Annotated in this window: 47 protein-coding genes and 1 pseudogene (2 of these 48 cut by a window edge); 38 read left to right on the top strand and 10 right to left on the bottom strand. The window is 54.3% G+C overall.

The window, feature by feature from the left end; all coding sequences use genetic code 11:
• The 10 genes and pseudogenes from AMM41_RS11640 to AMM41_RS11595 form a co-directional block, all read left to right on the top strand.
• On the top strand, window positions 1-316 hold the 3' portion of the coding sequence (locus AMM41_RS11640) for a polysaccharide biosynthesis/export family protein (RefSeq protein ID WP_194944755.1). The gene continues 806 nt to the left of window position 1, outside the view; 316 of the gene's 1,122 nt are visible here — the last part of the coding sequence; its start codon lies beyond the left edge, outside the window; it ends in the stop codon at window positions 314-316.
• 4 nt (window positions 317-320) lie between these two features.
• Complete coding sequence (locus AMM41_RS11635) at window positions 321-755, top strand: low molecular weight protein-tyrosine-phosphatase (RefSeq protein ID WP_089958003.1); 435 nt, start codon at window positions 321-323, stop codon at window positions 753-755.
• A 2-nt stretch (window positions 756-757) separates the two neighbouring features.
• On the top strand, window positions 758-3,040 hold the full coding sequence (locus tag AMM41_RS11630) for a polysaccharide biosynthesis tyrosine autokinase (protein ID WP_089957999.1): 2,283 nt from the start codon (window positions 758-760) through the stop codon (window positions 3,038-3,040).
• Window positions 3,041-3,310: 270 nt separating this feature from the next.
• Complete coding sequence (locus AMM41_RS11625; RefSeq protein WP_089957995.1) at window positions 3,311-4,420, top strand: MraY family glycosyltransferase; 1,110 nt, start codon at window positions 3,311-3,313, stop codon at window positions 4,418-4,420.
• 66 nt (window positions 4,421-4,486) lie between these two features.
• A complete protein-coding gene (locus AMM41_RS11620) occupies window positions 4,487-5,194 on the top strand; it encodes a hypothetical protein (protein ID WP_089957992.1) in 708 nt (235 codons plus the stop codon).
• Window positions 5,195-5,447: 253 nt separating this feature from the next.
• The gene (locus AMM41_RS11615; RefSeq protein WP_089957989.1) at window positions 5,448-7,679 is read left to right on the top strand and encodes a YjbH domain-containing protein; all 2,232 of its coding nucleotides are present in this window, start codon (window positions 5,448-5,450) and stop codon (window positions 7,677-7,679) included.
• Between the two features lie 375 nt (window positions 7,680-8,054).
• Window positions 8,055-9,017 (top strand): GDP-L-fucose synthase, encoded by a 963-nt coding sequence (locus tag AMM41_RS11610; RefSeq protein WP_089957986.1) that lies wholly within the window; start codon window positions 8,055-8,057, stop codon window positions 9,015-9,017.
• A 39-nt stretch (window positions 9,018-9,056) separates the two neighbouring features.
• Window positions 9,057-10,145 carry a GDP-mannose 4,6-dehydratase gene (gene gmd, locus AMM41_RS11605; RefSeq protein ID WP_089957983.1) on the top strand — a complete coding sequence of 363 codons (1,089 nt, stop codon included), beginning with the start codon at window positions 9,057-9,059 and terminating at the stop codon, window positions 10,143-10,145.
• On the top strand, window positions 10,142-11,362 hold the full coding sequence (locus AMM41_RS11600; protein WP_089957980.1) for a nucleotide sugar dehydrogenase: 1,221 nt from the start codon (window positions 10,142-10,144) through the stop codon (window positions 11,360-11,362). Before gmd ends, AMM41_RS11600 begins: the two co-directional genes overlap by 4 nt.
• Window positions 11,363-11,368: 6 nt before the next feature.
• A pseudogene (locus AMM41_RS11595) lies at window positions 11,369-12,217 on the top strand (UDP-glucuronic acid decarboxylase family protein); the annotation flags it as partial.
• Window positions 12,218-12,330: 113 nt separating this feature from the next.
• Here the strand turns inward: AMM41_RS11595 and AMM41_RS11590 are convergent.
• Window positions 12,331-12,522 carry a hypothetical protein gene (locus AMM41_RS11590; protein WP_089957974.1) on the bottom strand — a complete coding sequence of 64 codons (192 nt, stop codon included), beginning with the start codon at window positions 12,520-12,522 and terminating at the stop codon, window positions 12,331-12,333.
• Between the two features lie 31 nt (window positions 12,523-12,553).
• Here AMM41_RS11590 and AMM41_RS11585 point away from each other — a divergent pair, with 31 nt between their 5' ends.
• From AMM41_RS11585 to AMM41_RS11570, 4 genes are all read left to right on the top strand, one after another.
• Window positions 12,554-13,384 carry an ABC transporter permease gene (locus AMM41_RS11585; protein ID WP_089957970.1) on the top strand — a complete coding sequence of 277 codons (831 nt, stop codon included), beginning with the start codon at window positions 12,554-12,556 and terminating at the stop codon, window positions 13,382-13,384.
• Between the two features lie 78 nt (window positions 13,385-13,462).
• The gene (locus AMM41_RS11580) at window positions 13,463-14,743 is read left to right on the top strand and encodes an ABC transporter ATP-binding protein (protein WP_089957967.1); all 1,281 of its coding nucleotides are present in this window, start codon (window positions 13,463-13,465) and stop codon (window positions 14,741-14,743) included.
• Entirely contained in the window at window positions 14,736-15,473 is a 738-nt protein-coding gene (locus tag AMM41_RS11575; protein ID WP_194944754.1) for a class I SAM-dependent methyltransferase, read from the top strand. Before AMM41_RS11580 ends, AMM41_RS11575 begins: the two co-directional genes overlap by 8 nt.
• The gene (locus tag AMM41_RS11570; protein WP_089957961.1) at window positions 15,470-16,297 is read left to right on the top strand and encodes a glycosyltransferase family protein; all 828 of its coding nucleotides are present in this window, start codon (window positions 15,470-15,472) and stop codon (window positions 16,295-16,297) included. Before AMM41_RS11575 ends, AMM41_RS11570 begins: the two co-directional genes overlap by 4 nt.
• A gap of 533 nt (window positions 16,298-16,830) precedes the next feature.
• On the opposite strand, the gene AMM41_RS11565 is transcribed toward AMM41_RS11570, so the two are convergent.
• A complete protein-coding gene (locus AMM41_RS11565; RefSeq protein ID WP_089957958.1) occupies window positions 16,831-17,625 on the bottom strand; it encodes an IS30 family transposase in 795 nt (264 codons plus the stop codon).
• A 91-nt stretch (window positions 17,626-17,716) separates the two neighbouring features.
• Between AMM41_RS11565 and AMM41_RS11560 the strand changes: the two genes are divergently transcribed.
• The 18 genes from AMM41_RS11560 to AMM41_RS11475 all read left to right on the top strand — a co-directional run bounded on the left by AMM41_RS11560 (window position 17,717) and on the right by AMM41_RS11475 (window position 36,677).
• Complete coding sequence (locus tag AMM41_RS11560) at window positions 17,717-18,652, top strand: alpha-1,2-fucosyltransferase (protein ID WP_194944752.1); 936 nt, start codon at window positions 17,717-17,719, stop codon at window positions 18,650-18,652.
• Window positions 18,649-19,710 carry a glycosyltransferase family 2 protein gene (locus tag AMM41_RS11555; protein WP_089957952.1) on the top strand — a complete coding sequence of 354 codons (1,062 nt, stop codon included), beginning with the start codon at window positions 18,649-18,651 and terminating at the stop codon, window positions 19,708-19,710. The genes AMM41_RS11560 and AMM41_RS11555 overlap by 4 nt, the downstream gene beginning before the upstream one ends.
• A 34-nt stretch (window positions 19,711-19,744) precedes the next feature.
• Window positions 19,745-20,953: a glycosyltransferase gene (locus AMM41_RS11550; protein ID WP_089957950.1), complete on the top strand. Its 1,209-nt coding sequence runs from the start codon at window positions 19,745-19,747 to the stop codon at window positions 20,951-20,953.
• Window positions 20,943-22,274, top strand: coding sequence for an O-antigen ligase family protein (locus AMM41_RS11545; protein WP_089957947.1), 1,332 nt, complete (start codon window positions 20,943-20,945; stop codon window positions 22,272-22,274). The genes AMM41_RS11550 and AMM41_RS11545 overlap by 11 nt, the downstream gene beginning before the upstream one ends.
• Before the next feature lie 45 nt (window positions 22,275-22,319).
• Complete coding sequence (locus AMM41_RS11540; RefSeq protein WP_089957944.1) at window positions 22,320-23,399, top strand: glycosyltransferase family 4 protein; 1,080 nt, start codon at window positions 22,320-22,322, stop codon at window positions 23,397-23,399.
• Between the two features lie 5 nt (window positions 23,400-23,404).
• A complete protein-coding gene (locus AMM41_RS11535) occupies window positions 23,405-24,577 on the top strand; it encodes a glycosyltransferase (RefSeq protein WP_089957941.1) in 1,173 nt (390 codons plus the stop codon).
• Window positions 24,578-24,585: 8 nt separating this feature from the next.
• Window positions 24,586-25,143 (top strand): LbetaH domain-containing protein, encoded by a 558-nt coding sequence (locus AMM41_RS11530; protein WP_089957937.1) that lies wholly within the window; start codon window positions 24,586-24,588, stop codon window positions 25,141-25,143.
• Window positions 25,130-25,765 (top strand): class I SAM-dependent methyltransferase, encoded by a 636-nt coding sequence (locus tag AMM41_RS11525; RefSeq protein WP_089957933.1) that lies wholly within the window; start codon window positions 25,130-25,132, stop codon window positions 25,763-25,765. The genes AMM41_RS11530 and AMM41_RS11525 overlap by 14 nt, the downstream gene beginning before the upstream one ends.
• On the top strand, window positions 25,762-26,667 hold the full coding sequence (locus tag AMM41_RS11520) for a glycosyltransferase family 2 protein (protein ID WP_089957929.1): 906 nt from the start codon (window positions 25,762-25,764) through the stop codon (window positions 26,665-26,667). Before AMM41_RS11525 ends, AMM41_RS11520 begins: the two co-directional genes overlap by 4 nt.
• A gap of 114 nt (window positions 26,668-26,781) precedes the next feature.
• Window positions 26,782-27,258 (top strand): glycosyltransferase, encoded by a 477-nt coding sequence (locus tag AMM41_RS11515; protein WP_089957926.1) that lies wholly within the window; start codon window positions 26,782-26,784, stop codon window positions 27,256-27,258.
• Complete coding sequence (locus AMM41_RS11510) at window positions 27,255-29,186, top strand: acyltransferase family protein (RefSeq protein ID WP_194944750.1); 1,932 nt, start codon at window positions 27,255-27,257, stop codon at window positions 29,184-29,186. The genes AMM41_RS11515 and AMM41_RS11510 overlap by 4 nt, the downstream gene beginning before the upstream one ends.
• 45 nt (window positions 29,187-29,231) lie before the next feature.
• Complete coding sequence (locus AMM41_RS11505; protein ID WP_089957919.1) at window positions 29,232-29,981, top strand: glycosyltransferase family 2 protein; 750 nt, start codon at window positions 29,232-29,234, stop codon at window positions 29,979-29,981.
• 261 nt (window positions 29,982-30,242) lie between these two features.
• Window positions 30,243-32,105 (top strand): asparagine synthase (glutamine-hydrolyzing), encoded by a 1,863-nt coding sequence (gene asnB, locus AMM41_RS11500; RefSeq protein ID WP_089957914.1) that lies wholly within the window; start codon window positions 30,243-30,245, stop codon window positions 32,103-32,105.
• A gap of 408 nt (window positions 32,106-32,513) precedes the next feature.
• On the top strand, window positions 32,514-33,218 hold the full coding sequence (locus tag AMM41_RS11495) for a zeta toxin family protein (RefSeq protein ID WP_089957911.1): 705 nt from the start codon (window positions 32,514-32,516) through the stop codon (window positions 33,216-33,218).
• Window positions 33,219-33,226: 8 nt separating this feature from the next.
• Complete coding sequence (locus AMM41_RS11490; RefSeq protein ID WP_194944749.1) at window positions 33,227-33,430, top strand: hypothetical protein; 204 nt, start codon at window positions 33,227-33,229, stop codon at window positions 33,428-33,430.
• Window positions 33,431-33,711: 281 nt separating this feature from the next.
• A complete protein-coding gene (locus AMM41_RS11485) occupies window positions 33,712-34,524 on the top strand; it encodes an asparagine synthetase B family protein (RefSeq protein WP_089958038.1) in 813 nt (270 codons plus the stop codon).
• Between the two features lie 399 nt (window positions 34,525-34,923).
• Window positions 34,924-35,943 (top strand): hypothetical protein, encoded by a 1,020-nt coding sequence (locus AMM41_RS11480; RefSeq protein ID WP_228769242.1) that lies wholly within the window; start codon window positions 34,924-34,926, stop codon window positions 35,941-35,943.
• On the top strand, window positions 35,937-36,677 hold the full coding sequence (locus tag AMM41_RS11475; protein WP_228769241.1) for a hypothetical protein: 741 nt from the start codon (window positions 35,937-35,939) through the stop codon (window positions 36,675-36,677). Before AMM41_RS11480 ends, AMM41_RS11475 begins: the two co-directional genes overlap by 7 nt.
• Window positions 36,678-36,829: 152 nt before the next feature.
• Here AMM41_RS11475 and AMM41_RS11470 read toward each other — a convergent pair whose 3' ends face one another.
• On the bottom strand, window positions 36,830-37,858 hold the full coding sequence (locus tag AMM41_RS11470) for an IS4 family transposase (protein ID WP_255350443.1): 1,029 nt from the start codon (window positions 37,856-37,858) through the stop codon (window positions 36,830-36,832).
• Window positions 37,859-38,071: 213 nt separating this feature from the next.
• Window positions 38,072-39,019 (bottom strand): Rpn family recombination-promoting nuclease/putative transposase, encoded by a 948-nt coding sequence (locus tag AMM41_RS11465; protein WP_089957899.1) that lies wholly within the window; start codon window positions 39,017-39,019, stop codon window positions 38,072-38,074.
• A gap of 852 nt (window positions 39,020-39,871) precedes the next feature.
• Here AMM41_RS11465 and AMM41_RS11455 point away from each other — a divergent pair.
• From AMM41_RS11455 to AMM41_RS11445, 3 genes are all read left to right on the top strand, one after another.
• The gene (locus tag AMM41_RS11455) at window positions 39,872-43,099 is read left to right on the top strand and encodes a beta strand repeat-containing protein (RefSeq protein ID WP_194944746.1); all 3,228 of its coding nucleotides are present in this window, start codon (window positions 39,872-39,874) and stop codon (window positions 43,097-43,099) included.
• 592 nt (window positions 43,100-43,691) lie between these two features.
• Window positions 43,692-47,300: a beta strand repeat-containing protein gene (locus AMM41_RS11450; RefSeq protein ID WP_194944745.1), complete on the top strand. Its 3,609-nt coding sequence runs from the start codon at window positions 43,692-43,694 to the stop codon at window positions 47,298-47,300.
• A 182-nt stretch (window positions 47,301-47,482) separates the two neighbouring features.
• Window positions 47,483-47,947, top strand: a complete 465-nt coding sequence (locus tag AMM41_RS11445) for a DUF2846 domain-containing protein (RefSeq protein ID WP_089957884.1) — start codon at window positions 47,483-47,485, stop codon at window positions 47,945-47,947.
• A gap of 151 nt (window positions 47,948-48,098) precedes the next feature.
• On the opposite strand, the gene AMM41_RS11440 is transcribed toward AMM41_RS11445, so the two are convergent.
• From AMM41_RS11440 to AMM41_RS11420, 5 genes are all read right to left on the bottom strand, one after another.
• Window positions 48,099-48,452 carry a DMT family transporter gene (locus AMM41_RS11440; RefSeq protein ID WP_194944744.1) on the bottom strand — a complete coding sequence of 118 codons (354 nt, stop codon included), beginning with the start codon at window positions 48,450-48,452 and terminating at the stop codon, window positions 48,099-48,101.
• A 47-nt stretch (window positions 48,453-48,499) separates the two neighbouring features.
• Window positions 48,500-50,104 carry a hypothetical protein gene (locus AMM41_RS11435; protein ID WP_089957878.1) on the bottom strand — a complete coding sequence of 535 codons (1,605 nt, stop codon included), beginning with the start codon at window positions 50,102-50,104 and terminating at the stop codon, window positions 48,500-48,502.
• Complete coding sequence (locus AMM41_RS11430; protein WP_228769240.1) at window positions 50,101-51,105, bottom strand: glycosyltransferase family 2 protein; 1,005 nt, start codon at window positions 51,103-51,105, stop codon at window positions 50,101-50,103. The genes AMM41_RS11435 and AMM41_RS11430 overlap by 4 nt, the downstream gene beginning before the upstream one ends.
• A gap of 169 nt (window positions 51,106-51,274) precedes the next feature.
• Entirely contained in the window at window positions 51,275-51,859 is a 585-nt protein-coding gene (locus tag AMM41_RS11425) for a hypothetical protein (RefSeq protein WP_194944743.1), read from the bottom strand.
• 83 nt (window positions 51,860-51,942) lie between these two features.
• Window positions 51,943-52,734, bottom strand: a complete 792-nt coding sequence (locus AMM41_RS11420; RefSeq protein ID WP_089957872.1) for a hypothetical protein — start codon at window positions 52,732-52,734, stop codon at window positions 51,943-51,945.
• 408 nt (window positions 52,735-53,142) lie between these two features.
• Between AMM41_RS11420 and AMM41_RS11415 the strand changes: the two genes are divergently transcribed.
• From AMM41_RS11415 to AMM41_RS11405, 3 genes are read left to right on the top strand one after another with little or no spacing between them, the layout of a single operon-like run.
• Complete coding sequence (locus AMM41_RS11415; RefSeq protein WP_089957869.1) at window positions 53,143-54,111, top strand: glycosyltransferase family 2 protein; 969 nt, start codon at window positions 53,143-53,145, stop codon at window positions 54,109-54,111.
• Window positions 54,108-54,494: a GtrA family protein gene (locus AMM41_RS11410; protein ID WP_089957866.1), complete on the top strand. Its 387-nt coding sequence runs from the start codon at window positions 54,108-54,110 to the stop codon at window positions 54,492-54,494. The genes AMM41_RS11415 and AMM41_RS11410 overlap by 4 nt, the downstream gene beginning before the upstream one ends.
• A gap of 54 nt (window positions 54,495-54,548) precedes the next feature.
• Window positions 54,549-56,354 (top strand): DUF2142 domain-containing protein, encoded by a 1,806-nt coding sequence (locus AMM41_RS11405; protein ID WP_228769239.1) that lies wholly within the window; start codon window positions 54,549-54,551, stop codon window positions 56,352-56,354.
• A gap of 358 nt (window positions 56,355-56,712) precedes the next feature.
• Here the strand turns inward: AMM41_RS11405 and AMM41_RS11400 are convergent, their stop codons facing one another.
• Window positions 56,713-57,671 carry the 3' portion of a tetratricopeptide repeat protein gene (locus AMM41_RS11400; RefSeq protein ID WP_194944742.1) on the bottom strand. It continues 388 nt past the right edge of the window, so only the last 959 of its 1,347 coding nucleotides appear in the window; the start codon falls outside the window, past its right edge; its stop codon occupies window positions 56,713-56,715.

The raw sequence follows: 57,671 nt of genomic DNA, 5'->3' as shown, positions 1-57,671 counted from the left end.
CCCCAGCACCCAGTCACTGCGCAACGGTCGCCTTACCCTGAACGAGGCCCTCAGCGAAGCCGGTGGCATCAACCCCAACTCGGCCGACCCGCGTCAAATCTTTGTGGTGCGCACGGCCAACCCCGAGCAACCCGAGCTGTACCACCTCAACGCCAAATCACCCCTGGCCTATGCCCTGTCTGCCGGGTTTGAACTTCAAGCACGCGACGTGATTTATGTCGACCCCGTGCCCCTTGTCCGATGGAACCGTGTGATCAGCCTGGTCCTGCCCAGCGCACAAGCTGTCACCACCACCCGCATCGTGACAGGCAACTGAAGGCATGCGGCACATCCTGACCCTGTGCGTGGGCAACATTTGCCGCAGCCCCTTGGCCCAAGCCTTGTTGGCGCGTGAACTGCCCGAGCACCACGTCCGATCAGCGGGCCTGAGCGCCATGGTCGGCTACCCGGCCGACCCCGAAGTCATTCGCGTGGCCAAAGAGCAAGGGCTCGAATTGCAAGCCCACCGGGCGCAGCAAGTCACCAGCGTCATGTGCCAACAAGCCGAGCTGATATTGGTGATGGAACAAGAGCACAAAACCCAACTCGAACAGCTCTACCCGCAAGTGCGCGGCAAAGTGTTTCGCCTGGGCCTGTATGGGCAATTTGACATTGCCGACCCCTATCGCCAATCCAGCGAAGCATTTGACACGGCCTACCAAGGCATCGCACAAGGCGTTGCCCTCTGGCTGCCACGCATCAAAAAATTGAACTGACCATGAATCTTCCTAACCCGAGTGCGCAACTGACAGCGCAACCCGCATCGCCCATGGTCGATGAAGACGACGGCATCAACCTGCTCGACATGCTGGACGTGCTGATCGATCAGCGCTACCTCATTGCCATCGTCACCACCATCGTCTTGGCCATCGGCGCTGGTTATGCACTGACCACCACACCCATTTACGAAGCCAACTCGCTCATCCAAGTCGAAGACACCAAAGGCAACTCACTGGGTGCACTCATGGGCGAAAACAGCGCCCTGTTCGACGTCAAATCGCCAGCCAGCGCCGAAATCGAAATCTTGCGCTCGCGCCTGGTGGTCGGCCAAGCCGCCAGCAACCTGCAACTCGACTTGTCGGTCACGCCCAAATACGTGCCCTACATCGGCTCATGGCTGTCACGCAGTGCCACCGAGCCGTCTAACCCCAGCTTTGCAGGCTTCAAAGGTTATGTGCGCGGCAACGAAAGCCTGCGCGTGGCCCGTTTTGACCTTCCCACACCGCTTCTGGGCATCCGGTTCACTGTGCTGGTGACCGACACCGGCTACGAACTGGTCACGGAGGCGGGCACCAAACTGGGCGAAGGGGTGGTTGGCAAGCCACTGACCTTCAGCTACCAAGGCCATTCGGGTGAACTGCTGATCGCCAAATTGGTGGGCAAGCCTGGCGCAGAGTTTTTTGTGTCTCGCAGCTCTTTGCTGGGCGTGACCCAGCAGCTGCAAAACCAAATGAAAATCACCGAGCAAGGCCGCCAATCGGGCGTCTTGCGCGTCACCCTTGAAGGTGCCAACCCCGATCGCATTGCCCAAATCCTGAATGAAGTGGGCAACCTGTACGTGCGTCAAAACACCGAACGCAAAGCGGCAGAAGCCAAAAAGTCGCTTGAGTTTTTGAACACACAACTGCCTCAGCTCAAAAAACAACTCGAACAGTCCGAAGCCAGCTTCAACCAGTTCCGCACGCAGCAAGGCACCTTCGACCTCGACACCGAAGCCAATGCCTATCTCTCTCAAGTGGTGAGCCTCAAAGTCAAGTTGTTCGAGCAGCAAAGCAAACGCAAAGAACTCGAACTGCGCTACACCGCCAAGCACCCCAGTGTGGAAGCCGTGGACATCAGCATCCGTGACATCAAAACCGAACTGCGTGAAGCCGAAAAGAAAGTCAAAAAGCTCCCCACCATCGAGCAAGACCTGCTGCGCCTGACGCGTGACGTCAAGGTCGACAGTGCCCTCTACACCAACTTGCTCAACAGCGCCCAACAACTGGGTTTGGTCAAAGAAGGCAAGGTCGGCAATGTGCGCATCATCGACAAAGCCGTGGCCCCTGAAAGCGCCATCAAACCCAAGCGCTCGTCCATTGTGGGCATCTCGGCATTGTTGGGCCTCTTGGCCGGTTTGGGCCTGGCCTTTTTGCGCAACAGCCTGCGCCCCGGCATCAAAAACGCCGAAGAACTTGAACACCGCCTGGGCCTGAACGTCTTTGCCACCGTGCCCCTGTCTGCAGCGCAGCAACAGCTCGACATCGACACCATGGCCAAAAAGCCTGGCAGCCACTTGCTGGCCACCCTGCGCCCCAACGAAGCGGCCATCGAAAGCCTGCGCAGCCTGCGCACCGCCTTGCAATTTGCCATGCTCGAGGCCCCCAACAACATCGTGTTGATCACCGGCCCCACGCCCAACATTGGCAAGTCCTTCACCGCGGCCAACTTTGCAGCCGTGCTGTCCGCAGCGGGCCAACGCGTGCTGCTGATCGACGCCGACATGCGCAAAGGCCACATCAACCAGTTCTTTGGTTTGTCACGCGGTTTGGGCTTGTCCGAACTCATCACGGGTACACAAGTGTTGGACAAAGTGCTGCACCGCAACGTGGCCCCGGGTCTGGACTTCATCACCACCGGCACCATGCCCCCCAACCCGGCCGAGCTGCTGATGTCGCCCGCCACACAAGCGCTGTTCAGGAGCTTGTCAGAGCAATACGACCTGGTGTTGGTTGACAGCCCTCCCGTGTTGGCCGTGTCCGACACCGCCATCTTGGCCCCCATGGCCGGCACCACCTTCCTGGTGGTCCGCGCCGACGTCTCGTCACTGGGCGAAGTGCAAGAAGCCGTCAAACGCATTGCGCAATCGGGCGAATCGGTCAAAGGCATCATCTTCAACGGCCTGGACATCTCCAAACGCCGTTACGGCTATGGCTACGGTTATGGCTACGGCTACAAATACAAGCGCTACGGCTACCGTTACCAGTCGTACAACTACGGCCAAGACAAACCGAAAACCTGAATTCCCCCTGTAGGAGCGACGCCCCTGTCGCGATAAGCCTCGCAGACCACAAAGAATCGCCCCGAGGGCGGGGCTCCCACAAAGGCAACCCCCCTGTAGGAGCGACGCCCCCGTCGCGATAAGCCTCGCAGACCACCAACAATCGCTCCCACAAAGGCAATCACCCTGTAGGAGCGACGCCCTCGTCGCGAAAAGCCTCGCAGACCACCACCCATCGCCCCGAGGGCGGGGCTCCCACAAAATGCAGGCACCCTGCCAAACCCACCAACCATGACCACAAGCAACACCCTCTGCATCGTCAGCACGGCGTTCGTGGCTTCATTGCTGTCGGCGGTTTTTTTGGTCTTGACCCAAAAAATCCATGGCCGCTACAGCAATGATGAAACGCATGGCATCCAAAAAGCGCACCGCACCGCCACACCGCGCATCGGTGGCGTCGCCATCGTTGTCGGTTTGATTGCGGCATGGGCTTTGGCCGATCCACAAACACAAGCCATTCTTGGCCCGTTGCTCTTGGCCGGGTTCCCTGCATTTGTATTCGGGCTGGCCGAAGACTTGACCAAAAAAATCGGTGTCATGCCCCGCCTGCTGGCTACTTTTGCGTCGGGCATTTTGGGCTGGTGGCTCACGGGGGTGTCGCTCACCTCGGTGGACATCCCCTTCCTCAACCCCTTGCTCAGCATCACCTTTGTCTCGGTGCTGTTCACCGCTTTCGCCATTGGCGGTGTGGCCAACGGCATCAACATCATTGACGGCTACAACGGTCTGGCCAGTGGTTTTGTCACGCTGGCCCTCATGGGCATCGGCGCCATTGCCTTCGATTCGCAAGACATGGGCTTGACGGTGGCCTGCTTTGCATTGGCCGCGTCATTCTTGGGCTTTTGGTTGGTCAACTGGCCTTGGGGCAAATTGTTCTTGGGCGACGGTGGCAGTTATTTTGGCGGTTTTGCCTTGGCTTGGGCCTGCGTCATGCTCATCGAGCGCGATCCCGAAATCACCGCCTTTGCCCCCTTGCTGGTGTGCATTCATCCTGTGACCGAAGTGTTGTTCAGCATTTACCGCCGGAAACTGCGTCGCACCCACATTGGTCACCCAGACCGGCTGCACCTGCACAACCTCATCATGCGCCGCGTGGTGCGTAGTCGCCTGCATATCAGACCCAGTTTGAGCAACCCTGCTGCTGGCTTGTTGTTGGCACTCATGTCTTTGCCCGCCATTGTGGTGGCCTACGCCGTGCATGACAGCATCGTCTGGGGTGCCAGCATGAGCCTGGTGTTCATGTTGGGCTATGTGAGCCTGTATGCCCGTTTGGTGCGCTTTCACTGGTGCTCGCCCCTGGCCTTTTTGCTGCTCAAGCCCACACGCACCAACTATGCGTGATGTCTTGAGCATGAAGTTTTATTTCCGTTTCCTTTAACCACTTTTCACCAAAGAAGGAGTTTTCTCATGAAAGCAGTCAACAAAAAGCTGGGCCTCTTGGCCATCTGCGCGGGTGCACTCACTTTGGTGGCGTGCGGGGGGGACAGTGCCACTGTGCCGCTCACGCTTCGCGGTGTGGCAGCCACCGGTCTGGCCATCGACGGCGGCAGCGTTGTGGTTCAGTGCGTCTCTGGCACGGGCACGGCCACAACCTTGGCCAATGGTTCTTACAGCGTGACCGTTCAAAACGGCCAAGGCCCTTGCTTGATCACTGTGACCAAAGGTTCAGTGGTGCTTCGCTCCATTTCGCCTCAAACCACCTCAGGCACTGCAGTGGCCAACGTCACGCCTTTCAGTAATGCCATTGTTAACTCCATCGTCGCAGCCAAAGGCGCTGGATCTCCAGCAGCATTGGTCACAGGTGGCTCTTTTGTGCCCAGCAACAGTGATTTGACCTCTGCCGTCACCGCCGTGATTGTGCAAATCAACGAAGCCCTGGCCGCCTTGCCTACCCCCATTGCGCCGTTGAGCCTGACCACCGATTTGTTGGGTCAAGTCGATTACGTAGCGGCTACAGTCAGCTCACCCAGCAGTGGCGACTTGTTGGACAAAGCCATTGACGCCTTGGTCCAAGGTGACGGCGTGACGTTGCCGCCCGCACTGGTGGCAGACATCAACACAGCCACCGACACCGTGGTGGACCCCACCCCCACAGGCGGCACTGGCGGTTTCTAATCCCCCCATGTAGGAGCCCCGCCCCCGGGGCGATGGGTGGTGGACTGCGAGGCTTGATCGCGGCGAGGGCGCCGCTCCTACAAACACATAAATGGCAACCCATGTAGGAGCCCCGCCCCCGGGGCGATGGGTGGTGGTCTGCAAGGCTTGATCGCGGCGAGGGCGCCGCTCCTACAAAAGAAGTGCTCAATCAAACTTAATCGATCTGAATCCTTCAATAAAACGAACTGACCCAACAAAACAAAAAAACACCATGCACCGCAACCCCCTCACCACCAACCCCCACCGGCTCACGCTGTGCCTCACCCTGTGCCTGCACAGCCTGGCGGCCTACAGCCAAACGGCGGGCAGTGAGTTGGCGGGCAACAGCGCCGCTTGGCGCATGTTGTCGCCATCGGGTTACACGGGCAGCATCAACACGCCCAATGCGCATGTGCAAAGTTGGGGGGTGGCCAACTTGGCGTGGACCAACAGCAACCCCGAATACGCCCGCAGCATTGACAAAGGCCACTTTGGCAGCATCAACGCGGGCATCGGTTTGCTGCCAGGTTTGGAAGTGGTGGGGCGTTTGGCGTTTGAGGGCGACCTCAACTGCAATCTTTACAAAGCCGGGTGTGGCGGTGGAGCCCGCGACCTCTCGCTCAGCGCCAAATACCAACTGCCCCTGCAGCTGGGTGACCACACCCGTGTGGCCGTAGGCATGTCCGACTTTGGCGGCGCTGCCACCAACTTCAGGCAAGTCTATGGCGTGGCCACCACCCAGTGGCTCAACACAGAACTGTCTTTGGGCTACAGCCACGCACAGTCCACCCGCGCCTTGATGCATGGGATTTTTGGCAGTGCACGTTTTGCCCTCAGCCCCCGTTTGCACCTGCTGGCCGAACATGACACTCAAGAACGCAGGGCAGGGGTGCAATACCAACACCCCGTGGGCGACCGCAGCAGCTTGCAAGCCGGTTACAGCCGCAAGTGGTCCAACAACACCGGCCAAGAAGCCAACCAGTTACAACTGGCCTGGGTCCTGCACATGGACCGCAGCACGCCCAGACCTGTTACCCAATTTGTAAATCCTGCTTACACGGCAACGGCTGGAACAGCCACCCAGACCGTGGCCAGCACCAGCAGCGCCGCAATCACCGCCCAAACCAGCCCCGTCACCCCAGCCCGCAGCACCGCACCCAAAGCCACCGCCCAGAGCATGGCCCAAGCCCTGCAAAACTTGGGTTATGCCAATGTAAAAGTTGATCACTGGCCATCCAGCGCTGCACACGCGGGCCTGTGGCAAATCAGCGCCGAGTCGCGCACCTACCGCCAAAGCCAAGTCGAAGCCATGGGCCGCGCCCTGGCCCCCTGGGTTTCTGGCGTGCGCCAAAACACCGTGGCAGGCCAAGACCAAATTGCCTTGACCCTGACCTACCAACGCCAGCCCGTCTTGCACGCCCTCGCCCAAGCCAACTGCCTGGCCGCCTGGGCACAAGGTGCCCCCGCTGCCGCATCTGCCACTTGCAACCCCACGGAGCCGCTCACCCTCAGCCGCACCCCCATTGCACAGGCACAAACCCTGCAAGCCGAGCGCGAACAACAAGGCCCCTCACAAATCGCCCAAGCCTCGGCTGGCCCCTCGTGGGCGCCGCAGCTCACCCTCAGCCCCGCCGTGCGCAACACCCTGGGCACCGAGTTCGGCTTGGTTGACTATTCTCTTGCCGCCCAAATGGGTGCCGAAGTCGCCATTGCCCCGGGCCTGTTTTGGCAAGGTGTGTACCTGGTGCCCATCAGCAACAGCAACGACTTTGACAATGGCAAAGTCTTTGGCGACCGGCGCTTTGCCAAAAACCAGTGGCACAACAGCCAGCTGACCTATTGGACACCGCTGCCCTGGGGCCTGAGCGCCCAAGCCAGCATTGGCCAAATCACCCCGGGCGTGACCGGTGCCCAGTGGGACGCCCTGTGGATGAACCCCGACGGCCGCCTGCGCTTGGGCATGAGCGGCGCACGCTACAGCCGCGACGCCTTCACCCGCGAACAACTGCCCCTGTACGGACAAGCCCGCTACTCCATCATTCCCGGTGCTTGGCACGCCGAAGCCACAGCAGGCCAGTTCATGAACGGCGACCGAGGCTTCAAACTCGCATCGGTGCACTGGGCAGGCGACACGCGTGTGGCCCTGCAATACCAAAAAACCGGCGACACCCGCCAACCCAACATGCCCACCCGCAGCTTTGCCGGCATCAACATCAGCCTGCCCTTCGGCCCCAAAGCCGCAGTGCCCATCGGCCCCGTGTGGCTGCGTGCCCAAGACCAATGGAGCTGGGGCGTCCAAACCAAAGTGGGCGAAAGCAACAACAACCTGACCACCGGCTACGGCGAAATCGCCCGCCAACGTCAAGGCCTGTGGAGCGACGTGACCGACCACGACCGCAACGGCCAAGCCGACCTGCAAGCTCAACTGCCCAGGCTAAGAGCCATCCTGGCCACCACCAACTGACCGACATTTTTTGACCTTGTGGGAGCGACGCCCCCGACGCGATAACCCCCGCAAACCAAAACCATCGCCCCGAGGGCGGGGCTCCTACAAAAAAAAACATAAATCGGAACGCGGCCCCAATTTAATTGGCCGAATCCAAACCCCTGTAGGAGCGACGCCCCCGTCGCGATAAGCCCCGCAAACAACCGCCTTCAAACCCAGGCACAAAACCTGTAAATGTTGGTCCCCAAACCACCTACAAAAACTCAATAGTCAGACACAACAGGTCCGACAACCCACAAGCAAAGCGACACCCCGTAGCCCAGCCCCCCCAAAAAAAGCAGACCCCCCAAGACCCGCCACACAGCGCGGCAAGCCTTGGCACGAATCCGCCCCATGACAGAACCCAAAATCTACGTCGCAGGCCACAAAGGCATGGTGGGCTCGGCCATTGTTCGGGCCTTGAAGGCGCAGGGGCACACCCGCTTTGTCACCCGCACCCACGCCGAGTTGGACCTGACCAATCAAGCCGCCGTGCGCGAGTTTTTCGAGAAAGAAAAGCCCGACCAGGTCTATCTGGCCGCTGCCAAAGTCGGTGGCATTCATGCCAACAACACCTACCCGGCCGACTTCATCTACCAAAACCTCATGGTGCAGGCCAACGTCATTGACGCGGCGTTTCAAAACGGTGTGCAAAAACTGCTGTTTTTAGGGTCCAGCTGCATCTACCCCCGCATGGCCGAGCAGCCCCTGCGCGAAGACGCCCTGTTGACCGGCCCCCTGGAGCCAACCAACGAGCCCTATGCCATCGCCAAAATTGCCGGCATCAAACTCTGCGAAAGCTACAACCGCCAATATGGTCAAAGCCACGGCGTGGACTACCGCAGCGTCATGCCCACCAACCTGTATGGCCCGGGCGACAACTACCACCCCGAAAACAGCCACGTCATTCCCGCGCTGATTCGGCGTTTTCACGAAGCCAAAGTCAGTCAAGCCCCCAGCGTGACCATCTGGGGCACCGGCACCCCCAAACGCGAATTTTTGTATGTGGACGACATGGCCGCAGCCAGCGTGCACGTCATGAACCTGCCCAAAGCACTTTATGACCAACACACCAGCCCCATGCAAAGCCACATCAACGTGGGCTATGGCGAAGACGTGACCATTGCCCAAGTGGCCCAAACCGTGGCCCAAACCGTGGGCTACAGCGGCCGCATTGAGTTTGACACCAGCAAACCCGACGGCACCCCCCGCAAGTGGATGGACAGCAGCCGCCTCAACAGCCTCGGCTGGCAAGCCCAAGTCCCCTTGCAACAAGGCCTGGCCCAAGCCTACGCCGACTTTCTGAAGACCCCATAACCCGTAGGTCGGCGGCTTCAGCCCCGACATGACCCCTCAATGACCCACCCCAAAGTCGCCCTAATCACCGGCATCACCGGCCAAGACGGCTCCTACCTGGCCGAATTCCTCTTAGAAAAAGGCTACATCGTCCACGGCATCAAACGCCGGGCCAGCAGCTTCAACACCCAGCGCGTGGACCACATCTACCAAGACCCCCACGTCAGCAACGCCAACTTCAAACTGCACTACGGCGACCTCAGCGACACCAGCAACCTGGTACGCATCATCCAAGAAACTCAGCCCGACGAAATCTACAACCTGGCCGCCATGAGCCATGTGGCCGTCAGCTTTGAAAGCCCCGAATACACCGCCGACGTGGACGGCATTGGCACCCTGCGCATTCTGGAAGCCATTCGCATCTTGGGGCTGGAAAAGAAAACCCGCTTTTACCAAGCCAGTACCAGCGAACTGTATGGCCTGGTGCAAGAAACCCCCCAAAAAGAAACCACCCCCTTTTACCCCCGCAGCCCCTATGCGGTGGCCAAGCTCTACGCCTACTGGATCACGGTGAACTACCGCGAGGCCTACGGCATGTACGCCTGCAACGGCATCCTCTTCAACCACGAGAGCCCGCGCCGTGGCGAAACCTTCGTCACCCGCAAGATCACAAGGGGTCTGGCCAACATCAGCCAAGGCCTGGAAGAGTGCCTGTACATGGGCAACATCGACGCCCTGCGCGACTGGGGCCATGCCAAAGACTATGTGCGCATGCAGTGGATGATGCTGCAACAAGACCAGCCCGAAGACTTTGTGATTGCCACCGGCGTGCAATACAGCGTGCGCCAGTTCATCAACTGGACAGCAGAAGCCCTGGGCATGTCACTGCGCTGGCAAGGCCAGGGTGTTGACGAAGTCGCCTATTGGAACGACCAAGCCGTCATTCGCATCGACCCCCGTTACTTCCGCCCCACCGAAGTCGAAACCCTGCTCGGCGACCCCAGCAAAGCCAAACAAAAACTCGGCTGGGTGCCCGAAATCTCGGTGCAGAAAATGTGCCAAGAAATGATCCAAACCGATCTGATGGAGGCCAAGCGCCACGCGCTGCTCAAGGCCAATGGTTACTCAGTGAACGTGAGTGTCGAATGAAGATTGCCATTGCTGGCACGGGCTATGTGGGCCTGTCCATGGCCGTTTTGTTGGCCCAACGCCACCAAGTGGTGGCGCTGGACATCGTCCCCGAAAAAGTCGCGCAAATCAACCGCCGTGAATCCCCCATTCACGACCTGGAACTGCAAGACCACCTGAGCAACAAGCCCCTGAACCTGGTGGCCACGCTGAACAAAGAGGAAGCCTACCAAGGCGCTGACTTTGTCATCATTGCCACACCCACCGACTACGACCCCGTCAGCCACTACTTCAACACTGGCTCGGTCGAATCGGTCATTCGTGACGTGACTGCCATCAACCCCCAGGCGGTCATGGTCATCAAGTCCACCATACCGGTGGGCTTTACGGCCAAAGCGCGTGAAAAACTGGGCACCAACAACCTGCTGTTCAGCCCCGAGTTTTTGCGCGAAGGCCGCGCCCTTTACGACAACCTCTACCCCAGCCGCATTGTGGTGGGTGAAGACAGCGAACGCGCTCGCCGCTTTGCAAGCCTGCTGCAAGAAGCCGCCCTCAAGCCCGACGTGCCCACCTTGTTCACAGGCTCCACAGAAGCAGAAGCCATCAAGCTCTTTGCCAACACCTATCTGGCCATGCGCGTGGCCTACTTCAATGAACTGGACAGCTACGCCGCCATCCACAATTTGGACACACGCCAGATTGTGGACGGCGTGTGCCTGGACCCCCGCATTGGCCAGCAATACAACAACCCCAGCTTTGGCTACGGCGGTTACTGCCTGCCCAAAGACACCAAACAACTGCTGGCCAACTACGCCGACGTGCCCCAAACGCTCATCCAAGCCATTGTCTCGGCCAACAGCACCCGCAAAGACTTCATCGCCACCGACATCCTCCGGTTTGTACAAACTCAGCAATCTGTAGGAGCGACGCCCCCGTCGCGATCCCCCTCATTACCCCCCATCATCGGCATCCACCGCTTGGTCATGAAAGCAGGCTCTGACAACTACCGCGCCAGCAGCATCCAAGGCATCATGAAACGGCTCAAGGCCAAAGGCATCGAAGTCATCGTTTACGAACCGGCGCTGACCGACACCCACTTCTTCAGCAGCCGCGTCATCACCGACTTGGCGCAATTCAAGGCCGAGGCCCAGGCCATTGTGGCCAACCGCATGACTGACGACATCAGCGATGTGGCGCACAAGGTCTACACCCGCGACCTGTTCGGCATTGACAGCTAAACCACCATGACCCAACGCAACTACAACCCCCGCAAACGCATTCTGGTCACCGGCGGTGCCGGTTTTCTGGGCAGCCACCTCATCGACCGCCTGTTGGCCCGTGGCGACGAAGTGGTGTGTGCCGACAACCTGTTCACCGGCAGCAAACGCAACATCGAGCATGTGCTCGACAACCCCCGTTTTGAGTTCATGCGGCACGACGTCACGTTTCCGCTTTACATCGAAGTCGACCAAATCTACAACCTGGCTTGCCCGGCCAGCCCCATCCACTACCAACACGACCCGGTTCAAACCCTCAAGACCAGCGTGCACAGTGCCATCAACATGCTGGGCTTGGCCAAGCGATTGAATGCCCGTATTTTTCAGGCCAGCACAAGCGAGGTGCATGGTGACCCAGCCGTGCACCCCCAAACAGAAGACTACTGGGGCAATGTCAACCCCATTGGCATTCGCAGCTGCTACGACGAAGGTAAGCGCTGCGCCGAAACCTTGTTTTTTGACTACCACCGTCAGCATGGCCTGGACATTCGTGTGGCCCGCATCTTCAACACCTATGGCCCCCGCATGCACCCCAACGACGGGCGGGTGGTGAGCAACTTCATTGTGCAAGCGCTCAAAGGTGAAGAAATCACCATCTATGGCGAAGGCCTGCAAACTCGCAGCTTTTGTTATGTGGACGACCTGATCGAAGGCTTTATGCGCTTCATGGATGTGCCCCGAGCACAAGAAGGCGGCCCCGGCTACCCCGGCCCCATCAACCTGGGCAACCCCCATGAATTCACCATCCGGCAACCGGCCGAAAAAGACATTCAACTCACAGGCTCGGCTTCTAAGCTTGTTTATATGCTTCTGCCATAAGACGACTCCCTGCAGCGCCAACTAGCCGCCACTGCCCGAGATTCGTCATTCCGAGCAACCATAGCGACGCTGTAATCCATGACCCGTTTAATCAGCTCTACAACATTACCTTAGGCGACCGAACCACCCTCAACGATCTCTACGATCAGATCAAAAGCAATCTGCTTCTCCACGACACCCACCTGCAAGCCACCCAACCCATTTAGCGAGAGTTTCGCTCCGGCGATGTGCGCCACAGCTTGGCTGACATATGCAAAGCGCGGCACCTGCTCGGATACCCGCTCATGCATCGCATAGGGCATGAACTTGGGTTAGCAATATCTTAGTATTCAAATGAACACCTCCAATACCCTCATCATCGAACCCGGCCTTGCCGACAAGCATTACTGGCGTGACCTCTGGCATTACAGGGAACTTTTCTTTGTTTTGGCTTGGCGCGATGTGTCCGTGCGATACAAACAAACGGTCATCGGCTTGGCCTGGGCGCTTATCCAGCCGCTAGCAACGATGTTGGTATTCACCGTCATATTCGGCAAGGTCGCTAAATTGCCCTCGGAAGGCATTGCACCTTACCCTTTGATGGTCTATGCTGGCTTGCTACCTTGGCATTTGTTTGCAACATCCCTCACCGGTGCGTCCGGTAGTTTGATCGGTAACGCCAACCTGATTAGTAAGGTTTACTTTCCGCGCCTGATCGTCCCCACCTCTGCCGTAGTGGTTGCATTTGTCGACTTTATCGTGAGTTTCGTCATCCTCTTTGGGCTGATGATCTGGTTTCAGTACATGCCTAGTTGGCAAATTCTTACGTTGCCATTCTTCATATTCATGGCTTTTCTCGCGAGCTTGGGGCCAGGTCTATGGATCACCGCGTTGAATGTGAAATTTCGCGACTTTCGTTACATCATTCCGTTTATTGTTCAATTTGGCCTTTATGTTTCGCCGGTCGGCTTCAGTTCCAGCGTTGTGTCTGAGGAGTGGCGGTTGCTCTATTCGCTAAACCCGGTAGTTGGTGTTATAGACGGCTTCCGCTGGGCCATTCTTGGTGGCGAATCTAACATTTACCTCCCCGGCTTTGCACTCAGCTGGGGTGTCATTGCCTTTTTCCTGTGGCTGGGGGTACGTCAGTTCCGCAAAATGGAAAAAAGCTTTGCCGATCTGATCTAGCCCGTTGGCAGCGCACTGCCATTCGCCATCACCTCGAACGAAATTCGTTCGTAATCTATTCATATGAAACCATAATCAATGTCCGACAACGCAATCAAGGTCGTGAACCTAAGCAAGTCTTACATGCTCGGCCATAACAACGCCCAAGCAGAACGTTACACAGCATTACGCGACGTGATCGCACAGAATGCCAAAAATCTAGCACGCAAAACCCGCGACATGTTGCAGGGTAAAGCTATCATCCAAGGCGACGAAGTCGAGGAGTTTTGGGCGCTAAACGACATTTCATTTGAGATTAAGCAAGGCGCACGTGTCGGTATCATCGGTCGAAACGGGGCCGGCAAATCAACCCTGCTCAAAATCCTTAGTCGCATCACGGAGCCCACCACAGGTCGCATCCAAATAAATGGTCGCGTTGCAAGCTTGTTGGAAGTCGGCACAGGCTTCCACCCCGAACTGTCCGGGCGCGAAAACATCTTCTTGAATGGTGCCATCCTCGGCATGGCCCGAAAAGAGATTCAGCGAAAGTTTGACGAGATCGTTGCATTTGCGGAAATCGACCGCTTTATCGATACCCCCGTCAAGCGCTACAGCAGTGGTATGTATGTTCGGCTGGCTTTCGCGGTGGCAGCACACATAGAACCCGAAGTGCTCATTGTTGACGAGGTATTGGCTGTCGGTGATGCTCAGTTCCAGAAAAAGTGTATGAGAAAAATGGAAGAGGTTAGCCAAGAAGGTCACACCATCCTCTTTGTAAGCCATAACTTTGCAGCGATTCGTGCCTTATGCGACAGCGCAATCCTCCTTGAGCGCGGCGCGCTCGTAATGCAAGGCGGCGTTGGCGAGGTGGTGGGCGAATACATGAACCGGCTACAGCTTACTGCGGGGCAGTTCAAGCCACTGGTTGCACCGCGCGCAGATGTGCTCTCTATTCGGCTTTGCAATGCAGCGGGGCACGAACTCCAGTCGATCAACACTGACACCGAAATTTATTTTACGATCACCTACCAGGTCAAAGAGCCTGGTAGGGTAAACATGGTGCTGAACCTGTCAAAAGAAGGCGCCTTTGTGTTCCAGAGTATAAACAACCATGACCCGAGCTACGCCTTCCCCAAAAATTCAGGAATATATATTAGTACCTGTCGGCTACCAGCAGCGTACTTGAACAACGGGGTTTTTGTCCTCAGCATGACAGTTTTTGAGGATAACTTTGAAAACCCAAGGACATTCTTAGAAATCATGTCATTTGTTGTTGATGATGCTCCAAGTGTTCGAGGCGATTATTTTGGTGGTTTGGTTGGGTGCACGCGCCCGCTGCTGGATTGGCGCACTCAGTGTTTGGAGATTTCAAATGTCTGACATGATCGTCAAACAATCGTACTGGGATGATGCGTACTCCAAGTACGCCTTTAGTAGAGTGCACGATTCTGATCCGACGCGACAGCTTATCAAAAAAATTGTTCCATTAGCAACAAATAATCAAACAGCTTTTGAATTCGGCTGTTTTCCAGGTAGATATTTACTTGAACTTGGAAAACTTGGTTATACAGTCAGCGGATGCGACCAAACGCCACGAGTTGAAATAGAACTTTCAGACTGGATGAGTGACAACCAGGTAGCAATTGGTCAATTTTATCGTTGCAACTTTCGGGATACACCAAAAAATAAATACGACGTGGTATCGTCATTTGGTTTCATTGAACACTTCAAAGACTACCCTGATGTTTTTCATCTTCATTTCGACTTGGTGAAGCCGGGTGGGCTCGTATTGGTACAGTTTCCAAATTTCAGGGGTTCAGTTCAACACACTTTGCATCGACTTTTCGATCGTGATAATCTCAGAAATCATGTAATTGATTCAATGAACTTAAAGTATTATCAAGATATAGCCAAAAGCTACGGCACTGTCTTGTTTTGCGATTTCTATGGTGGATTCGACTTCTGGATTGATGACTTTAAAGGTAGGAATGGCTGGCTACGGGCGCGCGCACTGAAAATTTTCCAAAGGACTTCAAAAGTCTGGCCGCAGATTCCAACATCGCCAACTTGGGCACCCTACGCCGCAATTTTAGTGAGAACGCCTCAATGAAAGTAGCAATTCTGTTCATTTGCACTGGCGACTATTGGCGATTCTGGGAGGGATTTAGGCAGTCGGCTGACAAGTTCTTTATGACAGACTGTGAAAAGAGTTACTTTGTTTTTTCGGATAAATCAAGGGTGGATTTTTCAGGTGCCGATATCGTAGTCCCCCAGGACAATCTAGGTTGGCCATTAAATACGCTTCAGCGGTTTAGGATGTTTGGACGTATCAAATCAGAACTTAGTACGTTCGATCGTTTGGTTTTTTTGAATGCGAATTGTCAATTCTTAAAACCAATATCAGGTATTGAATTTTTTGGACAAGATACTGACATTGTTGCGTGCCACCACCCTGGCTTTTTTAACAAACAACCAGAACAATTTACTTATGAACGCCGTCTGGACTCGACAGCCCACGTGAGCGATGGTAAGGTTTATGTTGCTGGTGGATTGATGGGCGGTACGTCGACCGCGTTTATCAAAGCATGCGAAGAATTAGATCAAAATATTGAATCAGATTTCGACAAAGGTCTGCTCGCCTTATGGCACGACGAGAGTCATTGGAATGCGTTCATCAATCAACGCGCATCTGCACTAGGGCTGCGCGTTCATTTCCTCAACCCAAGCTACCTGTACCCCGAAGGCTGGCACATCCCCTTCGAGCCGCGCATCCTGTTGCGCGAGAAGAGTGCACTGATCAACGTGCAGAAGATCAAGGGGACCAGACATGGTGCTGTAACCACACAGACTGGGGCGGCACTGCACCGGCGTGTCGCCAAACGTATTTGGACATGGTTGAAAGCTAAGCCATTTACGAACTCAACACACCGCTAAGTGCAACGCGTTATCAATCGAGAGGTTCCCGACTGTACAGATATTGCAGGATATTTCCAAAGTTGGCGCTACCTTGATTCCGCCATTGCGCGCTGTTGGTACAACTTCCGACAGAACGCGGTTGTCGAGGGTAGGTGGTTCAGCGCGACAGCAGAGTCATCCTCTGGACGCAGTTCACATTCACTATGGTGACTTCATGGAGAAGTACCGCCAACGTTACTACGTAGCATGCCGTTCTTATTAAGCCAGGTCCATGGCCTCGTTGCCGACATCCATCGGGTGTTGGTTTCCACAAACAATTCAAGTCCAGTACTTATGGGACGTTGTGGTACTGATGGGCACATGGGAATACACCGAAATAAAAAAATTAGGCGGATTCAAGTACGAACTGCAACACAGTTTAACGAGGCGTGAAACACCTCGTGGGGTGTCTTGAATCCCAGCCTCATTCTGGGGTGGTGATTCAATCTGTTCTCGATCATTGTCAACTACTCATCGGTGAAAGTTTCAATGCGCCGCCTCTTGGGACTGTATTAGCGCAGCAAACCATTGAAGTTCTCGTTGCTGCCGCGCTCCCAGCTGCAATACGGATCGGCAAAGTAGGTTTGGATGCCAAGGCGCTGATCGATGGCCTGATGATCGGCAAAGTCCATGCCGTTGTCTACCGTCAAAGTCTTCACCCGTGAGAACAAGGGCTTGAGTTTGGCTTCAATGGGCCGGCCCACCAAATGAGCTGACTTGTTGGGTACTTTGGAAAACAATGCAAAGCCGCTTTTGCGCTCCACCAGTGTCACGATGGATTGTTTGTGAGGCGCGCCAGTGACAGTGTCACCTTCCCAGTGGCCCACTTGCTTGCGATCTTCAATGTGGCTTGCTCTCACGCTGTTCGGGCGGCGGTACAGGATTTGCCCGCGTCTGTCACGTCCGCACAGGTGGCGTTTTCGCCGGGGCTTTTGGCTGCGCAGGTGTGTGTTCAAATCACCACCGGCAGGTTTGTTCGCATACACATGCAAATAAATTCTCTCCTGGCAGACAGCTACCTTGCATGCAATCTGCTCGGGGCTCCATTGAATGACCAGATAGAAATCGACAACGGCCCAGACCTTGGAATCTACACGGCGGGCATTACGGCTGCGCTGTGCCCGCTCAGACGCTTTGGCGCAGGCTTGTTCGGCTCTATACCCGCGCTGGCCATGCCCACGGCTGGGTTCGCGGCTGATGGTGCTGCGGTTCCTGCCGAGTAATCGGGCGATCTCGCTGATGGTCTGTTTGGCTTTCAAGAGGCTGTGAGTTTGGTATCGTTCTTCTCGGCTGAGGTGTTTGTACATCTGGCAACTTGGACTTGGAGGTTTGAATGACCATGATGCCTTGACATCCTAAGTCACCCATTACCGAGTTCATCTTTGTTGCACTTCGCTGTTGAATCCGCCTTACCAAAAAACTTCTGTCTGGGAAATTATCTTGATCAATAATGGAAGCAAAAAAAAAGTGATCGCCAAAATATATGGTGGCTTAGGTAATCAGTTGTTTCAATACGCTACTGGCAGACGACTTGCTTTTATAACAGAATCAGAATTGCTTTTGGATATAACTTGGTTTACAAGAAAAAAAAATGGCGGCACAACACGAAAATATGAATTAGGTGCATTACCAATTAATGCAAGAATATGTTCTGGTTATGAAAATATAATTTGCAGATTGACATATAGTGGTTTGGCAAGAAGAATGGGAATTAAAACTCCTTTTGAATTGGTTCTGGATAATGAGAAAGGTGTATTTTCAGGGAGCGTATTAAATATGGAATCTGGAATATTGTTGTATGGTCACTGGCAAAGTGAAAAGTATTTTGAAGATGTGGCTGATTTAATAAGATCGGAGTTGCAAGATTTCTCTTGTTTTGATAATCGAGATAAAGACGTAGTTAATAAAATTAAAAATACCAATTCTGTGGCAATACATGTAAGGCGTGGGGATTATGTCACTTCACCAGATGCAGCGGCAACACATGGGATATGCCCCTTGTCTTATTATGCTAAAGCAGTAAAATTTATATCAAAAAAAGTAAATAATCCGTGTTATTTCATATTTTCGGATGATCCTGATTGGGCGATGAATAATTTGAAAACAGTAGGTGGGGAGGTATTCATTATGCGCAATAATTTGGATAATCCAATTGTGGATTTAAATTTAATGGCATTGTGCAAGCATCAAATTATTGCTAATAGTAGTTTTAGTTGGTGGGGAGCTTGGTTGAATACTAACCCTATGAAAATTGTTATCGCGCCAAAGCAATGGTTCTTAAATGATAAAATAAAATCGAGTGATTTGATTCCTGATGCCTGGGAGAAACTATGAACATTGTATCTGATAATAAGTTGCTACCACTTGTATCCGTAGTTATGCCTGTTTTTAATTCAGAGAAATTTCTTGTTTCTTCAATACAAAGTGTGTTGAATCAATCTTACGATTGTCTTGAATTTCTTATTATTAATGATGGCTCAACTGATGGCAGCGAAGAGATAATATTGTCGTTTACTGATCCTCGAATTAGATATATTAGATTGGATATTAACGTTGGTCTTGCGGCAGCTTGTAATATTGCAATTGATATGGCTAAAGGGGCGTATATAGCACGGATGGACTCAGATGATATTTGTGAATCGAATCGTCTAAGTGATCAGCTTGAATTTTTAGAAAATAGTGATATTGATATTTGCGGAAGTGCTATGTCGATCTTTGGAGAAACTTATAAAGGTGTGCGATCCTATCCAGTTGATGACGTAGATATTCGGATTCATCTTCTATTTGGTAATCCTATTGCGCATCCGACCGTAATGGGTAAGACGACTATTTTTAAGGCGCATAAATATAATCCCGATAATAGAGTGGTAGAAGATTATGAGTTGTGGTTGCTAATGGCTTTAAATGGGGTAAAATTTGGTAATCTTCAACACCCATTAGTTAGATACCGCGTCCATTCGGAGCAAGTATCGAGTTTGCACTCGTCCCCTCAATTGAACGAAACTCGTTCGAAGGCTTTTTGTTTCGCTTTGACTCAAGGGGATTTGCACAGTTTGATTCCAGATTTATATCCAGTTGTTTATGCGGAGAGAAGATCTATATCCTTAGATGAATTTTTCAATTTTCTATTGGCAGTTTCAAAAATTATCGAAAGCCGGAATGCTAATGGTGATATTTTGAAAATATTTTGGGTGAATAATTTTAGACGAATATTTCCTATGAATCCAATTACTAGTATTAAATCAATTAATTTAGCTAGAAGACTTAAATTGGATTTATCTTTTACAAAATATTTGGCGGCGTTTTTTCAAGGGCTTTTATTTTCTGATTGTGAGTCCCGATTTTACAGGGTTGTTGAGTTTTATATTAGAAAGCGTCGAGCTGATCGGTAAATATTTTCAGTAATTTTTTTATTAATTTCAATCCTTGAAAAAAGAGATCCTCATCATTTCCGGCTACTGGCCAACAAAGAGTAATTCGATTTCTGGAATCTTTGTTGTACAGCAAATACGAGCATTGGTACGGGCAGGTTGCAGAGTGACTATAATCTGCCCAATTTCATTTGGACGAGGAGACAATTTGAAGTCGATTCAGAGTCTTGGGCTAGCGGATTCCGATGTGGAGCTAATTAAGGTTGTTGTATATAGACTTCCAGAGATAATTTCTTCGTGTTCATTTTGTATCAAAATAAATATTTTTATCAATGGCGTGGTACTGAGTCGCGCTTTGCGTTTGTTGGTACGATCCAGGGTATTTTATGGCTGTTTGGTCCATGGCATTCGATATGCAGGGCTTAGCATTGCAACATGGGCACGATGGTTAAAATGTAAAAAAGCAATTGTTGTGCACGGAGTCGATCCGTTTATTGCGAAGAACATAATTCATCAGGAAGTTCTGTTTTTCTGCAAGAATTTGGTTGCGGCGAGCGACGCGATCGTTTTGGTTGGCAGACCATTGCTGGCACAGGCTGCAGCGTTGAAATTTCCTTCTAGTAAAATTCATGTTGTGGCAAACGGCACGGATCTGCCTTTGTTAACCACTATAAGCAATACCCAGCGGCGAATCGATGCGGTTAGACGCATTGTTAGTGTTTCGAATTTAGTACGACTAAAGGGCATCGACGATAACATGCGTGCGCTGGCTGCGATTGCAATATTTCGACCTGATCTAAAGTGGGAGTACCGAATAGTCGGTGACGGGCCTCAACGTGAAGCGCTCGAAAAATTGTCTTCGGATCTAGGAATTGATTCAAAGGTTAAGTTTTTGGGCAGAGTTGCATACGAAACAACAATGCAGGAAATCGCGGATTGCGATGTGTTTTCTCTCCCAAGTTGGGGCGAAGCCTTTGGCATCGTTTACCTAGAAGCAATGGCCCGAATGCGACCCGTTATTGGTTGTTTAAATAATGGCGCTGCTGATATTTTTGCGGATGGAGTTGAGGGGCGACTTGTCCCGCCGAAAGATGTAACGGCACTGGCGTCTGCATTGATGCAGCTTATTGGTAACCCGGCGCTTTGCGCTGAGATGGGCCAAGCTGGCAGGACGACCGCCGAGACGATGAGTTGGGATGCAAACGCAAAGCAGATGCTCAGCTTGCTAAGTTTTGGTGACCTAGGGATGCCTGATGCCGATTAGAGATCTTCTATTTGTCTTAACGATGATCGTCATGCGTGTAGTGTCCGAGCCAACAGCCAACGCAAGTTTCCTGCTTTTAGCCGGATACGCATTGTTAGGTCGTTCGCAGGCCATTAAGGCGCTTGCCTTGTCGTGGCTTTTTTCCATGCTAAACCCCACTCTTGTGGCGGCGACCACTTTTGCTTCAACTGGTCGATTTCTAATAATCGGCGCTGCAGCGCTGTCTGTGCTGTCGCGAAGCGGTCTTTTGGGCAAGAACCGCCAGATCTCTCTGATGACTTTTGCCACCCTCATTCTCGGTCTCCTGTTGGTGGTGCACTCGTTAGTTGTAAGTCCCTTTGCCGATGTCTCGATTCTCAAGGCAATTTCATGGACGTTGGTTACGACAACCTTGCTAGCTGCATGGGGCGCTTTGAATGTAAATGAGCGCGCTGTCCTGACGAACCAGATGTTTAACGGCCTCATCCTTGTATTAATTTGCAGTTTGCCGCTTTTGGCACTGCCACAGGGGTATTCTCGCAACGAAACAGGCTTCCAGGGCGTATTGGGTCATCCCCAGGCGTTCGGCCCCACCATGGCGCTGCTGGGCGTCTGGGCGGCTGCCGGAATGTTAGGCGACAGGCGGCCGCCCTGGTGGCGCGTGCTTCTGACTGGCGCATGCCTGCTGCTTATCGTGTTGTCAGAGGCACGCACTGCGGGTGTGGGGATGGTGCTGGGGTTTGCAATGGCGGTAGTGCTGGTGCCAATTTTGTCGCGCCAGCGCATACGGGTGATGTTTCATGGTCTGCGCAGCCCGCGACTATATATTGTCCTTACAGGCGCGGTGATCGGTGGGTTACTTTCGGGTGTAGCACTAACGGATCGGATAGGCAGTTACATCGACAAGCGGGGTGGGGGTGGGAGCGTTCTGGATGCTTACCAGACGTCCCGTGGTGCGTTGTTGAATACGATGGTTGACAACATCGAAGCAAACCCGTGGAAGGGGATCGGTTTTGGAATTGCCAGTAATCCAAGTGAAATGATCATTGAGCGAGAATCAGTTTTTGGACTGCCATCGGGTGCGCCTATTGAAAAGGGTGTGCTGCCCTATCAGGTAGCGGAAGAAGTTGGCCTATTGGGAGTTGTATTTGTCTTGCTGTGGCTGGGCATGGCAATTAAGAGGGCAAGTCGTGTTTCGGTTACGAGTCTTGCGATGGCGTTGACAGTGTTGATGCTCAATATGGGCGAGTCCACTTTCTTTTCGCCGGGTGGCATGGGTTTGATGCCACTCATCTTGTTTACTTGGGCTGTTTCTGTATCGCCTACCAATAGGCAGGGCTGACAATTGCGAGAAATATGGTTCTGGCAGGGGATTGTAAGCCCGCACATGGCTGGCTTGGCCGTTGCACTGGCGCGTTTGGGCTGCAAGGTTAATTATGTGGCTAAAGAGCCCATGTCGGGTGACCGCACTGTTCAAGGTTGGGTTACGCCCGAATTACCTGGTGTAGCACTTTCTTTAGCGACTAATCACGAAGTCGTTCGAGAAATCGTTGCCGACTTGTCGTTGGAATCCGTGCATATTTGTCAGGGCATTCGTAGCAATGGTTTGGTGGCTGTAGCCCAACGCGCTTTGGCCCAGCGCGGGCTGCGTCAATGGGTGTTGATGGAAAGTGTGGACGACTCTGGCTGGCGGGGAGTCGTGAGGCGACTTGAATATCGGCGCCTTTTTATGCAAAGACTGCAACAATTAGAGGGTTTTTTGGCCATTGGGTACCGCACGCCCGCTTGGGTGACCGCGCGGGGCGTGCCGCCAGATCGCGTTTTTCCCTTTGCCTATTTTTTGCCCGATGTGCCATCGTTGCCGAATGGCCTCCAACGAAAGCCGGGCCCCTACAGGTTTGTTTTTGTCGGGCAATTGATATCTCGCAAGCGCGTAGATTGGTTGATAACCGCGCTTGCTCAATTGGCTGATCGATCCTTTGAGTTGTGGGTTGTGGGCGTTGGCCCCGAAGAGCAAGCTTTACGGTCGCTGGCGTGTAGGGCGCTGGGTGACCGGGTGCGTTGGTTGGGCCAGTTGCCATTGCCTGAGGTGCCCTCCTTGATGGCGCAGGCCGACTGCCTAGTCTTGCCCAGTGTGCATGATGGCTGGGGGGCGGTGGTGTCTGAGGCCCTGATGGTCGGTACCCCGGTAATTTGCAGTGACGCCTGCGGTGCGGCGGGTGTGGTGCACGCGAGCGGAATTGGGGGGGTGTTCCCAAAAAATGAGCTGTTTGAATTGCGGGTGTTGCTGAACGATCAATTGGCTTACGGTTGCGTGACTGCGCAAGCTCGATCACACCTTGCCGCCTGGGCAGCGTGCCTTGGCGCTGTTGTTGGCGGACGCTACTTGCTTGAAATTCTGGCCACAAAAAAAACAGGGCGTATTGCTCCGCCAGCTGTGCCTTGGCTACGAGACCGGCGTTGGTGACCGTCATGAGTTTCCCTGTTTTCCATCTCGTGGCCGGTCTCCACCCTAGTGCTGGTGGTCCATCGCGCACGGTTGTGCAACTTACCGATGCACTGGCCAAGCACCAAGCTCTTGAAATCACCTTGCTCACCCAAAGTTTTATCAGTGACCCTTCAGCGCCTTCTGCAGCCAACGTTAATCGGCTTACGATCGAATCTCCGTCGCGTCTCGCGTTGCGTTTTGGCCTGCCAGTGCGCTCTGAACTGGCACGATTGAAAGGAGGGCATACCCCGGCGCTTTTCCACAGTCATGGGCTTTGGACGCCGGTTAACCACTGGGCTTCTGTTGTGGCACGTCAGCGGGGCATCCCGTTGATTCTTCAGCCACGGGGCATGTTGGAGTCATGGGCACTAAACCACAAAGCGATGAAAAAGAAAATCGCAATGACGTTGTTTCAGCGGCGCGATCTGGTGTCTGCCAAGCTGTTCATTGCTACAGCCGACATGGAATATGAAAGCATTCGGGCGCTTGGCTTGCGCCAATCGGTGGCCGTGATACCTAACGGCGTGCTGTTTTCGCCGACAGCTGGCTTAGGTAAAGAAGCTGCTGCGCCCTTGCCTAAGATGCGAGAGCGAAAAGCCTTGTTTCTTTCGCGCGTGCACCCAAAAAAAGGGATTCTCAATTTGGTCAATGCCTGGGCTGCGGTGGCGCCTCAGGGTTGGCGGCTGCAGATTGCCGGGCCGGACGAAGGTGGTCATCTGGCCGAAGTAATGGCGCTTGCGCGCAAATTATGCATTGATCATGCAGTTGAATACCTCGGTGAGTTGGCTGGTGAAGCCAAAGCGCTGGCGTACTTGGATGCGGACCTGTTTGTGCTGCCCACTTTCAGCGAGAATTTTGGAGTTGTTGTCGCCGAGGCACTGGCTCACGGCTTGCCCGTTATTACTACCCGAGGCGCCCCCTGGGCAGATCTGGAAATTTTTGAATGCGGCTGGTGGATTGATATTGGCGTTGATCCGCTTGTGGGCGTGTTGCGTGAAGCCATAGCGTTGGGTGATAACGAGCGTCGAGCGATGGGCGCGCGTGGTCGTGAGTATGTGCGCCGCTACGATTGGGCCGATATTGCCCGGCAGACGCTTGACGTTTACCGCTGGGTGCTAGGGCAAGGGGCACAGCCTAACTGCGTGCGAACTGACTGACTTTACATATGACCCAAGAAACTCGCCTGCATACGCTATCAATAGGCAACAAACTCGCCCGTAGTTTGTGGCAAATCGTCTGGCTCATTCTTTACAGGCCAACGCCTCGGCTCTTGCACCCATGGCGCTGCCTGCTACTGAGACTCTTCGGCGCCAAGCTTGGCAAGGCGGTGCATCCGTATCCATCTGCCCGCATCTGGGCACCCTGGAACCTAGTAATGGGCGATCACGCTTGCTTAAGCGAGAGTGTCGATTGCTATTGCGTGGCCAAAATTTACATTGGCGCGCACACCACAATCAGCCAATACAGCTTTCTGTGCACTGCAAGCCATGACCACACCCTAGCGGCAATGCCGCTGGTGGCCGCGCCCATCACCATTGGTGAACGGGTATGGATTACGGCTGATGTCTTTGTAGGGCCTGGGGTGACGATTGGCAACGGTGCGGTCGTTACGGCACGCTCGAGCGTGTTCGGTGACTTGCCGCCCTGGATGGTAGCGCGGGGCAATCCGGCGGTACCAGTAAAGCCGCGAATTTTTGACGAGAAGAACAATGAATACAAATGAAATCAATGGATATCGCTGGAACAGTGCAGCGCTCACTTGCGCACATGACTATCTTTTACCTACCCTGATGAATGAGATGGCACGGTTAAAGGAAGGCTCAATAGCGGGGGGGCGAGTTTTTGAATTGGGTTGCGGTAATGGCAGTGTGGCGAACGTGCTGGTGCAACAGGGTTGGGATGTGACCGGTGTTGACCCGTCCAGCGAAGGCATTGCCCAGGCCAATGCGAAATGGCCGCAGCTCAAGCTTTTTGCGGGCTCGGCTTATGACGACTTGGCGGCACGGTTTGGGTGCTTTCCGGTGGTGACGAGTCTGGAAGTGGTGGAGCATGTGTATTTTCCTCGTCATTACGCCGCCACGCTGTTTTCGTTACTGGAGCCCGGGGGCACCGCGATTGTGTCCACACCGTACCACGGCTACTGGAAGAACCTGGCAATGGCCTTGACCGGCAAGATGGATGCACACTTTACTGCGTTGTGGGATCACGGTCATATCAAGTTCTGGTCAGTCAAGACGCTAGGCGAACTGCTGCGTGAGGCAGGGTTTGTAGACATTCGCTTCGAGCGAGTGGGGCGCGTCCCGGTGCTTGCTAAGGCGATCATTGCCATTGCTCGGAAGCCATGAAACTGGTCGCCGTCATCCTGACCTTTAACGAAGAGCAACACTTGGCCCGGTGCATTGCCAGTCTTGAGGGCGTGGCAAGTGAGGTGGTGATTGCGGACTGTTTTTCAACCGATGCCACCTTGAAAATTGCGCGCGCGCAAGGTGCGAGGGTGATCCAGCGTGAATGGGTGAACCACGCCACTCAGTTTAACTGGGCGCTGACTCAGCTTGATGCGGGAACAGACTGGGTGTTGCGCATCGATGCGGATGAAATGCTGACATCTGAGTTAATCGCGGAGATCAAAGCGCGCTTGCCAGACCTTGCACAGGAGATTGAGGGTGTGTATTGCAGCCGTCGCATGACGTTCCAGGGGCGGTTGATGCGCCACGGTGGGGTTTTTCCGGTGCGGGTGATGCGCCTGTTTCGCCATGGTCGTGGTCAGTGTGAGAACCGCTGGATGGACGAGCACATCAAGGTGGCCGGCCCCACGGTGGATTTCAAAGGCGAACTGATTGACGACAACCTCAATTCGTTGACTTGGTGGACCGACAAGCACAACAAATATGCCAGCCGTGAGGCGGTGGATCTACTGAACCTGCAGTACCACTTTATGCCACACGACTCGGTGGCCAACCTGCGTGGCGGCAAGCAGGCAGGCGTCAAGCGCTGGGTGAAAGAGGTCGTCTATGCCCGCTTACCGGGTGGCTTCAGGGCGTTCGCCTACTTCCTTTACCGCTATGTGATTCGGCTGGGATTTTTGGATGGCCAAGCGGGTACGGCGTTTCACTTTCTGCAGGGGTTTTGGTACCGGTACTTGGTGGATGCGAAGGTAGCAGAGGTCAAACGCTACATGCGTGATACTGGTTCGGATGTATCAGTGGCTATAGAGCAGGTTTTGGGTGTCAAGGTCAATAAATCCTAATCAAGAAGTTGTGAAAATCTCCATCATCACAGCCACCTACAACTGCGATCAGACACTGGGCGATTGCTTGTCTTCTGTGGCTTCCCAGACCTACGCCAACCGTGACACGTCGTCATCGACGATGCCAGCCAAGATGGAACTTTGGGTGTGTTGCAGGTCTGCTGCAGTCAACTGGCCGTGTTGTTGAGCGAGCCTGACCGTGGCATTTACGACGCGCTGAACAAAGGCATTGCACGCGCCAGAGGCGATGTGATTCGTTTCTTGGATGCCGACGATGTGTATGCCAGCCCCGAAGTGTTGGCCCATGTGGCACAAGCGTTTTCCGATCCTGCGGTGTTTGCGGTCTATGGAGATTTGCACTATGTGCGCAACGACGATATGAGCCAGTTGGTGCGGGTGTGGCAAAGCGCGGTGTTTACACCGCAGCGCTTAGCTTGGGGCTCGAATTCATGGCTCAACAGACTTCAATCTGGTCGTCATAGCCCTGACCTTTGGAGAGCTTCCTTAAACGAAGCGGATTTAATTGAAAGCCATCTCTTGGTGAATGATGATCTTTGTTATTTCCCCGCACAGCAGGATACCTCGCATTGAAAACTACCCACCAGTATTCCACCTACCGCCCTGACGTAGATGGTCTGCGAGCGGTTGCCGTGTTGGCAGTGCTTATCTACCACGCAGGTTTTTCAGTTATCCCTGGCGGTTACGTGGGTGTGGACATTTTCTTTGTGATTTCTGGGTTCGTGATCACGAGTGCCGTGCAGCCTGATTTGGCATCTGGGCGTTTTAATTTGCGTGACTTTTATGAGCGACGCATCAGGCGCATCTTTCCGCCACTGTTTGTCATGGTCGTGGTGAGCTTGGTACTGGGCTGGATGGTGCTGATGCCAGACGACCTGAAGCGCTTGGGTCAAAGCAGCGTGGCCAACGCAGCTTTTTTGTCCAATTTCTATTTTTTGAAAGATTCCGGCTATTTTGGTGCCACTGCGGCCGCCAAACCGCTGCTTCACACATGGTCGCTAGCGGTCGAGGAACAGTTTTATTTGCTACTGCCTTTGTACATGTTGTTGTTCAAGCGTTGGTCTGCAGACGTAATGCGTTGGTTGACGCTGTCGCTGTTTGCGTTGAGTTTGTTACTGGCAGCCGTCGCCACCTACTTTGAGCCTACCTTGAGTTTCTTCTTGTTGCCCACCCGAGCTTGGGAACTGTTGGCCGGGGTGATGTTGGCGCAAGGCATGGTGCCCTCGCCGCGCAGTGCCAAGGATGAATGGGCGCGCGCGCTGCTCGGCATTTTTTTGATTGCTTATGCCCTGTTGGCTTATTCTGAAAAGACGGTGTTTCCGGGTTTGGCGGCGTTACCCCCGGTCTTAGGAGGCATGTTGATCATTTCAGCTGGAATGCGAAGAGAGGGGCGCGCAAATGCCTGGTTAGCTAGCCGAACGATGGTGTTTTTAGGGCAAATTTCTTACCCGCTGTACCTCTGGCACTTTCCATTGTTGGGGTTCGCTGGCTATTTGAGTTTGAGAGGGTTGGGGGTGGCTGAAACGCTGGCCGTTTATGCCATTATTGTGATCTGTGCTTTGGTGTCTTGGCGCTTTGTGGAGCAACCGGTGCGAACGCGGCGTGTGTTCTCAGGACAACGAGCCCTTTTCGGTTTTGGGTTGGTTTGTATTGTGGTCACGTTATTGGCTGGGTTGGCACTTCATTTTGGGCGCGGCATGGAGTCGCGGTTTAGCGGTGACCAATTGAAACTGGTGCGTGGCATGACGGATCGGCTGGCCGATAAAGGCTGCATGGTTTTGTCGCCAGTTCAGGTTGCTAGCGGCAATGTTTGTCGGCTAGGCTCCAAGGTAGCCGGTCTGCCAGATACTTTTCTATGGGGTGACTCGCACGCAGAGGCCTGGGCACCTGGTTTTGCCGAACAGGCTGAGCGAACGGGCAAGGCGGTGTTGTTTGCGGGCCAGCATGGTTGTGCCATTGGTCAACATTTTTTGGATACAAGTTGGGCCGGAAAAGAATGCGCAGCTTTCGATAAGACGATGTTGGATTATTTGCTTGCTCAAACGTCAATCAAGCAAGTGGTGTTGGTGTCACGCTGGACAGCGTTACGAACAGCAAAGCAAGCTGAAGAAGTAAATGGTCGCCTTGTTCCTACGGCTGAACAGGCGTTAACGCGAGTTGTGACACAACTGGTTAATGCAGGTAAACAAGTGCGCTTGGTGGGGCCGGTGCCCGATGCCAAAACATTGGTGCCCAGAGCTCTGTACCTCAAGTCACTGGGTTTTGCTAAAGAATTTGAAGTGCGCCAGCGCTTGGATGAGTTTGAATCGGTACAAAAAAACACCTTGGTTACGTTGCGCAATTTGGCTAACCAGCAGGGGGTTTCCTTGACATTGCCCCATCTCGAGCTGTGCAAAGAGGGCTTGTGCGCTGTAGAGCAAGATGGCTACCCGCTTTATTTTGACGATAACCACCTTTCTACCCACGGTGCAAGGCTGGTGATGACTTCGCCAAGAATGTGATGTGTAGCCTGAAGATCAATTGGCTACGCTTTTTTTGTAAAAATTTTGAAAATCTCCATTATCACAGCCACCTACAACTGTGCTCAGACCCTGGGCGATTGCTTGTGTTCTGTGGCTTCGCAGACCTATTCCAGCCGTGAACATGTTGTCATCGACGGTGCCAGTGAAGATGGCACCTTGGATGTGTTGCAGGCCAGCCGCAGTCAACTGGCCGTGTTGTTGAGTGAGCCAGATCGCGGCATTTACGATGCGCTTAACAAAGGCATTGCACGCGCCAGCGGCGATGTGATTGGTTTCTTGCATGCCGACGATGTGTATGCCAGCCCCGATGTCTTGGCCCATGTGGCAAAAGCTTTTGCCGATCCGGCGGTGTGTGCGGTTTATGGTGATTTGCACTACGTGCGCAAAGACAACATGAGCCAGGTGGTGCGGGTGTGGCAAAGCGCGGTGTTCACACCGCAGCGCTTGGCATGGGGCTGGATGCCGCCCCACCCAACACTGTATGTGCGTAAAGATTGGTACGAGCGTATTGGCGGGTTTGACACCCGTTACCGCATTGCAGCGGATTACTTCAGCATTTTGCAAATGTTCAGCCAGCCCGATTTCAAAGCCGTGTACCTGCCGGTGGTGTTCGTCAAAATGCGCTTGGGCGGTGCTAGCAACCGGTCTCTCAAAGCCATGGTGCGCAAGAGCCGCGAAGACTGGAACGCCTTGCGCCGAACCGGTGTGGGTGCATTCGGTGGGGTAGGGGCTTTGGTCTGGAAAAATTTGAGCAAGTTGGGGCAGTTCAAATAATTTGACTATTAATCATTTTCGACGTTTTTCTTAATCGTTTTTTCGTAAATCTGGGTAGATCCCAGTTTTGATGTCAATGCCGCCTTTGGACAGCTTTGTTGTTTTCTGGTCTTGATATGTTGATTCATCATAAAAATTAACTTTACTTTGTATAAATTTCGTGTTTTTCAATTACAAATATAATAAAATTAATCTAGATGGGTATTTTAAATGCAGGTCATTTATCTGTAATATAAAAATACTCGTATATTAAGATATCACATGTGCGCAATTATTGGAATGGGCAGTACTGCCCATGGGCCTGATCGACGCTGGTTAGCCCGGGGTCGGGACGCGATGACACATCGCGGACCCGATGACGCGGGGGAGTGGTGGTCGGCCGATGGTCGGGTGGGCTTGGCGCACAGGCGTTTGTCCATCATCGATCTGTCGCCCCAAGGGCATCAGCCCATGCATTTGCCCGGGCGTGGTGTGTCCATTGTCTTTAATGGCGAAATCTACAACCACCAGGCCTTAAGAAGTGAGTTGCTTGGCTTGGGTTTCACTTTCCGTTCAAACAGCGACACAGAAGTGCTGCTCGCGGCCTATACCGCCTGGGGTGAAGACTGTTTGGCGCGGTTGAACGGCATGTTTGCCTTTGCCATTCACGATGCCTTGCAACAAAAGTTGTTTTTGGCGCGAGACCGTGCTGGTGAAAAGCCCCTGTTTTATCGCCTGGCAAATGGCAGTTTGCAATTTGCATCAGAGCTCAAAGGGCTTCTGGCCAACCCTGCCAACCCCCGTGACATCGATCCCCAAGCCATGGATTGTTATCTGGGCATGGGTTATGTGCCAGGCGATGCTTGTCTGTTGAGGGGGTACAACAAGCTGCCACCGGCCCATGCGCTGCGCTTTGATTTGCAAAGTGGCCAGACGCAGGTCTGGCCTTATTGGCAACTGCCTGACTTGGCCTCTGAACATGGGGCTGTGGACGACGAGTCTCTGCTCGATGAGCTCGAGGCGTTGTTGCAAGAATCCGTGTGCGCCCAGATGACGGCCGATGTGCCTGTGGGCATTTTGTTGAGCGGCGGGGTGGATTCCAGCCTGGTGACGGCCATGGCGGTGCGGGCATCCAGCCAAGTGCAAACCTTCTCCATTGGTTTTCCGGGCCACGGCAAAGCGGATGAAACAGAACACGCTCGCTTGATTGCCCGCCACTTTGGCACGCGCCACACCGAACTGATGGCCGAAGACGCCAGTGCTGATTTGCTGCCGCGATTGGCGCGGCAGTTTGACGAGCCGATCATCGATTCGTCGATGGTGCCGACTTATTTGGTGAGCCAGTTGGTTCGCCAAAATTGCACCGTGGCCTTGGGTGGGGATGGCGGCGATGAGTTGTTTGGTGGTTATCACCATCACAGCCGCATGCTGTGGATGCAACAGAATTTGGGCCGACTGCCTCTTTTTCTTCGCCAAGGCGTGGCTCGGTCGGCAGAAAAGTTCTTGCCCGTGGGTTTCAAGGGGCGCAACTGGGCGCAGGGTTTAGGCGTTGATCTGGACAAAGACCTGCCCATCATTTCCTCGTGTTTTGACGACCAGTCGCGCTCGCGTTTGATGCAAAAACGTGCGAATTGGCCACTGGTGGCAGAGTCGGTGCGCAAAGCCAGGACGCCTTCACAAACCAACATATTGCAGCGTACGACCCGGATGGACTTTGCCAACTTCATGGCAGAAGGCATTTTGGTCAAGGTGGATCGCGCCAGCATGTTGAGTTCTCTCGAAGTGCGCTCACCGCTGCTGGATCACCGCATGATTGAGTTTGCCTTTGGCAAAGTGCCATCGCGGCTTAAAACATCGCCGACTGAAAAGAAGATCTTGCTCAAGCGCCTGTGCTCACGCCTCTTGCCCCCAGAGTTTGACCTGCAGCGCAAACAGGGGTTTTCTATTCCAATGAACGTATGGCTCAAAGGCGGCCCTTTTCGGACGCTGTTTGACGATGTATTGCGCGACCCGCAATGCAGCTTCGATGCCCAAACCGTCAACAAGCTGATGCGCGACCAAGACAAAGGCCACTTCAACGGCGAACGCCTCTTTGGCCTGGTCATGTTCGAACTCTGGCGTCGCGAATACGGCATATCGTTCTGACGGGGCAGGGGATTTAATTGGGGTCAGATCCCGATTAATTGTTTGGTTTGCTTTGTAGGAGCGACGCCCTCGTCGCGATGAAGCCTCGCAGACCACCACCCCTCGCCCCGGGGGCGGGGCTCCTACAGGGAGAATCCTTGCACACCACCCATCGCCCCGGGGGCGGGGCTCCCACATTTTGTAGGAGCGACGCCCTCGTCGCGATAAGCCTTGCAGGCCACTACCCATCGCCCTGGGGCGGGGTGGCTGGATGAAGACCTGAACAATTTTTTAGCCGTTAAGTATCAAAAAATTGTAATTTATACGTGTAGCGTATGAATATGGGGCTGGTCACAAATTTTTGGGTCGAAGGTCTAGACTTCCCTTGAAATATCTGAACAATGCATGGTTCTTCACAGCACCTAATGAATGACACTCGAAGAGCAAAAATTCTCCAATGAAGCTACTGTTTGGGCCAAAGCCAACAGGACACGTCTTGCCAATGAATTGACATCGATGGCTCGATTTCCAGGGGAGAGCACACCCGTTTCTTTGTTTATGGCGGGTTCACCGGGCGCAGGTAAGTCAGAGGCTGCACGGGCGTTAGCTTCTGAGTTGGGCGAGTTCCTGATCATTGACCCCGACGACTTGCGGCAATACATACCTGGGTATGCTGGACACAATTCGTGGCTGGTGCAGGATGCGGTTTCCAGAATTGTGGAGCGAATTCTTGATAAGGCTTTTCAACAAAAACAGAGTTTTTTGCTGGATGGTACCTTGTCAAACCATGCAGTTGCACGTAAAAATGTAAAGCGTTGCTTGGACAAAGGGCGCTTGGTACAAGTCATTTTTGTGTATCAGGAACCTATACAGGCTTGGACGTTTGTTCAAGCCCGGGAAGCCACTGAAGGAAGGCGGATTCCACCACAAAAATTTGTGGATCAATTTTTTGCTTCTCGTGAAGTTGTTAATTTGTTGAAACAGGAATTTTGCAAGAGCATCAATATTGATGTCATACTGAAAAACATGGATGGAACTAATCGCATGTACCATGCCAACGTTTCAGATATTGATCTGGTGGTGCCTTTGAGATATGACCGAGCCCAGGTGATTGAAATCGTCAATAAAGTTTGAGGTTGAAAATGTCTTTTTTTTCTGGTTTGTTCGAATCAAAACAGCATTTGCTTGCTGACACTTCTTTGTCTCGCTTTATCAGGGATGCGTCATCTGCTGAGAAGAAGAAGGTTTATTTTCGGGTGATGGCAAAGGCTGCAGAAGACCAGAAGAAAGTGATCGAGTTAGCGAAGAATTTGCAGTCTGAAAAGATCCATCAACACGGCACTTGAAGTCTTTCAGACGCCGATTTTTTTACTCACAGTAAGTGTTCGAGGCGTATTGATCCACCACTAATCAAAGCTTCAGGGGCCATGCAAGTGTCCCTTTTGTTTTTGGGTTTGAGCCGGTATCTATGTATCCACTGTCATGCAGGACTCTAGCCTTGGCAGAGTTGGGATGGATTAAACAGCAGGTCGGCCGCTGCAGTGCTGACGTTCATATTTAAAACTTATACAACTTCTTCCCACCATCATGGCCGGGGTGCGACGGCTACGTGCCAGGCAATGGCTGCATGTTGCAGGGGTACAACAAGCTGCCGCCGGCCCATGCGCTGCGCTTTGATTTGCAAAGTGGCCAGGCGCAGGTCTGGCCTTATTCGCAACTGCCTGACTTGGCGTCTGAACATGGGGCTGCGGACGACGAGTCTCTGCTCGATGAGCTCGAAGCCCTGTTGCAAGAATCCGTGAGCGCCCAGATGACAGCCGATGTGCCTGTGGGCGTTTTGTTGAGCGGCGGGGTGGATTCCAGCCTGGTGACGGCCATGGCGGTGCGTGCATCCAGCCAATTGCAAACCTTTTCCATTGGTTTTCCGGGCCACGGCAAAGCGGATGAAACAGAATACGCACGCTTGATTGCCCGCCACTTTGGGACGCGCCACACCGAATTGATGGCCGAGGACGCCAGTGCTGATTTGCTGCCGCGTTTGGCACAGCAGTTTGACGAGCCGATCATCGATTCATCGATGGTCCCGACTTTTTTGGTGAGCCAGTTGGTTCGCCAAAATTGCACCGTGGCCTTGGGTGGGGATGGCGGTGATGAGTTGTTTGGTGGTTTCTTGCTCAAGCGCCTGTGCTCACGCCTCTTGCCCCCAGAGTTTGACCTGCAGCGCAAACAGGAGTTTTCGATTCCCATGAACGTATGGCTCAAAGGCGGCCCATTTCGGACGCTGTTTGACGACGTGTTGCGCGACCCGCAATGCAGCTTCGATGCCCAAACCGTCAACAAGCTGATGCGCGACCAAGACAAAGGCCACTTCAACGGCGAACGCCTTTTCGGCCTCGTCATGTTCGAACTCTGGCGTCGCGAATACGGCATATCGTTCTGACGGAGCAGGGGGGTTAATTGGGGTCAGGCTAATTGGGGTCAGATCCCGATTAATTGTTTGGTTTGCTTTGCTTTGCTTTGTGGGAGCGACGCCCTCGTCGCGATTTACTTTGTAGGAGCGACGCCCTCGTCGCGATGAAGCCTCGCAGACCACCACCCATCGCCCCGGGGGCGGGGCTCCTACAGGGAGAATCCTCGCAAACCACCACCCATCGCCCTGGGGGCGGGGCTCCTACAGGGAGAAGCCTTGAATTAATTGGGGTCAGATCCCGATTGTTTTTGATGTTCAGGGAGCCTTCGGGCTCCTTGGTTGCTTCTGGAGTGCGTCAAAGCACCGGACGACTGTCTTGACAAGTCGAAAAGGAAATAATAACAATAAATTTGACTTGCAACATGGTCGATGTTAGATTGTTTTTTTATGTTAGAAAAGACGCTTCCCCAAGAAACTGTCCGGTATCTGAACCAGGTGTTCGGACCGGAAGGCCTGCGTTTAGCGTCCTGTGACAAGAGCGCTCAACTGCCGTATTTTCTTCAGGATACCTATGACGTCTTGCTTGGCGAATTGATGGGACTGCCGATCACACTGGCCTGTGTCAAGGGTCACCATCCCATGGCGGTTCATCAAGTCAGCCAACATGCAAACCGCTTGCGCGAGTTGTTGCACGTACCGGTCATCATTGCTTTGCCAGAGGTCGCACCCGGTGAGCGCAAGCAGCTGATTGCGCACGGTGTGGCCTTCGTGGTTCCGGACAGGCAATTGTTCGCCCCTCAGATGGGGATGATCTTGACCGAGCGCTTTGGCGCCGGGCCTCGTCAGGTTCAAGAGCTGGCCAGTCCCGCCACACAAGCTCTCTTGATTTGGTTTTTGAATCACCATCCGGTCACCGTGACCTGGCATCCGTTTGAAGAGGCAGCCGCGCTTGGTTATGCCGGTATGACGGCCACCCGGGCCATTCGAGAGTTGCTGCAATTCAAGCTGTTTGAGTTGGAGGTGCGAGGCCGGGCCAAACACCTCAAGCTCAATGGCACACGCCGTGATCTTTGGGAAAAGGCCAAACCTCACCTGCGCACACCGGTCCTCAAAACCATGTGGACCTACGATCGTCGCATTATTGAAGTGACGGGCGCACCTTGGGCTGGCGAGAGCGCATTGGCACGCATGACCATGGTCAATGAGCCGCAACAGCAAGTGCTTGCCATGACGGCTGAGGCTGGGCAGAGGGCCCGGCAGGCGGGCATCTTCTTTGAGCCACGGGAAATTGCCGATGGCATTGCCATGCAGGTGTGGCGATATGAGCCCGGCATGAAAGTGAAGGAAAAGACCGTGGATCCCTTGTCTTTGTGGCTCAGCCTGAGGGACAACCGTGATGATCGGATTCAGATGGCGCTCGATGAGATTGAGGAGAAGTTTCTGTGGTGAGAGGGTTGGCGATTTTTCAGGCGTGGTTCAAAGACTTCGAGAACCAGTACGTCCTGATCGGCGGGACAGCAGCTTCGATCACCATGACCGAGGCGGGGCTGCCCTTCAGGGGCACTAAGGATCTGGACATTGTTTTGCATGTGGAAGTTTTGACGCCTGCGTTTGGCCAGAAATTTTGGGAATTCGTGCAAGCCGGTGGCTACCAGCAAAAAGAGGGCGACCCTGAGCAAAAGCCTTGCCTGTACAGGTTCCAAAAGCCCCAAGACGAAGATTTCCCCCACATGCTGGAATTGTTCTCGCGTGTGCCGGACGGATTGAGCTTCGTCCCACCAGGCCATCTCACGCCCATCCCGATGAATGAGCAGATTTCCAGCCTGTCAGCCATATTGCTGAATGATGAGTACTACCAGTTCGTGCTTGCTGGCCGCAAGAGTAAGCACGGCATGCCATCCTGGGTGGGCGAAGATCGACTTATTCCGCTCAAGGCTGTTGCCTGGTTGGAAATGACCGAGCGGGTCCGTCAGGGTGAGGCGATTGACTCCAAAAAAATCAACAAGCACTTGACCGACATCGTGCAGTTGTCCGCACTGCTGCAGCCGGGTCAGGTCATTGAGTTGCCTGTAAAACTCCAAATCGACTTGGTGGCTTTTAGCAGGGCTGTCGTTGCATTGAATCGCCCCGAACAGTTGCAAGCCATGGGCCGGGTTGCAAGCGCATACGCTTTCGACTTGTAAATCGATCTGAGCCACGATGGCATGGTTGGCCCATGCCCGGCCTTGTCATTTCTCACGCCAAAACTCAAGCCGCTAATGTCAGCGGCGCCAAGAGTGGACGCCCCCGCAAGACGTCTGTTGAAGTTGCCCGAATTTAATTGGGGTCAGATCCACTACTGTCCGGAGATTTCTGGGAAAAGACAAAACTGGGCTTCAGGCTCCCCGGTTTCATCGTTTAGCAACTGCTCACCGAGCAGTTCGGCCAGCGGCTTGACCTCGAACAAGGACAAGCTGAGGACCTGCAAGATGGCGTGCATTGACCCCTCCAACGCGAGTCTTTTTTTGACAATGGCCACCACCACGTAGGTGCATACAGCGCACCAAATTTGGGTTTTGACGGCGTTGGCGCTGGTGCCTACAAATGCCTTGATACGCAAGTTTTGTTTGATCCACTTGAAGAACAATTCGACCTGCCAGCGGCTTTTATAAAGCTCGGCAACGTGGCTCGCTGGCAAATCAAAATGGTTGGTCAAAAGCGTGATGTGGCGGGCTTGCTCGACAAGGTAGAACTCGATTCTGCGCAATGGCCATGTATAGGTTTTATGCGTTTGTTGCCCGGTCAGCTCGATGGACTCATCTGTGAGGATCACAAGGCTCGGGGTTTCAGGCGGAGTCGGTACGGAGTTAACGACGCGGTATTTCAATGGGTACTTGGAGCGCACGACAAAGAAGGCACCCTCATGACAAAAGCGCACGAGTCGTGCCATGTGAACGTAGCCTCTGTCCATGATGTAAAAACTGCCAGCCTCCAGGCGAAGATGGTCTAAAAAGGTTGCATCGTGCACGCGCGAACCTGTGATTTGAATGAAGGCTGGAATGTTGCCGCGAAGGTCGAGCAGCGTGTGCACTTTGACACCCGCACGGCCCTTGGTTGCAGGGGCCCAGTCAAACAAGCTCAGGCACAAATCGATGATGGTGGAGTCGATGGCATAAACACTCTGATCCAGGTCCAGCCCAAAAGCATCTTGGCCGTAAAGGCTGCGAGCAACACCGATGAGGTGCATGGCAAAGTCTTCAAAGATCCTGCAGTCTCGTCGCTCGTTGGCATCGGCCAAAGTGGAGCGAGCAACCTGGCTGCTAAACCAAGCTTGCCTTTGTGCATGGGCGCACCTCGCAAAAAAGCAAAGTGTGCTGCCAAGCAATGGACTATTCAAATAGATTTCGACTTGAAATCAAAAAAATCTATACAAATCATGAGGTTAGCGGCGGGGCCTGGAAAATCTCCGGACAGTAGTGGATCTGCCCCCAATTAATGACCCCAATTAACATTGGCGCAGGTTCATGTCGGGGCTAAAGCCGCCGACCTACGGGGACGGTCTTCGCAGGTCGGTGTTTTAGCGCCAAAGCGGTGTGCCTCACCGTGGGACATCAGCCCCCAAAATGTCCAAAACCTGCTGCCCAGTCAGACCGGTGAACTGGCTGATTTGGGCCACACCCAGACCATTGGCGTGCATGGTGCGAACCATCTCGGCTTTCTCCTCAGCTTTGCCCTTGGCAATGCCCAAGGCTTCTCCCTCAGCTTTGCCCTTGGCAATGCCCAAGGCTTCGCCCTCTGCCAAGCCCTCTGCCTTGCCCTTTGCCTCTGCGTCTTCTAGCACCGTCAACTCAATTCGCGCTTTGTCGATTTGGATGTGGTAAGCCTCCAGCTCTTGCTCGGTAAAGGCCGCTGCCTCCACCAACTCCAGGGCCAGGGCAATGTCCGGGTCTTCGCGCCAGCTGGCGTCTGCGTCGGCACCTTTGGCGGGACTCTCGCCCACTTCGCTCATGAAGCGCAGCCACTTGACCAGCATGCGTTTATCGGTGCGGCTTTGGGGCGTGAATTTGGGCAGTTCAATGAACACAAACTCCAACCCCTCCAACACCCGCCGGGGCTCGTGCTGGCGCACGATTTGGTAATGGTGGTAATACTCAGCCGTTTCGCGATCAAACACTTGGCTGGTCAGCGCCAAGGCATACACCGGCTGCAAGCTGGCGTAGCTGTGACCCGCGTGCAGCTGCTTCACATAGGCCTGGCTGGCCGAAAACATAATGCGCTGCTCAAAGCTGGTGCTCCACAGCATTTGCATCTCCACGATGAAGGTGCGTCCGCGCTGGTCTTTGCACTTCACATCAACGATGGAGTTTTTGTACAAACCCGGCAGTTCGGGAACTTGCTCGGGCGTCAGGTATTCCAAGCTTTCAATCTGGCCATCGTCAGGCAGTGGCAACAGCGCATTCAAAAAACTCCGCAACAAATGCTCATGCTCGCCAAACACGCGTTTGAAGGCGAGGTCCACTTTGGGGTCGAGGTAGCGGGTGGGCATGGCGGTGTTTGAGGGGGCAAAGATGTGATTTTATCGACCTCACCGTCTTCTGTAAGGGGTGGTTTGGCGCAGGTCCCTGTCGGGGCTAAAGCCGCCGACCTACAGGAGACCGAATTAATGCGAATCTGACCGCAATTTTTCAAACACGCCCCCGGGCGATGGTCTTTTGGCTTTGTGGGAGCCCCGCCCTCGGGGCGATGGGTGGTGGTCTGCGAGGCTTTTTCGCGACGAGGGCGTCGCTCCTACAAACACGCCCCCGGGCGATGGTCTTTTGGATTTGTGGGAGCCCCGCCCTCGGGGCGATGGTTCGTGGTCTGCGAGGCATATCGCGACGGGGGCGTCGCTCCTACAAACACGCCCCTTTAGGCGATGGCTTTTTTTTGCTTTGTGGGAGCCCCGCCCTCGGGGCGATGGGTGGTGGTCTGCGAGGCTTTTTCGCGACGAGGGCGTCGCTCCTACACATCACATCTACGGGGATCTGCCCTCTGAATTAATTGGGATCTGACCCCAATTAATTTGACCCCAATTAAATGGTGGTTTTTGCGGGCGCGAAACTGACAAAAGCTACATATATCGTTTTTAGAATTCAAATCGATTTAATTGACAAAAAAATTATACCTTTTATTTAATCCTAAACACCGTCAAATGTGACTGTCGTCACAGTTTTATGAATTAGCAGTCGCTAGAATTCGCAACATTAAGAAAAATAACAAATACTTTTAGACTCAAAGCGCATTGGCTTGAGTGCCTTGATTCACAAGGTTCTCAAGCGAGTGTGGGCAAACCAGCGCTCGTACTCGGGTTTTTTTGCAAAGAGACCCTCATCACAAACCGTTCCAAAAAGGAAAACAAATGGCTATCGTTACAGATACAGTGTCAGTTCAGCGTTTTGCTATGGGCTTGTTCGGCGTTCAAGTCGGCACCGTCACCATGGCACAGGTCGACAAACAAATCGACCGTTCAAGCTTGGGCGCAACGCTCAACAGCTACTACGTTTCCGCCTTTGGTGCGCAAACCACCGCCCAAGTCGCTGCCACTTTGGTGTCCAACTTGGGCATCACCGGTGCTGGCGTTGCCGACGCAGTGGCTTACGTCACCGCCAAGCTCAACGCTACAGCCCCAGCAGCTCGCGGTGAAGAAATCGCCAGCATCATCAACATGTTCTCGGGCATGACCAACGACGCCGTTTACGGTGCCGCTGCAAAAACCTGGAACGCCAACGTCGATGCCGCTGCAGCCTATGCAGGCGCGGCCAACGTCGCCTTTGGTTCCGTCATCCAGCAATCCCTGACCGCAGGCATGGACGTCTTGTTTGGCAGCAGCTTGGCTGACCAATTCAACGCCGATCTGACAGCTGGCGGCAACACACTGCAAAGCGGCGACCGCCTCGACGGCGGCGCTGGCAACGACACACTGCACGCCATCCTTGGCACCAACGGTGACCAGTTCGCCATCACAGCCAAAACATCGAACATCGAAAAAGTCATTGTGCAAGCCCAGGCGCTGGCCGCTGACACAGGCGACAACAACGTTGCTGGCATGGGCGAAAGCGTTTATGGCCTGCAAGGCTGGTACGGCGATAACTTCGCCACCAACAACGTCGTCAAAGTGGACGCCGGCCGCATGAGCGGTGTGAACCACTGGGAAAACAACAACAGCCGTGCTGACCTGTTTGTTGAAGACGTGCGCATTGCCGACAACCAAATCACCAAAGACATCACCATCACCATGCGTGAAACCGATCCCGGCAACGTGGACTTCGCGGTGTACTTTGACCAAAACAGCCTGCGCAACTCCAGCGCATCGACTTCGCAGATCAACCTGCAAGTCATGGACACACGCGCTGTGGTGGACGGCAAAGCTCCTCTGCTCAACAGCCCCTACGGCGGCTTCAAGTTCACAGCCACCGACAGCAAAGGTGTGGCCACTGTGGTCACTTTGCAGTCTGACGCCATCGACGCCGCACAAACTTACACCGAATTGGCTGCCGCCTTCCAAGCCGCTGCCGACAAGCAGTTTGGCGCTGGCGCCGTGACAGTCACTGTGGGTTCTGACTTCTCGGTCACTGACACCACCACAGCCCAAAGCGTCACAGGCAAAGAAGTCGTCATGAAGACTTCGTCCGCATTCACCTTCACCACCCCCGCCGGTTCTGGCTGGGTGGCTGCGGGTGTCGTGCCTGCCAACTCTGGCCTGCACACCAACTTCAGCCAAGGCTCCACCACCAACAGCGACCCTGTCACCAGCACCATCGTGTTGGACGACGTGGGCCGTGGCTCCACTGGTGGCGACTTGGTTGTGGGTGGCTTGTCGGTGGGCGACACCTCCACATCCAAAGGCGTGCAGCGCTTTGACATCACCGTCGAAGACAACAGCAAACTGCAAAACATCGACTCGACCAACAACACCCTGCGTGAAGTTTCAATCGTCAACGGCACCACCACCCGCATGACCGACGCCTACACCAAGACCGTCAAAGATGCAGGTAACCTGACCGTCAAAGGCAACTGGAACGACACAACCCAAGGCAATGCACTGCCAGGCGCTGTCAGCGACAACTACGGTTTAAACGACGTTCGCCTGATCGAAGCCAGCACCTTCAAGGGCATGCTCGACATCGACGCCGTCCTGTCCGACAACGTCACTGCCAAGTACCTGAACTTGGCCGACACAGCACCCGACGCACCAGCTGCTGACAACGTCACGTTTGCCTACAACCTGGGCACCAACAACGACAAATTCAGCTTGGACATCGACGCCAGCAACCTGCAAGCATCGGGCACCACCACACGCGAAGACTTCGTGTTGTCCATCAACGGTGGCGCTGGCAAAGACGCCATTTCGGTGGACATTATCAACGGCGGATACGAAGATGGCTCGGCTGCTTGGTACAACAACAGCAAGCTCAACGCTAACCTGTCTATTGACGGCGGCGCGGGTGACGACACCATCAAAACCAAAGGCGGCGGCGACTGGAAAGTCACAGCTGGTGATGGCGACGACACCGTGTACAGCGACAACTCTGGCGATAAAGCCGTGTGGGTCTTCAACACGACTGAGCAAGCTGGTGCCGCTGTTGCAGGCTCCGCCCTCACACTGACCGACCTCAAGTCATCGGCCAACACCAAGTACAACCTGTACAAAGGCGTTGCCGAAGTCACCTTCCGCGGTCTGACCAGCAAAGTCAACATCGACAGCACGGCTTACATCACGACCGACCTGCAAATCAACCAAGCCATCAAGAAAGCCATCAACAGCGACGCCGTTCTGAGCAAGCTCTTGCTCGCCACAGACGGCCCCGCCAACACTTTGGTGGTGACCTCGTTGATTGACGGCAAAGTGGAAGTGAAAGATTTGGCTGTTGCCATCACCAAGCCTGCCGCTGGTGTGTTGACGGCCGCTGACATCGCTGCCGCTTTCACAGCCTATGCCCTAACAGGCACAGCCACTGAAGCCCAAGTGTTGACCGCCATGGACGACACCACCATGGACGCCGTAGGCGGCGACTATGCGGCCAACTTTGGTGTGAATGTGACCACAGTCAATCAGACCCCATCGTACGCATTCGCCGAAGGTTCTGACAGTGCCAAAGTCGCCGACAGCACCCACACCCTGGGTGCAGGCAACGACGTGTTGGTCTTGAGCACAGATGCTTTGGTCACAGCGCCTGCTGCTGCCAGCAACGAAAAAGTGGTCTACAACGCCGTGGCCTTTGGCAACGACGTGATCGTCAACTTTGAAGTGGCTGGTGACGGCATCGACACGATGGACTTCACAGCTTTGGGCGGCAAAAAAGCGGCCTTCAGCGCCGCAGCCACCACCACCGATGGCCTGATCATGATTGTGGACACGGCAACTGCCAACAACACAGAAGCCGCTGTCAAGACAGCCTTGGCTGCTGCAGACGACACGACCGCCTCCAAAGGCATCTACATCGCCTACAACGCCACCACCAACGTGGGCACCGTGTACCAAATCGTTGACGGCACTGCCGCCTCCGACTTGACCGCCACCGCCATCGGCACCATCGACCTGGCCGACACCGCCTGGGCCGGCCTGACTGCCGCCAACTTCGCCTGATCAAACAGGACAGCCAAGCCGAGGCCACAAGCCCCGGCTTGCCTGAAGCCAAGGGCGATTGATTCGCCCACCGCTTGAAGCCCCCCAAAAAACCGCTTGCAGCGAAAGCCGCAAGCGGTTTTTTTTCGTCCGCCCCTCGTTCTCTGCCTCTGTGGGAGCGACGCCCCCGTCGCGATACCCCCCCACAAACCACAACACCCCATCAAAACCCCACCCCCAAACCCCACTCCCCAAAAACCAAATTTACAAGTATTACCACCTCAATCCCCCACCCCACCCCAAACCACTCAAAAACTCAAAACCATTAGACTTAAATTAATACTTTTAAATGTCACTTTTTACACTTTAAAGATTACCAAAGAATTACACTTAAAAGCCAAAGCATGTGACTGTCATCACAAAAACGGCCGCTGCCCACCGCTAGAATTCGTCACTTCTTACAAAGCAACACGCACAAAAGTATTCAAAACACACTGGCTTGAGCGCCTTGCAGGGCAGGACCTTCAAGCGAGTGTGGGCAAACCAATGCTCATGCTCGGGTTTCTTTGCAAATAAACCTAAATTCATCAACCCTTCCAATAAGGAAAACCAAATGGCTATCGTTACAGATACAGTGGCAGTTCAGCGTTTCGCTATGGGCCTGTTCGGCGTGCAAGTCGGCAGCATCACCATGGGTCAAGTCGACAAACAAATCGACCGCACATCCTTGGGCGCAACCCTGAACAGCTACTTTGCTTCGGGCTTCGGCGCACAAACCACCGCTGCAGTGGCTGCCACCCTGGTCAAAAACCTGGGCATCACCGGTGCTGGTGTTGACGGTGCTGTGGCATACGTTACTGGCGCATTGAATGCAGCTGCCCCAGCCGCTCGTGGCGAAGCCATCAGCAACATCATCAACCTGTTCTCTGGCCTGACCAACGACGCCACCTACGGCGCAGCAGCTCAAGCTTGGAACGCCAACGTGGACGTGGCTGCTGCCTACACCGGCGCAGCCAACGTGGCATTCGGCGCAGTCATTCAGCACAACCTGACAGGTGGCCTGGACACATTGTTCGGCAGCGCATTGGCCGACATGTTCACAGCCGACTTGTCCAATGGTGGCAACACACTGCAAGGCGGTGACCGCATCGACGGCGGCGCTGGCAACGACACACTCAAAGCCATTTTGGGCGGCATGGGCGAAGACAAAGCCATCACCGCACAAACCAGCGGCATCGAAAAAGTCATCATCCAAGCCCAATCGCGCAACAGCGACACTGGCGACAACAACGTGTCCAATGAAGGCATCGTGAACGTTGACGCAGCCCGCATGAGCGGCGTGAACAACTGGGAAAACAGCAACAGCCGCGCCGACCTGATCGTCGAAGACGTGCGCATTGCCGACAACCAAATCACCAAAGACATCACCATCACCATGCGTGAAACCGATCCTGGTCACGTTGACTTTTCGGTGTACTTTGACCAAAACAGCCTGCGCAACAGCAGCGCATCGACTTCGCAGATCAACCTGCAAGTCATGGACACACGCGCTGTGGTGGACGGCAAAGACCCTCTGCTCAACAGCCCTTACGGCGGCTTCAAGTTCACAGCCACCGACGCCAAAGGCGTGGCCACTGTGGTCACTTTGCAGTCCGACGCCATCGACGCCGCACAAACTTACACTCAATTGGTTGCTGCCTTCCAAGCCGCTGCCGACAAGCAGTTCGGCGCTGGCGCAGTCACCGTGTCCATTGGCTCTGACTTCACCGTCACCGACACCACCACGGCAAAAAGCGTGATCGGCAAAGAAGTGGTCATCAAAACCTCTTCGTCCTTCTCGTTCACCACCCCCGCCGGTTCCGGCTGGGTGGCTGCCGGTGTGGTGCCTGCCAACTCTGGCCTGCACACCAACTTCAGCCAAGGCTCCACCAAGAACACCGACCCCGTCACCAGCACCATCGTGCTGGACGACGTGGGCCGTGGCTCCACCGGTGGCGACTTGGTTGTGGGCGGCCTGTCGGTGGGTGAAACATCCACATCCAAAGGCGTTGAGCGCTTCAACATCACCGTTGAAGACAACAGCAAGCTGGAAACCATCAACTCGACCAACAACACCCTGCGTGAAGTGTCGATCGTCAACGGCAGCACCAGCCGCGTGGACAACGCCTACAACGACAACGTCAAAGACGCTGGCAACCTGACCGTGACAGGTACAGTGGTTGGCCCTGTTGCTGACAATGGCAAAAATTCGACCAGCGACAACCTCTTGCCAGGCCTGAACGCTGATGAGCACAAAGATTACGGCTTCACCGACGTCAAACTGATCGACGCCAGCACCTTCAAGGGCAAGCTCGACCTGGACGCACAGTTGACCGACCGCGTTGTAGCCAAGTACCTGACACTGACTGATGCAGCACCTGCTGCTGCAGCCGCTGACAACGTCAACTTTGACTACCTGATGGGCACGAACAACGACAAGTTCATGTTGAACATCGCCAAGGGCAACCTGGATTCTTACAAAGGCACCACCAACCGCGAAGACTTGGTGATCAACATCAAGGGCAACGAAGGCAATGACACCATCACCACACAAGTGGGTGATGGGACTTCGATCTCTGGTTATGTGCTTAAGGATGCAAATCTTGAGATCGCATCGATTAATGACGTTCCTTCTAAGTTCGAAAACTGGTACATCAACAGCAAATTGAACGCGAACTTGAATGTTGACGGCGGTGTGGGCAACGACACCATCAACCTCAACGGCGGCGGCGACTGGAAAGTTACTGCAGGTGCAGGCGATGATGCTGTGTACGCGAACAACATGGTTGTACAAAACCTTGTCGATAGCACTACTGATTCTGACCTTTTTGCTGATGCAATCGTTGTTGGAAAAGCAGCCAAGGCCAAGTGGGTTTTCAACGGCAGCACCTTGACTTCTGAGCAAAACGACAAGAACTTCATGTCGGGTGTGAAGATGTCCGTCACGTTCAAGCACATCACCGTGACGGTTGATGTGCCTTCGACAGACGGCTTCACCACCGACCTGCAAATCAACCAAGCCATCAAGCAAGCCATCAACAAAGACGCGACCTTGAGCAAGCTGCTGGTGGCCAAAGACGGTCAAGCCAACAGCTTGGTCGTCGAGTCCTTGATTGAAGGCGCAATGGCATCGTCAAACTTGACCTTGGCATTTGCTCGTCCAGCCACCATCAGCGGCGATGCTTACAGCTTGTTGAACGGCTACCGCGCTGCTTACAAAGCAGCGGGTATCGATCTGGACACAGAACTGGGCTTGCTGGGTGCGGCAGCCGACAGCACCACCGACCCTCAGAAGGTTTTGGCGATCATGGATGCAAGCATCAATGCACTGACCAACCTGTCACCTACAACACCGCCCGCATTTGGTGGCACCAAACTGTTTGCAAATTCGCAAATTGGTGGGTATGTGAAATCCTTCGCCGCGGGCCAAAACTCGCAAGGCGGCGCTGCAGATCACACCCTGTATCTGGGCACTGGCAACGACGTTGCCGCTTTGGGCACAGAAGGCAACAGCAATGACACCCTGGTTTATGTGGCTGGCGAAGAGTTCGGCAACGACACCGTGGTGCACTTCACCAAAGGTACATTGGTTGAAATTGCAACGGTATCAGGCACTGGCGCTGACAAGTTTGACTTCACAGGCTTGGGCGGTGACATGTTGAGCAAAATTGGTTCGACTTCGGCCGCCAACCATGTGCAGGCAGTCAATGGTTTGACAGGACCAGCTATTGGCGTCAACTTCTTTAACTACGCCACACCGACTGTTTTGAAAAATGTTGGCGCTGCTGGTGTTGGTTACGCCACCAACAGCATTGCCAACGATCTCACAACAGCTGCAACGCCAACTTTCGGTGAGAACCGTGATTTGACAGCCATGCCAACGATTGATGCAAAAACATCGATGGACCGTTCGATCTCGATCATGAACCTTGACCAGGTCTGGCCTTCGAGCAGCGCCAGTGTGAATGACACAGCAGCGAAAGTCGCTGCATGGTACGAAGCTGGCAGCAGCAACACCTATGCCACTACACATGTGCTGGTCGTGGTTGATGCGCACAACGTGGGCACTGTGTATGCAGTGAACGACGGCACAGGTACAGCAGACGCTACAGCCAAAGCCATGGGCACCATCGACTTGGCAGACACTGAGTGGTCTAGCCTGGCCTGGTTCAACTTCGCCTGATGTTCAGGACAGCCAAGCCAGGGGCACAAGTCTTGGCTTGTCTGAAGCACACCAGGGCGCAATCCCTGGCAGCTTGAAGCACCAACAAAAAACCGCCTGCAGCGAAAGCCGCAGGCGGTTTTTTCATTTTCTTTGAGTTCATGCTCAAGTCAGTTCATCACCTCCTCCCAGCAAGATCCCCCATGAAGTTCTTTTCCTCTATTGTTCTCGCAGCCAGCCTCGTCCTGTCGGGTTGCGCATCTGTTGACATGGCCTCTCAAGCAGACAATGCCAAAGCCAAAGAATTCAAGGCCCCCAGCCAAGGCATGGCCGGTGTTTACATCTACCGCGACAGCATGATGGGCAAGGCCCTCAAAAGAGACATCTGGCTCAATGGCCAGTGCGTCGGCACCAGTGCACCCGATGTGTTTTTCTACACCGAAGCCGCTGGCGGACAAACGCACAAAATAGAAACCGAATCAGAGTTCTCACCCAACACCCTAGAACTGGTCGTTGAAGCAGGCAAAAATTATTTCATTCGCCAGTTCATCAAAATGGGCGTGCTGTCAGGTGGCAGTGACCTTGAAAAAATGCCCGAAGACCAGGGCCAAAAAGCCGTGGCCAAGCTGAACATGGCCAAGCCAGGCCAATGTAAAACGACGCGTTGATGGGCAACAGCTTTCAGGGCGTGTGCCACGCCCATCGCACACGGGGTGGGCTCCCACAAAGGGCCATGCTGCCTCAGTAATAATTTTGGTCCGGTCTTTTAAAAGACAAATTCAATCCAGTGGGGGAGCAAGTTTGCACCTTGCCACTTCTTCAGCGCCGCCAACCCATCAAGGCCACACCCAGCAAAATGCACATAACCCCTGCCCCATGTGTCCAGCTCAGTTGCTCTTGAAAGGCAAATCGTGCCGCCAGCATGCTGAACACAAACTGAAGCCCCACAAAAACCGGCCCGCTGTAGGCCAGCTCGTTTTGCCCCATGATGCGGATCGTCAAGACAAAGGCCAGTCCATAGGCCAGTATGCCCAGACCCAAAAACCCCAGACTGGGCAAGCTGATGGACAAGGTGGCCTGTGACCAGTTGATGTCACGCTCGGCCCAGCGTAAACAGATAAGAGCAGCACTGTTGAGCAGCGCGGCCAGAGCAATCAGCATCGTTCCATTCATACCAGGTTTCTTTCTGTGGGCGCGGGGTACTTTTAGGCTTTGGTGGCTTAGGGTGTTAGCACAGTCATCTGCCGCAACTCAGAAAACCACCACTGCTCGCCCTGGCGGGCATACAGGCGGTAGGGTTCGGAGTCTCGGGGTCTGACCAAGCGTTCGCGCATCTGGGGGGTGGCCAGGGTAAGACCTCGGTCCGGAAACTGAATACCCACTTGCAATCCTGAGGGTCCGTGCAGTTGCCATTGCAACACCCCCCGCGTAAACGAGGGGTGAATCACTTCGGTAACTGGTTCCGGCCCATGGGCCTGCAGCGGCTGGCAACGTTTAGATAGGCCCACGGGGTCTTGCCTGTGTCCTTGTGCGTCAAAGGTCCACACCATTTGGCCTTGCGCTTGGGCATGCAGGGCTTCTTGGCAGTTTTGGGTGATGCGCAGCGGAATATGCTGGCGGATCATGAGCCGCATCAGTCCTCCTTGCTGGTAGGCGGGCTCGGTCAATATGGTCAGTGCCGCCAAGGGGTGGGCGCTCAAAATTTGACGAGTGATGCGTTGCGATGGGTCAGTCGACAATTGTTGTTGTTTGCTTTGCATGGCCGCATGGGTGCTGAAAACGCCCCATGGCAGGGCCAGCAGCAACACCCATTTGGGCCAATGCGGTGCAGCCGCCTTGCTGTGCAAGGCCAACGCAACGGCGCAGCACAGGGCCAAGTCAAACGCAAAAAAGAGCCGATCAGCATGCTGGGCTGGGTCTATGAAAGCGTGGGGTGCCGCCAAAACGGGCAGCACCAGCAGGCAGGCGATCAGGCTGTTTTTGAGGGTTTGCAAGGGGCGCAGCACAAGGGCCAACACTGTGGCCAACAACAACAGTGCGTGGGTTTGCACGTACCATTTTGCAAAGTGCACAAGGGTGCCCGCTTGCAGAGACTGCAAGTCGGCCAGCAAGCTGTTACCCGTGCGCCCTTCGGTGGAAAACCCCAAAACGTGCAACCGCAGTCCTGCGTACACCAACATGGCCAGCAACAGGCCTATCGCCTGCGGCCTGTGCTTTCGAAACGCAGCCCAGGCCCACAGTGCCAGCACCAGGGGTGCATAAATTTCTTTGCTGAGCAAGGCCAAAAGCGCAAGGACAAAGCTTGTGACCAGGGCGAGGGTTGGCTGGACTGCCGAGGAAGGCGGTTTATTTTGCAGGTGCAATAAAAGCAAGAGACTGAACAGGGCACCGAGTCCATAGTGCAGGGTGTAAAACCGCGCGGCCATGGGCCAAACACTGCTGAGACTGGCGATGAGCAAAATGGCCATGAGCCCGGCACTGACTTGTTGGGTGTGTCGATGGCACCATGCGCCTGCCAAGGCGGCGCACAGGCCCAGCAATCCGATTTGCAAAATCAAAAATGGCGTGGCGGTGACGCCAAACAACTCAAACATGAGTCGGTAAACCGTCAATGCGACTGGGGTGTAGTGAACGACCGAGAGCTGCTGGTAAATCTCAGGCTTGTAATAGGCGCCCAAAAATGGGGCCTCGATGGCGAGCTGCAAGATGTGCCCGTCGTCGTCAGAAAAGACGGTTTGGCTCAAATAGGGGTAGGCGCACAACGACAGCAGCAGCCCCAGCGCCAGCCACAGGCCCATCCAGCGGGCAGGGTGTTGGTGGATCATGGTGTGGTGATTTCTGAGGGGGTATGGCGATGCAAGCGGCGCACCAAATAGATGGGCCTTTTTTTGGTTTCTTTGTAGGTTCGGCCAATGTATTGGCCCAACACGCCAATGCCAATGAGCTGGATGCCGCCCAAAAACAAAACGGCCGTCAAGATGGAGGCGTAGCCCGGCACGCTGATGCCAAACAACAAGGTGCTGAGCACGATCCAAAGGCCATAAACCAATGACAGCGCTGCAATGACAGAGCCAAAACCGACCCAAACGTAAAGTGGCACGGTGCTGAAGCCAACGATGCCATCCAGGGCAAGCTGAAAGAGTTTTCTGGCGTTGAAGCTCGATTGGCCATGGCGGCGGGGTTCCACGTCGAATTCGATGGTGACTTGTTTGTAGCCAACCCAGGCGTACAGGCCTTTCATGAAACGGGTGCGTTCGGTGAGTTGCTGCAGGCTGTGAACGACTTGCCGGTCCATAAGGCGAAAGTCGCCCACGTCAGCGGGTATGTGGCATTCGGCCAGCTGGTTGTGAAGCCGGTAAAAGCCTTGGGTCAACCAGCGCTGCAGTTTGCCTGTGTCGCTGCGTGTTTTTCTTTTGGCCAAGACCATGTCTGCACCCTGCTCCCAAAGCTTCACCATGTCCAAGATCAGTTCGGGCGGGTGTTGCAGGTCGGCATCGATGGGAATGACCGCGTCACCGTCGGCCATGTCAAGACCTGCGGTGAGTGCGTTTTCTTTGCCAAAGTTGCGCGAGAGTTCGACCAGGGTGATGTGGGGATTGCGCTGCGCGTGCCATTCGAGTTGGGCGTAGGTGTCGTCTGTGCTGCCGTCGTCGATGCAGATGATTTCGTGTGCGTAGTCGGGCAATTGCGCCAGCACCAGTATCAGTCGATCAAAAAATGCCGCCAAGCCCAGTGCTTCGTTGTAGCAAGGCACCACCAAGGTAAGCCGTGGGCGCTGGCCCGTTGTTGTGTGTCGCGTGTTGTGCATGTTGACGGCCGCAGCCATGGGGTGGGTCCGATCTGGCCTGCTGTGCATTGATCGTTGTCTTGGCCTGGGGTGAACCGTCTATGTTTGTTTATTTTGATTATAAAAGAGATGATTTTGAATTCATTGATAAACAAAAAAGCCCAAAGCTTGTTGTCTTTGGGCGTTTGAGCGTTCGGGCATATGGGCTTTAAGGCGTCACGTTCACCACGGGCAAGCTGCCTTCGAGTTCGACTTTGTCCAGGTCTTCAAGGGTGAAGGTCAGGGCACTGCCCGTCACGGTGAAAGTTTTTCTGAGCTTGAATTCACAAGGCAAAACTGAGTTGCTGGCCGGCACAACAACGGTGGCCGCGATGGTGTTGCCACCGATGGTTTGAGACAGGGTTTTGCAACCATTCGAAAATGGAACGGACAAGCTGTAGCCCGCAGGGCCAGTGGGTGTCAGGAGCTTGAATTTGGCGGTTTGAACCACATCGGCTTTGTTGTCCAACTTGAGGGTCAGGTCGGTTTGCTGGTTCAGCTTGAGGTTGGTGTCCGCCAAGATCACACTGAGCTTGACTTTGGTGCTGGTGCACCCTTTTGTGCAGATGCATTCGCCGCAAGAACCGGCGGCGCATTGGTCCAGGGTGGCTTTGGTGGGGCAACTGAAGGAAGTGCCATCGTTGTTGTTATTGAAGGTGAACACGTTTTGGACCGTAGTGCTGTCGCCACCACCACCGCCGCAAGCGACGAGCATCAGTGTGGACAGAATGAGTGAAGTGAGTGTTTTGAACATGATATTTGCAGGGTGTGAACTGAGAAATGGTTGGTGCAGCGATGGCGCGGCTTCACCGATGGCGTGCAACAAAGCGCGTGGCTTCAGAACACGTTGAGGTTGCTGAACAGGTTTTGGGAGCTGTCGATGCCCACCAAAGAAACTTGCGAAATGAGCGCGTTGGTGATGGCATCGGCGATTTGGTCATCGCTGAGCACGGCGGGGTCTTGTTCGGTGGCTGGATCGAGGAATGCGTCCAACATGAGTTTTTCAAACTGGGCCATCACCCCAGGGTTTTTGGTCTGTATCCAAAAACTGTTTTTTTGGGTGAAATCGTAGATTTCTTGCGCTTCTTTGCGGCTCAATGAATGGCCCACTTGGCTGATGGTGCCGTACAGCAGCGACTCCATGTTCTGCCAAGTAGCCGCAATGTCACCGAGTTGCTTGAAGCCCAAATCTGCAACGCTGAGTACGCCGTCTGCGGCACCCGGGATATTTTTGGGGCTGAAAGTTTGGATGTATTTGTCCCAGCCGACCTTGGCCACGACGGTGTCGCGCATGGACTCGGTGGACAAGGCACCGGTGTTGTCGTTGAAACTGAACAGCGACTTGAACTTGTTGTCGCCTTGCCAGGGTTGAACAACGGGCGCGGGGTTGAGCGTGGCCGCATTCAGGTCCTTGCCTCTGAGCCCATAACCGCTAAAAAACGCCTCGACTTGCGTGGCGCTCACACCCGGAAACCGATCTTGCACAATGTCAGCCAGCATTTGGCTGTCGATTTTGTGTCGCTTGGCTTCGTAAAAAAGGGTGAACGGCTTGTCCATGTTGGCCGCGATATAGCTGCTGCACTGCGCCATGGTGATGCCCAAGCTGCTGAGATGCTGGGTTGTATTCATTCTTAAAATAAATTTTTTGAGTACTTTTATTTTAAGCAATTGGTACAACAACAAACACAAAAAAGTGTTTCAAAACGCAAACGGTGACATCACTTACAGGGGTGAGGCCTTACAGGAACACAACTACGCACATGGCCCATCAGCAGGGCAATCCAGACTGGAGGGGCCAGATCCACAAAACCAACAAAATTGCATCAAGTTAGAGCCCTTCACGCCACAAACTTTGAGTCCTGCAGACCATGGGAACAGTTTCAGACCTGTGGGTTCGGGCGTGCCAGCGCATGCACGCTTGGAAACATCAGAATCCCATCCATTTCAATGAATATTCTTTTCTTAAAACTTTTGTAATTTTTAGAGTTAAAAAAGTTTAAAATATTTTGTATTTTTATATTCAAATATCACAAACGCATGGGTTCTGAGCACGAAATAGCTGTCATCATCCCGACCTACAAAGCATGCGGCCATGTTTTAGGGGTCATCGCGCAAATAGGCTCCGAGGTCAGTCGCATTTACGTGGTTGACGATGCTTGCCCCGATGACTCGGGTGAATTCGTCCGACGCCACTGCCTCGACCCACGGGTAAGCATCATCCGGCACTCGCAAAATCTCGGTGTGGGCGGCGCAGTCATGACGGGGTACCAAGCCGCCATGGCTGACGGCATGGACATCTTGGTCAAAATCGACAGTGACGGTCAGATGGACCCCGCATTGATCGCTCAATTTGTCGCCCCAATCCTCCATGGCGAAGCCGATTACACCAAAGGCAACCGCTTTTTTGATCTGGAAAAAATCCGCTCCATGCCCATGGTCCGCCTCCTCGGCAATGCAGTGCTTTCGCTCATGTGCAAATTGTCTTCAGGCTACTGGCATCTTTTTGATCCCACCAACGGCTATACCGCCATCCACGCTGATGCCGCACGGCGTTTGCCATTCAACAAAATCAGTCTTCGCTATTTTTTTGAAACGGACATGCTGTTCCGACTCAATACCCTGCGGGCCGTTGTGGTCGATGTGCCCATGGAAGCCAAGTACGGTGACGAAGTCAGCCACCTCCGAATTTCAAAAATTGTGGGTGAATTTTTCGCCAAACACGTGCGGAACTTCATCAAACGAATTTTTTACAACTACTACCTTCGCGACATGTCGCTCGCATCCATCGAGTTGCCCATGGGTTTGGTGCTCACCGTTTTTGGCGTGATTTACGGCAGTTACCACTGGATCAATTCTGCCAACGTCGGTGTCACGACCCCAGCGGGCTCGGTCATGCTGTCTGCACTTCCCATTTTGATGGGCGTTCAATTGTTACTGGCATTTTTGAGCTATGACATCAGCTCAACCCCCAAGCGCCCCGTCCACAGAAAAAAAGTCACCCAATGAACCGCACTTGGCTTGGTGCAGTGTTGCAGCCACAGTTTTTGGTCTATATCGCTGTCGGGGCGTTCACCGCGCTTGTCGATATCGGCACCATGGCGCTGCTCCTGAAAACCGGATCACCCGTTCAGCTGGCCACCACAGCAGGCTTTGTGCTCGGGCTGGCGGTCAACTATCTTTTGCATACGCGTTTCACATTTATGGCGCGCATGGGTTGGCAAAACGCACTGCGCTTTTGGGTGATCGTGGCGGTCAATTACGGCTTGACTCTGATGTTTGTCTGGGCCGCGCTGTGGCTTGGGTTCGATGCAATCGCAGGCAAAGTGGCCTCACTGCCTGTCCTGGCCATCCATGGATTTTTGATGGGCAAATTTTGGGCTTTTCGCTGAATGAGTACGTTGTTGATGAGATGGTTTGAAAAGTTGTGTCACTTTGGCCCACGCATGACACAGTTGTTTAAAAAGCTGACGACCGCGCCAAGCGGCATGGCCATCTTGCTCTTGGTTGGATGCGCATTTTTATCCGTGGTCATCCCGCCGATGAAATCACCAGATGAACCCGACCACATCGAACGCGCATACCTGTTGGCCAAGGGCACATGGGTGCTGGATCGTCCAGCAGGCCAATCGAGTGGCGGTGACATAGACACCGGATTACTGGATTACATGGCCAGATACCCTGCAGCACAGGACAAGGTCACCGCTGAGGTCAACGAATCCGCAGCAAAGATCCGCTGGACCCAAGAGCGCATTTACGATCCATCGCCAGGCACGGGCTACTATTTTCCGATCATTTACGCGCCTCAGGCCACAGGCCTGTATTTGGGTGAGCAGCTTGGCCTCACCATCGATCAATCGTACAAGCTCGCCCGCGCATTTGCACTCCTGACCTGCGTCCTGTTGATCGGAGCGGCCTTCAAAATTCACGCCCCAAATGCACTGGCGCTCGCCTTGCTGTTCATGCCCATGACGCTCTTTCAATTTGCGTCTGCCAGTTTGGATGGGATGGCAGCGGCATCGGCCGTGTTGGCAATTTCCATTTTTATGCGCGTCGCGGCAAACAAACACAAGGTGCCCGCCTGGGCGCTTCCCGCACTCGCCATTGTTGTTGTGGTGTTGGTCACCAGCAAAATTCATACCTTGCCATTTGTTTTTTTGCTTTTCGCTGCCTGGCGGTACACCCCCAACAAACGCGGCTTGATCTTGTTGCTCATTGCTGGTTTGTTCATCGTCATCTGGACGGCGCTGGCCATCAAAACAACGGTGGATATGCGGGTTGGCATCGCTGCTCCCACATCCAAAATCGTGGCGTTCTATCTTCAGCAACCCCTTCAGTTCCTCAAGCTCATTGGGACCACCGTCTCCAATGACGAATTGGGTCCGATGTATGTGCGCTCATTCCTCGGCGTCCTCGGCTGGCTCGACACACCATTCAGCCCGCAGGCATACGGTGTCTTGGGATACAGCCTTATCGCCGCAGTGATTCTGGCAAGTTCCTGCCGAGGCATCAGGCAGCAATGGCGCAATCGTCTGCTGTTGGTGGCGGTGGCCGTGGCATCCATCCTGTTGATTTTTTTGGCATTGCTGGTGACGTGGACACCTCACCCTGCAAACATCATCCTTGGCATTCAGGGGCGATATTTCCTGATACCCGCCATCGTTTTGGCTTACAGCCTCTCAGGCCAACCCAATAACCGGCCAAACTGGCGCCAACAGCTTGGCCGCGTGTTGTGCTTCGGACTGTTTTTATTCTCGGTGACAGCAAGCACACAACTTTTGCTCAACAGGTATTTTCTGGCCCCGTTTCAGTCCCCTGTCGAGCTGATCACCCACAAGCCCGACCCGGCAGGTACAGCACCAGGACGCCTGATTGCCAGCCTGCCCCTTCAAGAGGGCCAGCCCATAAAGCTGCATATGCCAAGTTTGCCAGTCCTTGAATTCGGGCAACTCAGAAGAATCGGCATCCGGTTCGGTACACATGCCCGACAAAACACGGGATTGGCAGAACTCCGACTTCGTACGAAAGATGGCCAAACCTACAGACAAACTTTTTCCTTGGCTGGTTTGATGGACAACAACGATTATTTTTTCGACTTACCGCCCCAACACTACATCCACGGCGAAATCCACCATCTGAGCGGCGGAGGCATCAGCACTTGGGAAATTCACGCCCCCCAGGCTCAGGTGTTGACCTGCATGAAGTTTTATTACACCTTCAACAAAACCGTTGTCATGGCCGGATGCCCATGAACACAAGCAAACCTCTGTCGTACCCATAGCACCTGAAGGTGTTGGCACAAACGCTTTTTTTGTAGGAGCGACGCCCTCGTCGCGATCACCCTCGCAGACCACCACCCATCGCCCCGGGGGCGGGGCTCCCACAAAATGCACAAAACCATCGCCCACAGGGGTGGGCTCCTACAAACACAAAACCATCGCCCACAGGGGTGGGCTCCTACAAACACAAAAACCATCGCCCACAGGGGCGGGCTCCTACAAACACAAAAACCATCGCCCACAGGGGTGGGCTCCTACAAACACAAAAACCATCGCCCCGGGGGCGGGGCTCCTACAGATGCCGGGGGGCTGGGCTGCTTGTTGATGGGGCTTATTCGGTGGTCCAGCGGATGCCGAGGTAGAAGAGTTTGTTGTGGACTTGCGAGAGTTCGCTGTTGGACTCTTGGCGGGTGCGTTCGAGGTCGAAGCCGATGCTCCATTGTTTGTGCACACGCCACCAGTAGCCCAGGCCGATGTCGGTGCGGCGGGTCTGCACGATGGTGCCGCCCAGCAGTGGGCTCAGGATGTCTTGGTCGCGGCTGTTGTGCTGTCGGCCCCAAAGGCTGATTTGGGCCGCATGCCCCCAAAGGTCGAGGGCCTGGTCGTGGCGCAGGCCGTACTCTGTGCGTTTTTTGGTGCCACCCGGCCGCGTGAGGTCTTGCGGGCGGTCTTGGCCTTGAATCAGGTGCAGGGCGGTGACGCCGCCCACATTGTTTTTGCAGCTGGCGTCGATGCGGGTGTATTGGTAGTCGCCCGACATGGTGGGCGTGGTCAGGTGTTCTTGCCGCGCTTGGCCCCAGCTGAGGCTCCAGGGGCAGTTTTTGATGCGCCAGGCGGGTTCGTATTTGAGTTGTGCGCTGCTTTCTTTGTAGGCGTAGGCGTTTTCTTTTTTGTATTGCAACCCGCCCAAACGTATGGCGGCAATGCCTGGCCCGGCGGGGTGGGCGTAGGTCAGGGCCGCGTCGGCTTGGTCGCTGCTGCCCAAGTTGGTGCCGGGGGTGTTGCGCGATTGGTAGGCTGCGGCCAGACGGATCTCGCCTTGGCCCAAGGGGTGCAGGCCTTGCACGGCCACCCAGTTTTTGGTGCCTTTGCCGGCCACGGGGCGTTCGGTGTCGGCCAGGCTGACGGTGACGGGGCCGTTAGACAGGTAGAGCGTGAGGGTGTCGGTGTGGGTGGCGCTGTCGAGGTTGCTTTCTCGGCCCATGCTGCTTTGCAACATGGCGTTCCAGGTCCAGTCGTCGTTTTTTTCTGTGGTTTGAAAGCTGGTGAGCCATTGGCGCAGGCCGGGGT

It is taken from the genome of Limnohabitans sp. 2KL-3 (assembly GCF_001269405.1).
Taxonomy (GTDB): Bacteria; Pseudomonadota; Gammaproteobacteria; order Burkholderiales; family Burkholderiaceae_C; genus Limnohabitans_A.
This window is presented reverse-complemented; position numbering and strand designations above follow the sequence as displayed.

What these genes read in the sequence shown, in the direction of transcription:
- AMM41_RS11635 (WP_089958003.1), top strand. Translation starts at nt 321, where the DNA reads ATGCGGCACATCCTGACCCTGTGCGTGGGCAACATTTGCCGCAGCCCC.
- AMM41_RS11630 (WP_089957999.1), top strand. Translation starts at nt 758, where the DNA reads ATGAATCTTCCTAACCCGAGTGCGCAACTGACAGCGCAACCCGCATCG.
- AMM41_RS11625 (WP_089957995.1), top strand. Translation starts at nt 3,311, where the DNA reads ATGACCACAAGCAACACCCTCTGCATCGTCAGCACGGCGTTCGTGGCT.
- AMM41_RS11620 (WP_089957992.1), top strand. Translation starts at nt 4,487, where the DNA reads ATGAAAGCAGTCAACAAAAAGCTGGGCCTCTTGGCCATCTGCGCGGGT.
- AMM41_RS11615 (WP_089957989.1), top strand. Translation starts at nt 5,448, where the DNA reads ATGCACCGCAACCCCCTCACCACCAACCCCCACCGGCTCACGCTGTGC.
- AMM41_RS11610 (WP_089957986.1), top strand. Translation starts at nt 8,055, where the DNA reads ATGACAGAACCCAAAATCTACGTCGCAGGCCACAAAGGCATGGTGGGC.
- gmd (WP_089957983.1), top strand. Translation starts at nt 9,057, where the DNA reads ATGACCCACCCCAAAGTCGCCCTAATCACCGGCATCACCGGCCAAGAC.
- AMM41_RS11600 (WP_089957980.1), top strand. Translation starts at nt 10,142, where the DNA reads ATGAAGATTGCCATTGCTGGCACGGGCTATGTGGGCCTGTCCATGGCC.
- AMM41_RS11590 (WP_089957974.1), bottom strand. Translation starts at nt 12,522, where the DNA reads ATGCCCTATGCGATGCATGAGCGGGTATCCGAGCAGGTGCCGCGCTTT.
- AMM41_RS11585 (WP_089957970.1), top strand. Translation starts at nt 12,554, where the DNA reads ATGAACACCTCCAATACCCTCATCATCGAACCCGGCCTTGCCGACAAG.
- AMM41_RS11580 (WP_089957967.1), top strand. Translation starts at nt 13,463, where the DNA reads ATGTCCGACAACGCAATCAAGGTCGTGAACCTAAGCAAGTCTTACATG.
- AMM41_RS11575 (WP_194944754.1), top strand. Translation starts at nt 14,736, where the DNA reads ATGTCTGACATGATCGTCAAACAATCGTACTGGGATGATGCGTACTCC.
- AMM41_RS11570 (WP_089957961.1), top strand. Translation starts at nt 15,470, where the DNA reads ATGAAAGTAGCAATTCTGTTCATTTGCACTGGCGACTATTGGCGATTC.
- AMM41_RS11565 (WP_089957958.1), bottom strand. Translation starts at nt 17,625, where the DNA reads ATGTACAAACACCTCAGCCGAGAAGAACGATACCAAACTCACAGCCTC.
- AMM41_RS11555 (WP_089957952.1), top strand. Translation starts at nt 18,649, where the DNA reads ATGAACATTGTATCTGATAATAAGTTGCTACCACTTGTATCCGTAGTT.
- AMM41_RS11545 (WP_089957947.1), top strand. Translation starts at nt 20,943, where the DNA reads ATGCCGATTAGAGATCTTCTATTTGTCTTAACGATGATCGTCATGCGT.
- AMM41_RS11540 (WP_089957944.1), top strand. Translation starts at nt 22,320, where the DNA reads ATGGCTGGCTTGGCCGTTGCACTGGCGCGTTTGGGCTGCAAGGTTAAT.
- AMM41_RS11535 (WP_089957941.1), top strand. Translation starts at nt 23,405, where the DNA reads ATGAGTTTCCCTGTTTTCCATCTCGTGGCCGGTCTCCACCCTAGTGCT.
- AMM41_RS11530 (WP_089957937.1), top strand. Translation starts at nt 24,586, where the DNA reads ATGACCCAAGAAACTCGCCTGCATACGCTATCAATAGGCAACAAACTC.
- AMM41_RS11525 (WP_089957933.1), top strand. Translation starts at nt 25,130, where the DNA reads ATGAATACAAATGAAATCAATGGATATCGCTGGAACAGTGCAGCGCTC.
- AMM41_RS11520 (WP_089957929.1), top strand. Translation starts at nt 25,762, where the DNA reads ATGAAACTGGTCGCCGTCATCCTGACCTTTAACGAAGAGCAACACTTG.
- asnB (WP_089957914.1), top strand. Translation starts at nt 30,243, where the DNA reads ATGTGCGCAATTATTGGAATGGGCAGTACTGCCCATGGGCCTGATCGA.
- AMM41_RS11495 (WP_089957911.1), top strand. Translation starts at nt 32,514, where the DNA reads ATGACACTCGAAGAGCAAAAATTCTCCAATGAAGCTACTGTTTGGGCC.
- AMM41_RS11490 (WP_194944749.1), top strand. Translation starts at nt 33,227, where the DNA reads ATGTCTTTTTTTTCTGGTTTGTTCGAATCAAAACAGCATTTGCTTGCT.
- AMM41_RS11485 (WP_089958038.1), top strand. Translation starts at nt 33,712, where the DNA reads ATGTTGCAGGGGTACAACAAGCTGCCGCCGGCCCATGCGCTGCGCTTT.
- AMM41_RS11480 (WP_228769242.1), top strand. Translation starts at nt 34,924, where the DNA reads ATGTTAGATTGTTTTTTTATGTTAGAAAAGACGCTTCCCCAAGAAACT.
- AMM41_RS11465 (WP_089957899.1), bottom strand. Translation starts at nt 39,019, where the DNA reads ATGCCCACCCGCTACCTCGACCCCAAAGTGGACCTCGCCTTCAAACGC.
- AMM41_RS11455 (WP_194944746.1), top strand. Translation starts at nt 39,872, where the DNA reads ATGGCTATCGTTACAGATACAGTGTCAGTTCAGCGTTTTGCTATGGGC.
- AMM41_RS11450 (WP_194944745.1), top strand. Translation starts at nt 43,692, where the DNA reads ATGGCTATCGTTACAGATACAGTGGCAGTTCAGCGTTTCGCTATGGGC.
- AMM41_RS11445 (WP_089957884.1), top strand. Translation starts at nt 47,483, where the DNA reads ATGAAGTTCTTTTCCTCTATTGTTCTCGCAGCCAGCCTCGTCCTGTCG.
- AMM41_RS11440 (WP_194944744.1), bottom strand. Translation starts at nt 48,452, where the DNA reads ATGAATGGAACGATGCTGATTGCTCTGGCCGCGCTGCTCAACAGTGCT.
- AMM41_RS11435 (WP_089957878.1), bottom strand. Translation starts at nt 50,104, where the DNA reads ATGATCCACCAACACCCTGCCCGCTGGATGGGCCTGTGGCTGGCGCTG.
- AMM41_RS11430 (WP_228769240.1), bottom strand. Translation starts at nt 51,105, where the DNA reads ATGGCTGCGGCCGTCAACATGCACAACACGCGACACACAACAACGGGC.
- AMM41_RS11425 (WP_194944743.1), bottom strand. Translation starts at nt 51,859, where the DNA reads ATGTTCAAAACACTCACTTCACTCATTCTGTCCACACTGATGCTCGTC.
- AMM41_RS11420 (WP_089957872.1), bottom strand. Translation starts at nt 52,734, where the DNA reads ATGAATACAACCCAGCATCTCAGCAGCTTGGGCATCACCATGGCGCAG.
- AMM41_RS11415 (WP_089957869.1), top strand. Translation starts at nt 53,143, where the DNA reads ATGGGTTCTGAGCACGAAATAGCTGTCATCATCCCGACCTACAAAGCA.
- AMM41_RS11410 (WP_089957866.1), top strand. Translation starts at nt 54,108, where the DNA reads ATGAACCGCACTTGGCTTGGTGCAGTGTTGCAGCCACAGTTTTTGGTC.
- AMM41_RS11405 (WP_228769239.1), top strand. Translation starts at nt 54,549, where the DNA reads ATGACACAGTTGTTTAAAAAGCTGACGACCGCGCCAAGCGGCATGGCC.